This window comes from Streptomyces sp. 35G-GA-8 (genome assembly GCF_023534745.1).
GTDB lineage: Bacteria > Actinomycetota > Actinomycetes > Streptomycetales > Streptomycetaceae > Streptomyces.
This window is the reverse complement of the sequence record NZ_JAMHJQ010000022.1, coordinates 56,277-106,644: the sequence shown is the minus strand read 5'-3', so window position 1 is coordinate 106,644 and position 50,368 is coordinate 56,277. Positions and strand designations below refer to the sequence as shown.

The following is a 50,368-nucleotide window of genomic DNA, read 5'->3' as shown; positions in this document are numbered from 1 at the left end:
TCGCGCCTCCCCCCTTCGCGCCGCCCGCGCAGAGCGCCCCGCCGCCCGCCTTCGGCGCCCCGGCCGGAGCGCCGGCGCCCGCCCCCGTGCCGCCGCCCGCTCCGCCGCTCGCCCCGGCACCGGCGCCCGTGCACAGCGCGCCGACCATCGTGGCACCGATGACCCCGCCGGGCGGTACGGTCCCACCGCCGGCGCCCGCACCGTCCCCGTACGGTCAGCCGGCGCCCGCCCCTGCCCCCTACGGTCAGCCCGCCCCTGCCCCCTTCGGTCAGCCCGCCGCCGCCCCGTTCGGACAGCCGGTCCCGGCGCCCTACGGTCAGCAGCCGCCGGGACCGCCCCAGGGCGTCCCCCAGGGTGTCCCGCAGGGCCTGCCTCCCGGTGGCGCGGGTCTCCAGGCGGCCCTTCAGCCGTACCGGGAGCTGCCCACGGGCCAGCGGTGGACCCCGCAGAACGGCCAGCTGATGCGCGTCGACCTCGGCGAGGGCGGCAGTCCGGTCCTCGCCCGCCAGGGCAGCATGGTGATGTATCAGGGCAAGGTCGACTTCGGCTACAAGGGCGCCGGTTTCGCCGGCCGTCTCGTCGGCAACGCCACCGGCCAGGAGATGCAGCTGATGCGCTGCACCGGCAAGGGACAGGTCTTCCTCGCCGAAGAGGGCGCGCATCTGCATCCCGTCGAGCTCCAGGGCGACGGCATCTGTGTCTCCGCCGAGAACGTCCTCGCCTTCGACGAGAGCCTTCAGTACGAGGTCCGCCGTATCGAGGGCCACGGCATCCCCGGCGGCGCGCTGTTCACCATGCTGTTCCAGGGGACCGGCACGGTGGTGGTGAAGACCCACGGGATCCCGGTGGTCCTGCCCGTCACGCCCACCACCTTCGCCGATTCCAACGCCGTCGTCGCCTGGTCGGCCGCGTCCCAGGTGATCATCTCCAGCCAGGTCAGACTGCGCCGCAACGCGTATCCCGGCCACAGCGGGGAGACCGTGAACCTCCAGTTCCGGGGAGCCCCCGGCAACTTCATCGTCGTCCAGCCGTACGAGGTCTGAGGGAGCCCGGACCATGAACCAGCAGCTCGCGGGCTTTGCCCCCACCCCCGTCGCGGCCCGGATGGAGAACCACGGCCGCGCCATGCTCAAGGTCGCGATGGCCTCGGGCCAGGACCTGTTCGCACGCACCGGCTCGATGATCGCCTACGAGGGCTTCATCCAGTACGAGCCGAACCCGCCCGCCATCCGCCAGCTCGCCTCCCAGTGGGTGACCGGCGAGGGCACGCCCCTGATGAAGTGCTCGGGTGACGGTCTGCTCTATCTCGCCGACTACGGCGCGGATGTCGTCGTCGTCAATCTCGACAACGACGCGCTCTCGGTCAACGGCACCAATCTGCTGGCCTTCGACGCGCACCTTCAGCTGGGCGTCGAGCGCGTGAAGGGGCTGGCCAAATTCGCCGGCCAGGGGCTGTGGAACGTACAGATCTCCGGCACCGGCTGGGTCGCCCTGACCTCGCGCGGCACCCCGATCGTCGTCGACTGCGGCCGGGGCGAGGACGAGACCTATGTGGACCCGGACGCCCTCGTCGCCTGGTCACCGGCTCTGAAGGTGAAGGGCAAGCGCAGCTTCAAGGCATCGGCGCTGATCGGGCGCGGCAGCGGGGAGGCCTACCAGATGGCCTTCTCCGGCTCGGGAATCGTGGTCGTACAGCCCAGCGAGGACAGCACCGACCGCCTGCGGGTCCAGGGCTGAGGGGGGAGAACACACCATGCAGAGTCCGCTTTTCGCCCACACCGAGCAGCAGTCCCAGGACCGTTACGCGGTACAGAACCCGCAGTTGCTGCGGGTCGCGCTCACCGGACAGGACGATGTCCTCGCCCGCAAGGGCGCGATGGTCGCCTACCAGGGGCTGATCGACTTCGACGGGGAGTACCAGTCGGGGAGCCGGCGCCAGTCCCACGCGCACACCGGCGAGGGCCTTGAGCTGATGCGCTGCACCGGGCAGGGCACGGTCTTTCTGGCCAATCTCGCCCAGTACATCCATGTGGTGGACGTCGACCACGAGGGAATGACGGTGGACAGCGCCTATGTGCTGGCGCTCGACTCCACGCTGCACACCGAAGTGATCGCGGTGGACAGCCAGTACGGGATCTCCGGCTCGGGCAAGTACCAGCTGAACATCTCGGGCCGGGGCAAGGTCGCGCTGATGACCTCGGGCCAGCCGCTGATGATGCGGGTCACGCCGGAGACATATGTCAGCGCGGACGCCGACGCGGTCGTGGCGTGGTCCTCCGGCCTGCGGGTGCAGATGCAGGCGCAGACCCACTCCTCGGGGGTCATGCGACGGCGCGGCAACACCGGCGAGGGCTGGGAGCTGAGCTTCCTCGGCCAGGGGTACGCGCTGGTCCAGCCCAGCGAGGTGATGCCGCCGCAGCACGCGGTGATCGGACAGGGCCTCGGGGCTCAGTACGGGGTCGGCCAGCAGGGCGCCCACGGCCAGAACCAGAACAACGTCTGGGGCCGTTGACGCGGGTCGGACCTGACCGGTCGGTCCGGGACCGGATCCCGGGCCGGCGGAAGGGGGCGGCCTTCACGGGGCCGCCCCTTCGCGGAGCGGGCCTCTCAACGGTGGAGCGCGGCCCTGCCGCGCTCCACCAGCCGTACGACCGAGCCGTCGCCCATCGCCGCGGCCTCGTCGTAGGAGAACCAGCGCAGATCCAGTGACTCCTCGCTGATCGCCTCGACCGAACCGGACGGCGCCAGCGCCACGTACTGGACATCGAGATGCCAGTGGCACGGCGCCGGGATCGCGTGCCGGTCCAGCTGTACGGGACCGCCCGCCAGCAGCGTCAGCCCCTCGATCCCGGACTCCTCCGTGGCCTCCCGCAGCGCCGCCCGCTCCAGCGAGGTGTCACCCGGCTCGCAGTGCCCGCCCATCTGGAGCCACATACGGAGCTTCTTGTGCAGGGTCAGCAGGACCCGGCCGTGCTCCGGATCGATCACCAGCGCGCTGGCGGTCAGATGCCCTGCCCCGCAGGACTTCCACATCGCGTCGGGATGAGCGGCCAGATGGTCCAGATAGACCGCGCGCAGCTCATGCTGGTCCTCGTAGTCCTTCAGCGCGAGGACCGCGTTGTCGTGCAGGCTCACTGGTCGCTGTCGCCCTTGTCGTCGTCGCGCTTGCGCAGGTCCGGCTTGCCGTCCGCCGCCTCGCCGAGCATCTTGTCCAGCTCGGAGAAGTCCAGCTGCTCGTGGTGGACGAACCCGTCCGGATCGTCCAGGTCGGAGGCCGTCGGCAGCATGTCCGGGTGCTCCCACAGGCGGTCGCGGCCGTCGACGCCCCGCGCGTCCGTGAGCGAGGCCCACAGCCGCGAGGCGTCCCGCAGCCGGCGCGGGCGCAGCTGGAGACCGATGAGGGTGGCGAAGGTCTGCTCCGCGGGACCACCGGAGGCACGCCGCCTGCGCAGCGTCTCGCGCAGTGCGTCCGCGCCCGTGAGCCTGGACTTGGCGGCCTCGTGCACCACCGCGTCCACCCAGCCCTCGACCAGCGCGAGCGCCGTTTCGAGACGGGCCAGCGCGGCCTTCTGCTCGGGTGTGTCCTCGGGCTGGAACATGCCCTGCTGGAGCGCTTCCTGAAGCTCCTCGGGGTGGGTCGGGTCGAACTGGCCGACCACGTCCTCCAGCTTGGTCGTGTCCACCTTGATCCCCCGGGCATAGCCCTCGACCGCGCCGAACATATGCGACCGCAGCCAGGGCACATGGGCGAAGAGCCGCTGATGGGCGGCCTCGCGCAGCGCCAGATACAGCCGGATCTCGTCCTTGGGCACTCCGAGGTCCTTGCTGAACGCCTCGATGTTCAGCGGCAGCAGCGCGGCCCTGTTCGCCGGGCCGAGCGGGAGCCCGATGTCCGTCGAACCGACCACCTCGCCCGCGAGCACGCCCACGGCCTGTCCGATCTGCTGGCCGAACATGGCGCCGCCCATGGAGCGCATCATGCCGATCAGCGGACCCGCCACCGACTGCATCTCCTCGGGCAGCACCTCGCCCATGGCCGTGCCGACCCGCTCCGCCACCGGATCGACGAGCTGCTGCCACGCGGGCAGTGTCGCCTCGACCCACTCGGCGCGGCTCCACGCCACCGCCGTATTGGACCCGGAGGGCAGGGACGTCACGCCGTCCAGCCAGATGTCGGCCAGCCGCACGGCCTCCTCGACAGCGGCACGCTCGGAGGGCCCGACGCTCGCGTCCTTCGTGCCGTCCGGTGTGCCCTGGGCGACCGTCTGGCGGGCGATCTGCTTGGCCATGTCCCAGTTCACGGGACCGCCCTCATAGCTCAGCATCTGGCCGAGCTGCTGGAAGGCCGCGCCCAGGTCGCTGGGGTTGAGCGAGCCGAACATCGCGGCGAACGGATTGTCCCCGCCGCCCGCGCCGCCCGGCAGCCCGAACCCCGCGAAGGGGTTCACGGGACCGCCACCGGCACCCTGACCACCTCCGGCGGGGTCCTTCTTCTTGCCGTCGCCGTCCTCCGGCTCCTCCGGCGGAAGGCCGAATCCGAATGGGGTGTCACTCACGGGGTTCCTCGGCTCGTAGGGCCACCGGCTTGCTGCCGGCGGCGGCTGCCCGACTACACCACCCAGCCTAAGCGGCACCGGGCGGGTGAGGGTGGCTTCGCGGGCCGCCGGCCGCGCCCGGCCGTACTGCCCGGGAACCTGCCTTCGACCTGCTGTGTCTCCCGCCTCCGACGGCCGCATACCATTTCGACACCCGGGCGGCTTCCGGGCTCGCTGCTCCGCCGGACCATGGCCTGCGGCAGGATGGACATCACCTGGTACGTACGCGTCGTTCTCGTACGTATTGAAGACAACCGCTGGAGACGCCCGGTGAGTTCCCCAGATCCGCAGGTTCGCGCAGCGCGAAACCGCTCAACCACGCCCCCGTCCCGCGGCCCCGTCGTCGCGGTCACCGGAGCCGCCTCCGGCGTGGGTGACCTGCTCACCCGCCGGCTGGCGGCGTCCGAGGAGATCAAGCAGGTCATCGCCATCGACGAGCGCAGGGGCGAGGTCTCCGAGGCCCAGTGGCACGTCCTCGACGTCCGTGACCCGGCGATCGCGGAGAAGTTGCGCGGGGCGGACGTGGTGGTACATCTCGCGCTCGATCTCGACCTGGAGACCGACGCGACCGCCCGTACGGCGTACAACGTGCGCGGCACGCAGACCGTGCTCACGGCAGCCGCCGCCGCGGGGGTGCACCGGGTCGTGCTCTGCACCTCCGCCATGGTCTACGGCGCGCTGCCCGACAACGACATCCCGCTCTCCGAGGACGCGGAGCTGCGCGCGACCGCCGAGGCGACCGGCGTCGGCGATCTGCTGGAGATCGAACGTCTCGGCCGCCGCGCACCCCGCGCGCACCCCGGCCTCAATGTGACGGTCGTACGCCCCACCGTCCTGGTCGGCGGTACGGACACGGCGCTCACCCGCTACTTCGAGTCGCCGCGGCTGCTCGTCGTCGCGGGATCCCGCCCCACCTGGCAGTTCTGCCATGTCGACGATCTGGTCGGCGCGCTGGAGTACGCCGCGCTGGAGAAGGTCGACGGGGAGTTCGCGGTCGGCTGTGACGGCTGGCTGGAACAGGAGGAGGTCGAGGAGCTGAGCGGCATCCGCCGGATGGAACTGCCGTCGGCGGTCGCCCTGGGTGCTGCGGCCCGGCTGCACCGGATCGGTCTCACCCCCTCGCCCGCCGGAGACCTCGCCTACACCATGCATCCCTGGGTGGTCAGCGTCAGCAGGCTGCACGACGCGGGCTGGCGGCCACGCTGGACCAACGAGGAGGTGCTCGCGGCGCTCCTGGAGGAGGTCGAGGGCCGCCACACGGTCGCCGGCCGCCGGCTCGGCCGCAAGGACGCCACCGCGGCGGGCGCGGCGGGCGCGACGGTCGCACTGCTCGGTACGGCCGCGCTGGTACGCCGGGCCCGCAAGGCACGACGCAGGCTCTGAGGCCCGTCGCCGGACAGGCCCCGGGCCCCTGTCCGGCCGCCGTTCCGGGATGCCGGTGCCGTACGGCACGATGGGGCCATGGCGAGCACCCATTCCCACCCCGGCGAGCGGGCGGCGCAGGATCCGATCCGGCTGCTGGCGATACGCGACACCCCCTTGACCGTCGACGAGGTCTTCCGCGCGGTCGGCGACGACGCGGCCGGCGGCACGGCGCTCTTCGTCGGCACGGTGCGCGACCACGACGGCGGCGCCGATGTCGACACCCTCGGCTACTCCAGCCATCCCACGGCCGAGGCCGAGCTGCGACGTGTCGCGGAGAAGGTCGTGGCCGAGTATCCCGTGCGCGCGCTGGCCGCCGTCCACCGTGTGGGTGATCTGGCGGTCGGAGATCTGGCGGTCGTCGTGGCGGTCTCCTGCCCGCATCGGGGGGAGGCGTTCGAGGCCTGCCGGAAGCTGATCGACACCCTCAAGAACGAGGTCCCGATCTGGAAGCACCAGAAATTCTCGGACGGTACGGAGGAGTGGGTCGGCGTCTGAGACAGGGCCGCACGCGCGTGGGACAGAGGCGCACGCGCGCTTCGCACGACCCGCGCCGTCTGAAACCCGGTCAGTACACCTACGGTCCGATTTGCGTAACCGTCCCCAGGCCAGCAGCGTTGTCTCAGCAGATGGTTATCTGCTGATCGGGCAGTCACAGACGCTCACTTGAGGCCGGGAGATGGTAATGACCGCATTGGTTTGGCTCTTGATTCCGCTCTTCGCCGCGATAGGCGCGGGCATATGGGGAAGTTGGGTCTCCAGGGACCGCACGATCGGGGACATAGCCGAGCTCAACGGCTACGCCCGGTTCCGTGACGCGATGGAGAAGGCGCCCTCCGGCACGGCTCCCGCCGGATCCGACGCTGTCGTCTGACGTCGTCGCGGTCCGTACGCCGTCGCTGCGCGGCCCCGCCGCCCACGGCCCCGTACGGACCGGCCCCAGGAGCACCGCCTCGTACGGACCGGCCCCGGGGGTGCACTGACAGACCCTTCCCGTACTGTCGTTCCATGCCACGCCGCACCGCGACGATGCTCGCCTCCACCCTCGTCCTCATCGCGCTGCTCTGCGCAGGCGTGCTGATCAAAGTGCCGTATTCGGAGATGAGCCCCGGGCCGACGGTGAACACACTCGGCGACGCGGGCGGTGAGCCGGTACTCCAGATCTCCGGCCGCAAGACGTATCCGACCTCGGGTCATCTCAATATGACGACGGTCAGGGTCACCGGCGCGGACTACAACATGAATATCGTCGAAGCGGTCTACGGCTGGCTGGCCCATGACAATGTGGTGGTGCCGCACGACACCCTGTATCCGGACGGCAAGACGGAAGAGCAGTCCACGCAGGAGAACGCCGAAGAGTTCAGCCAGTCCCAGGAGAGCGCCAAGGTCGCGGCCCTGCGGCAGCTGAACATCCCGGTGTCGTCGCGGATCATCGTCTCTTCCGTGATCAAGGGCAGCCCCTCCGAGGGCAGGCTGCACGCCGGCGATGTGATCAAGGCCGTGGACGGTACGGCGGTCAAGGAGCCCCAGGACGTCGCGAAGCTCGTCACCCGGCACCAGCCCGGCGAGGACGTCTCCTTCACCATCATTCCCGCCGACGCGGCGAAGGCCGCGGAGAAGGCGGGCAAGGAGCCCGAAGGCGGCGAGAAGGTCACGGTCACCACGAAGAAGTCTCCCGAGGGCGACCGGGCGATCGTCGGCATCCAGGCCGGGACCGACCACACGTTCCCGTTCACCATGGACATCAAGCTGGCCGATGTGGGCGGTCCGAGCGCCGGGCTGATGTTCTCCCTCGGCCTCGTCGACAAGCTCACCCCCGGTTCTCTGACGGGCGGCAAATTCGTCGCCGGTACGGGCACGATCGACGACAAGGGCGCGGTCGGCCCGATCGGCGGTATCGAGATGAAGCTCGTCGGCGCGCGTGCCGCGGGCGCCGAGTACTTCCTCACACCGGACCAGAACTGCGCCGCGGCGGTCTCGGACATCCCCAGCGGCCTCACGCTGGTCAGGGTGAAGAACATCGCGGACGCCACGAAGTCCCTGGACAAGATCCGCACCGGGGACACGGCCGGCCTGCCGAGCTGTTCGGCGAGCTGACCGGCCGCGCCCCGGGGACGGGCGCCTGAGCGCCTGTCGAGTGCCTGAAGGGGATCGCTTACGACTCGAACGTGGCGGAAAGCGCCTCGGCGAGCCCCGGGACCAGACCGGAGCCGGTGAGGACCTCGCTTGGGGAGTCCTTCTCCCGCAGCCGCAGCGCCGACTCCCGGGCGCCGTCACGCAGCACGGCCACCGTCATCCGCACCTCCTGACGCTCCGGGTGGGCGGAGACCCATGAGGCGAGCCCGGCCTCGTCGAGGCCGTCCGGTACGGACGCCTCCGCGGACGGCGGCAGCATCAGCCGCTCGACCGTCATCGCACAGCCCGCCACCGCCCCGGGCCACGCGATGGTGCCGAGGAACTCGTCCAGCGGGGTGCCGGACGGGATCTCGTCCTGCTCGATAGGGGTGAGGGGCGCGACCGACCCGGCGTCGTCGAGACCCAGCTGGGCCGCGAGCTCCGGTTCGTCGACGCGCAGCCGCGCGGTGTCGACGAGCGCGAAAAGCCTGGCCGGCTGGTCCCAGCCGAGCCCGGACGCGTACTCGTCGATTTCGAGCACCGCACGGGTCAGCGGGCTCGCGGCCATGGGTGTGCCTGAGGGAGAGACGTTGGACATGGTCAATATCCTGCCTCCTTCGGACCCGGGTGCGGGAACTAGGTAAAGCCTCAGTAAGTTGCATGAGTGGGCTCTACGATCGCGGGGCCCGCTTTTCACACGCTGAATCACACGACCGCGAACTTAGAGGTGCGCACGTTGGCTTTCCAGATGCCGGACCGCGGCGGAGGCCCAGCCGGGCCACGGATGAGAGTGGGCCGGCCCTCTCGGCGGGTCCGGACCCTGCTCATGACCTTGGGCGTGCTGGCCGTACTGGCCATGCTCTTCGTCATGTTCGCGGGGTTCTGGACCGACTGGCTCTGGTACCGCTCGGTGAAGTACTCCTCGGTGTTCAGCACCACACTCCTGACCAAGATCGGTCTGTTCGCGGTCTTCGGGCTGCTGATGGCCGGCGCCGTCGGACTCAACATCTGGCTGGCCCACCGGCTGCGCCCGCCGCTGAGCGCGATGTCGATGGAGCAGCAGAACCTCGACCGGTACCGGATGGGGATCGCCCCGTACAAGAAGTGGGTGCTGCTGGCGATCACCGCGCTGGTCGGGCTGATCTCCGGGGCCTCCGCCGCGGGACAGTGGCGTACGTGGCTGATGTGGGTGAACGGGGTGGCCTTCGGCCAGAAGGATCCCCAGTTCAAGATGGACGTGTCGTTCTACGCGTTCGATCTTCCCTGGTACCGCTTCATGCTGGCCTTCGGCTTCGCGGCGACCGTCCTGTCGCTGATCGCCGCCGCGCTCACCCACTACCTGTACGGCGGGCTGCGGATCACCAGCCCCGGCGCGCGGGCCACCGCCGCGGCCACCGGCCATCTGTCGGTGCTGCTCGGTGTCTTCGTCTCGCTGAAGGCCGTGGCGTACTGGCTCGACCGGTACGGGCTGGCCGTGAAGTCCAGCGACTTCAAGGCGGCGGGCAACTGGACGGGCCTGCGGTACGTCGACGCCAACGCCTACCTTCCGGCGAAGACGATCCTGTTCTGCATCGCCGTCATCTGCGCCCTGCTGTTCTTCGCGACGCTCTGGCGCCGTACGTGGCAGCTGCCGGTGATCGGCTTCGGTCTGATGGTGCTGTCGGCGATCCTCATCGGCGGCCTCTACCCGGCGATCGTGCAGAAGTTCCAGGTCCAGCCGAACGAGCAGGCCAAGGAAGCGCCGTACATCAAGAAGAACATCGACGCCACGCGTGAGGCGTACGGCATCGACGACGCCGATGTGCAGAACTACGGCGGCAAGGGCGACCCGGACAAGAAGGCCGAGCAGCGCAAGGCGGCCGACACCGCCGCCAGTTACCGGCTGGTCGACCCCAATGTGGTCTCGCCCGCCTTCCAGCAGCTCCAGCAGGAGCGCAAGTACTACCAGTTCCCCGCCACGCTGGACGTCGACCGGTACACCGGCCCCGACGGAAAGCCGCAGGACACAGTCGTCGGTCTGCGCGAGCTGAACATCACCGGTATCCCGAAGCGCAACTGGATCAACGATCACTTCACGTACACACATGGGTACGGCGTGATCGCGGCCAAGGGCACGAACACGGTGACGGACGAGAACGACGGCACCGTCGGCGCCCCGGACTTCACCGAGTCCGGCCTGCCGACCACCGGTCAGCTCCCCACGTACGAACAGCGCGTCTACTACGGGGAGAAGACCGAGCAGTACTCGATCGTGGGCGGCCCCCAGAAGGAGCTGGACTACGAGAAGAACGGCGAGCGGACGACGAGCTACAAGGGCAAGAGCGGAGTCGATCTCTCCAACCCGCTGAACCGCGCGGCGTACGCCGTGGCCTTCAGCGAGCCCCAGATGGTCTACTCCGGCGCCATCGGCGACGGCTCGCGGATTCTCTACAACCGCACGCCCAAGGAGCGCGTCGAGGCCGTCGCGCCCTGGCTGACGATCGACGGCGACGCCTATCCCGCCGTGGTCGGCGGCCGTATCCAGTGGATCGTCGACGCGTACACCACGACGAACGGCTATCCGTACGCGTCCCGTACGACGCTCGGCGACACCACGGCCGACTCGCTGACCGACAGCCAGCGCGCGGTCGTCGCGCAGCAGAACCAGGTCAACTACATCCGGAACTCGGTGAAGGCCACCGTCGACGCGTACGACGGCACGGTCAAGCTGTACGAGTGGGACACCACGGACCCGGTGCTCAAGACCTGGATGAAGGCGTTCCCGGACACGGTCCAGCCGAAGTCCGCGATCAAGCCCGATCTGCTGGCCCATCTGCGCTACCCGCAGGACATGTTCAAGGTGCAGCGCGAGCTGCTCACCCGCTATCACGTCGAGGACCCCGCGCAGTTCTACAGCGGCAGTGACGCGTGGCAGGTGCCGGACGACCCGACCAACAAGGACAGCAACTCCGTCCCGCCGTACTACCTGAGCCTGAAGATGCCCGGTCAGGACGAGCAGAAGTTCTCGCTGACCACCACCTTCACGCCCAACGGACGCCCCAACCTGGGTGCGTTCATGGCGGTGGACGCCGATGCGACCAGTTCGGACTTCGGCAAGATCAGAGTCCTGAGAGTGACGTCCACCGTGCAGGGCCCGCAACAGGTGCAGAGCGAGCTGAACGGTGTGCCCGAAGTCGCCGAGTTCGTCAGAAACCTGAGAGGCACGGACTCGGACATCGAGTACGGCAATCTCCTGACGGTGCCGCTCGACGGAGGCTTCCTGTACATCGAGCCGGTGTACGCGCGCGGTGGCAGCGCGAACTATCCGCTGCTGAAGAAGGTGGCGGTCTCGTACGGCGGCAAGCCCGTCTTCAAGGACAGCCTCCCCGAGGCGCTCAACGCGGTGTTCGGGGCGGAGAGTCCGACGCCGCCCACGACCCCGCCGCCACCGGGCGAGACCACCAAGCCACCGGCCACCGGCGACAAGGCGCTGCAACAGGCCATCGCGGACGCCCAGAAGGCGTACGAGGACGGTGAGGCGGCGCTGGCGAAGCAGGACTGGACGGCGTACGGCAAGGCCCAGAAGGACCTTCAGGACGCGCTCCAGCGGGCCGCGGACGCGGAGACCGGATCCGGCTCGACCAGCGGAAACGGCGGCGACAGCGGCGACAGCGGGACCGGCGGCGACAACAACAGCGGCTGAGCAGGCGGCACTCCACCCCGTGATACGGTTGGCACACAACGACGCGGGGTGGAGCAGCTCGGTAGCTCGCTGGGCTCATAACCCAGAGGTCGCAGGTTCAAATCCTGTCCCCGCTACGCGAAGTCGAGGGCCCGGATCCTTACCAGGATCCGGGCCCTCGCCATGCGCGCCGCGCCACATGTGCCAACTGTGTCTCAGGTCCTGTGAGTTGACGGCAAGCGTGTTTGACTTGTCTCTCTGTGGGCATGTCGACAAAACGCTGAAGTGACCACCGGCCGCTGTATACCGGCTGTACGCGGGTGGTCAGTGGTGCGACGATGGAAAATATGGGGGATAGGACAACTCTGTTGGAGACAGGGCGGTATGTGCAGCAGCACGTAGAGGATGGCGTCCGGGCCGGGACCGGCACGGCGGAATCCGCCGAGTGCGCCGCCGACGCCGAGACCGAGGAGCGCCACCGGCGCGCCGCCGACGCGGGCGACACCGCGTCGATGAGCGTCCTCGGCGCCATGCTGCTGCGCCGCGGTGACCTCGACGCCGCCGAGCCGTATCTGCGCGCCGCGACCAGCGCGGGCGAACGCGCCGCCGCCAACAACCTCGGCGTCCTGCTCCACCAGCGCGGCTATCTCGACGAGGCGGCCGGCTGGTGGCGGGTCGCCGCCGTCGCCGGATCCGCCGCCGCGGCCCACGCGCTGGGGCGGCACTACCGCGAGCTGGGCGACGAGCCCGCCGCCGAGTACTGGCTGCGCCAGTCCGCCGAGCAGGGCCACGCCCTGGGCGCGTACGCCCTCGCCGACCTGCTGGAGCACCGCAGCGATGTCGGGGCCGAGCGCTGGCTGCGCGCCGCCGCCGAGCAGGGGCACCGCGAGGCGGCGTACCGGCTCGCCCGCGCCCTGGAGGCACGGGCGCGCGAGACCACGCATCCGGGAGCCGACGCGATCTACCGCAGCGGTACGGGCCCCCCGACAGCGGGTGGCCGCCGGCGCCCGGTCGCCGACGCGACCCCGCGCGGCGACAGCGGCGACAGCGGAGGGAGTGGTGGCGAGGGAGCCCCCGGCGGGCCGTCACTGATCAGCGAGGCCGCACAGTGGTACCGGCAGGCCGCGGCCCGTGGCCACCGCCGGGCCGCGCTGTATCTCGGCGCGATCCTGGAGAAGCGGGGTGAGCTGAAGGAGGCCGGCCGCTGGTATCTGACCTCCGCCAAGGACGGCGAGGCGCGGGCCGCCTGCGCTCTCGGCTTCCTGCTGCGCGACGCCGGTGACGAGGAGAGCGCCGCCATCTGGTGGCTGCGCGCCGCGCAGGAGGGCGACGGGAACGCGGCCAACGCCCTCGGTGCGCTGCACGCCGCGCGCGGCGAGCAGCAGACCGCCGAGCGCTGGTACCGCGCCGCCATGGACGCGGGCGATGTCAACGGTGCCTACAACCTGGGGCTGCTCTGCGCCGCCCAGGACCGTACCGTCCAGGCCGAGCAGTGGTACCGCCGGGCCGCCTACGCGGGCCACCGCGAGGCCGCCAACGCCCTTGCCGTGCTGCTGCTCCAGGCCGACGACCCGACCGGCGCCGAGCCCTGGTTCTCCAAGGCCGCCGAGGCGGGCAGTGTGGACGCCGCGTTCAATCTCGGCATCCTCTACGCGGGACGCGACGACGACGGTACCGCCCTGCGCTGGTACGAGCGCGCGGCGGCGGCCGGTCACACGGAAGCGGCCCTCCAGGTCGGTATCGCCTGCCTCAGGGACGGCGACGAGCGGACGGCCGAGCGCCATCTGCGCTGTGCCGCCGGCGGTGGCAGCGCCGAGGCGGCCTTCCGGCTGGCCACGGTCCTCGACTCCCGCCTGCCGCCGCCCGGACCGCCCGCGCTCGGTGAGCCGCACGGCGTGAAGACCGAGTGCGAGCAGTGGTACGAGCGCGCGGCCGAGCAGGGGCACCGGCGCGCCCAGGTACGGGTCGGCATGCTCGCCGCCGGGCGCGGTGACATCGCGGACGCGGCGCGCTGGTACCGGGAGGCGGCGGAGGCGGGCAGCCGCAACGGCGCCTTCAACCTCGGGCTGCTGCTCGCGCGCGAGGGCGGCGAGCGGGAGGCCGCGCTGTGGTGGACGAGGGCCGCGCAGGCCGGGCACGGCCGGGCCGCGCTGCGCCTGGCGCTGCTCGCCGCGCGCCGGGGCGAGCTGACCGAGGGCCAGCGGTGGTGCGCGCGCGCCGTCGAGCTGGGCCCCGCCGAGGTCACGGAGCGCGCGGCCCGGCTGCGCGAGGCGCTGCACCAGGAGCTCACCGCGTAGGGCCTGTCCGCCGGACAGGGCCTGGCTCGGAAGCCCACCGCGCAAGTCCGCGCGGGGCGCGCGGAAAGGGATTTGCTCTGGTCGGTGGCGTGACGTAATGTTGCGTTCATCGACGCGGGGTGGAGCAGCTCGGTAGCTCGCTGGGCTCATAACCCAGAGGTCGCAGGTTCAAATCCTGTCCCCGCTACTGAAACCGGAGGCCCGGATCTCGAAAGAGGTCCGGGCCTCCGGCGTATGCGCCAAAGCTACGTGCGTCAACGCAACGAATGGCCCCGGCGGTGGTCCCCCGCCGGAGCCGGCCCCTGTCAAGCGATGACGTAAGACACGTAAGAAGTGGTTACGCGGACGCGCAGTTCGGGCAGGTCCCTCGGTACGTCACTTCGACACCCGAGATCGTGAACCCGAAGCGCTCCCCGTCCGGCAGATCGGCCAGTGGATCGCCCGACGGATGGACATCGCGTATGGCGCCGCACTGCGCACACACCAGGTGGTGGTGCGGCCTGTGCGCGTTCGGGTCGTACCGCTTGGCCCTGCGGTCCGTGGACACCTCGATCACTTCACCGAGCGTCACCATCTCGCCCAGGGTGTTGTACACCGTGGCCCGGGAGATCTCCGGAAGTCTGGCGACGGCGCGCGCGTGCACCTCGTCGGCGGTCAGATGCACATGCTCCCCGTCGAGGACTTCGGCCACAACGCGCCGCTGGGCCGTCATGCGCCAGCCGCGTTCGCGAAGTCGTTCCAACAGGTCACTCATGGCATCAGCCTAACAGTGAAGGGGCCCAGGTCCCGAACGTGTGTGACTTTGGATGGCTGCTTGACTTAGACAAAGTCCATCGTAGGATCGGAATCGGCACCCGCCAAGGGACCAGGACCGAGCAGTAATGACGCAGGAGGCGCACGTGACGCAGGGACCGCTCACCACGGAGGCCGGAGCTCCGGTCGCCGACAACCAGAACAGCGAGACCGCGGGCGTCGGTGGTCCCGTTCTGGTCCAGGACCAGGCACTGCTGGAGAAGCTCGCGCACTTCAACCGTGAGCGCATCCCGGAGCGCATCGTGCACGCGCGCGGCGCCGGCGCGTACGGCACGTTCACGCTGACCCGTGATGTCTCGGAGTGGACGCGGGCGAAGTTCCTCTCCGAGGTCGGCAAGCAGACGGAGACGTTCCTGCGCTTCTCCACCGTCGCGGGCAACCTCGGCTCGGCGGACGCGGTGCGCGACCCGCGCGGCTTCGCGCTCAAGTTCTACACCGAAGAGGGCAATTACGACCTCGTCGGCAACAACACCCCGGTGTTCTTCATCAAGGACGCCATCAAGTTCCCCGACTTCATCCACACCCAGAAGCGCGACCCGTACACCGGCTCGCAGGAGGCGGACAACGTCTGGGACTTCTGGGGTCTGTCGCCCGAGTCCACCCACCAGGTGACCTGGCTGTTCGGTGACCGCGGTATCCCGGCCACGCTCCGTCACATGAACGGGTACGGCTCGCACACGTACCAGTGGAACAACGAGGCCGGCGAGGTCTTCTGGGTCAAGTACCACTTCAAGACCGACCAGGGCATCAAGAACCTCACCTCGGAAGAGGCCGCGGTGCTGGCGGGCCAGGACCCGGACAGCCACCAGCGCGATCTGCGCGAGGCCATCGAGCGCGGTGACTTCCCGTCCTGGACGGTGCAGATCCAGGTCATGCCGGCGGCCGACGCGGCCACGTACCGCTTCAACCCGTTCGACCTGACCAAGGTCTGGCCGCACGAGGACTACCCGCCGATCGAGATCGGCAAGCTGGAGCTCAACCGCAACCCGGAGAACATCTTCGCGGAGGTCGAGCAGTCCATCTTCTCGCCGGCGCACTTCGTGCCGGGCATCGGTCCCTCCCCGGACAAGATGCTCCAGGGCCGGCTGTTCGCGTACGGCGACGCCCACCGCTACCGCGTCGGCATCAACGCCGACCATCTGCCGGTGAACCGTCCGCACGCCACCGAGGCGCGTACGAACAGCCGGGACGGCTTCCTGTACGACGGCCGTCACAAGGGCGCCAAGAACTACGAGCCGAACAGCTTCGGCGGCCCGTTCCAGACGGACAAGCCGCTGTGGCAGTCCGTCGCGGTCACCGGTCCCACCGGCAACCACGAGGCCCCGAGCCACGCCGAGGACACCGACTTCGTGCAGGCGGGCAACCTGTACCGGCTGATGTCCGAGGACGAGAAGGGCCGGCTGATCGACAACCTCGCCGGGTTCATCTCCAAGGTCTCGCGCGACGACATCGCCGAGCGCGCGGTGAACAACTTCCGCCAGGCGGACGGTGACTTCGGCAAGCGGCTGGAGGCCGCGGTCCAGGCCCTTCGCGGCTGACAGCCTCTCGCGCCGAGACGTCAGGGGCCGGGTCCTTCGGGATCCGGCCCCTGACGCCGTCCCGGGGTCCCCGGGCCGCGGGAAGTCCGGCGGCTCAGGCCCCGGCCAGTACCGCCGCCTCCCGCCGGGCCGGAGCCCAGCAGCGGATGATGTCGCGTACGGAGACGATGCCGACCGGTTCGTGCTCATCGAGCACGATCAGATGGCGGAACCCGCCGCTGGACATGGCAGCAGCGGCCTCCTCCAGTGTCCAGGCGGGCGAGGCGAAGACGACGGACGTCGTGGTGTGGGTGCAGGCGGTCTCGGAATCGGGGCTCTCGCCCGCACCGAGCGAGTTCAGGATGTCGCGCTCGGTGAGGATTCCGATGCCGCAGTGGTCGGGATCGAGGACGACGGCGGCGCCGACGCGGCGTGCCGACATCAGCCGGGCCGCCTGGCGGAGCGTATGCGTGGGCCCGATGGTCAGGACCACCGAACTCATCGCGTCACGGACGAGCATGGATGGAGTCACCTCCTCGGTGAACCGGTTTCCGGGGTCTCCTGGCGGTCGATGGGGGACCGGGCGGATCAGAGGGCCCTAGAGAAACGATTCACAAGTTCACAAGTGGGGGGACTCTTAGAGTGACACTGCTGCGCGGAGTGAACAAGGGGGCGCCCGGCGCAGAGCATGGGGCGCGCGAAAAAATCAATAGCGCTGGTTGAGATAGCCGAGCAGCTCTTCGTGGAGGATTCCGTTCGAGGCCGCCGCGTTGCCGCTGTGCGGGCCCGCGCGGCCGTCGAGACCGGTGAAGCTGCCGCCCGCCTCCTGGACGACGATCGCCGTCGCCGCCATGTCCCAGAGGGACAGCTCGGGTTCCGCGCAGATGTCCACCGAGCCCTCCGCGACCATCATGTACGGCCAGAAGTCGCCATAGCCGCGGGTGCGCCAGCAGGCGCGGGTCAGATCGAGGAAGCCGTCGAGCCGACCCTGCTCCTCCCAGCCGGTCAGCGAGGAGTACGCGAACGACGCGTCCCGGACACGGGAGACGTCCGAGACCCGCAGCCGCGTCGCGGAGGACAGGCTCCGGCCCGTATAGGCGCCGCCGCCCTTCGCCGCCCACCAGCGCCGGCCGAGCGCGGGCGCGGACACCACACCGACGACCGGTTCGTAACCGCCTTCGGCGGCCACCATCAGGGAGATCAGCGTGGCCCAGACGGGCACCCCGCGGACATAGTTCTTGGTGCCGTCGATGGGGTCGATGACCCAGCGGCGCGGGCCCGTGCCCTCGACGCCGTACTCCTCGCCCAGGATCGCGTCACGCGGCCTCGCCCGCTGGAGATTGCCACGGATCAGCTCCTCGGCCGCCCGGTCGGCCTCACTCACCGGAGTCATGTCCGGTTTGGTCTCGACCTTGAGGTCCAGAGCCTTGAACCGGTCCATGGTCACGGCGTCGGCGGCGTCCGCGAGGACATGGGCAAGACGCAGATCATCGTGGTAATCGGGCATGGTCATCACAGTATCCATCGTGAAGGATGCCTGGCCACGGGGTCCGGTCGGCGAGAAGGCGCCCCGCGGCCTTGACAGTGCGCGAGGGTCCGTCAACTCTGTGCACAGAGCCGCACGGCCCCGGAGGCGACGATGCCTACAGCGCGTGAAGCCCTGCTCGGATCCGCTCTCTCGGCGCTCGCCGAGCTGCCCTGGTCCGCGATCAGAATGGTCGATGTGGCGTCGGGCGCCGGGGTGTCCCGGCAGACCCTCTACAACGAGTTCGGCAGCAAGGACGGTCTCGCCCGCGCGCTGACGCGGCGTGAGGCCGACCGCTATCTGCACGGCGTGGAACGGCTGTTGGGCGAGCGGGCGGACGCCGCGGACCGGCTGGTCGCGGTCGCCGAGTGGACGGTCGGCGAGGCGCGGGCCAGACCGCTGCTGCGCGCGCTGCTCACCGGCTGCTGGGGGGAGTGGCTGCCGGCACCGCCGCCGCCCGCGCGGGCGGCTACCGCCATGCCCGCCGTCCCGGCACAGCGCCGCGCTGACGTGGGGCCGCCGGGGACCGCGGATCTGGTGGCGCTGGTACGGGACAGATCGGCGGCGGCGCTGCGCCAGGACCTACGCGATTCCGGTTCCCGCGACCCCGGCCCCCGGGATCATGACCGGCGGGATCATGACGGGCGCGATCATGACCGTGACGAGTTGCTGTACCGCTGTGAGCTGGCCGTCCGGCTCGCGCTCGCGCATATCGTCGCGCCTGGCGCCGGGTCCGTGGGGCCGCTGGTCCGTACGGTCGTCACCGCACCGCTCCGCGTACCCCTCCGCCACCCGCTCAGTGCGCCGAGCCCGAGAGCTGGAGCCCGATGACCCCGACGATCACCAGCGAGATCGAGACAAGCTTCAGTACGGACACCAGATCGCCGAGGAAGATCATCCCGTAGATCGCCGTGCCCGCCGCGCCGATGCCCGTCCACACCGCGTACGCGGGCCCGACGTCGAGCTTCTTCAGCGCGAGCGTCAGCAGACCGAAGCTGCCGAGCGCGAAGGCCGCGAACGCGATCGTCGGCCAGAGCCTGGTGAATCCGTGCGAGAGCTTCAGACAGACGGCGAAGCCCGTCTCCAGAATCCCGGCGACCACAACCAGCAGCCACGCCATTGTGTAAGAGCCTCCCCGCGTCAGTGACTGCTCGGTACCGCTCGATGTCCGGTGTGATTATGCCCCTTACCGGAGCAGACAAGCGGCAAACGTGTACGAGTCAGTCACCTTCGCGCCGCTCCCGCGTGGCGAGAAGTCGACGGAGCGAGTAGAGGCGGGCCGGATCGGCATGGCCCTCGGCCACCCAGGCGTCCAGCGCGCAGTCCGGTTCGTCGTGGCTGCACGCGCGGGGGCAGCCCTCCGTACCCGGCACGAGATCGGGGAAGGCGAGGATGACCCGGGACGGATCGACATGGTGGAGTCCGAAGGACCGGATACCGGGGGTGTCGATCACCCAGCCGTCCGCCTTCGCCAGCGGCAGCGCCAGCGCCGAGGTGGTGGTGTGCCGGCCGCGTCCGGTGACCGCGTTGACGTTTCCCGTGATCCGCTGACGGTCCTCCGGGACCAGGGCGTTGACCAGGGTCGTCTTGCCGACGCCGGAGTGCCCCACGAAGGCGGTGACCCGGCCGTCGAGATATTCGCGTACGAGGTCCGCCGCGTGGCCGCTCGCCAGTTCGTCGCGGCGCGTGACGACATGACGGATGCCCAGCGCCCGGTAGGTCTCCAGGAGTTCGTCCGGTGGCGCCAGGTCCGACTTCGTCAGCACGAGCAGCGGTTCGAGCCCGCCGTCGTACGCCGCGACCAGACAGCGGTCGATCAGCCGGGGGCGCGGTTCCGGGTCGGCGAGCGCGGTGACCACGGCCAGCTGGTCGGCGTTGGCGACGACCACCCGCTCGTACGGATCGTCGTCGTCCGCCGTACGCCGCAGCACCGAGCGGCGCTTCTCGATCCGTACGATGCGCGCCAGCGTGTCCTTCCTGCCCGACAGATCGCCCACCAGGAAGACCTGGTCACCCACCACGGCGGCCTTGCGGCCCAGCTCGCGCGCCTTCATCGCCAGCACGACACGATCCTCGACGAGACAGGTCAGCCGGCCCCGGTCGACGGTCAGGACCATGCCCTCCGACGCGTCCTCGTGCTTGGGCCGGATATTCGTACGCGGCCGGTTGCCCTTGGGATTGGGGCGGTGGCGGATGTCGTCCTCGTCGGGGTTCTTGCCGTAGCGGCGCATCGCGTCAGGCTCCCGCTCCCGCGAGCATGTCCGTCCACATCCGTGGGAAGTCCGGCAGCGTCTTGGCGGTGGTCCCGACGTTCTCGATCTCCACGCCCTCGACGGCGAGGCCGATGATCGAACCCGCCGTGGCCATGCGGTGGTCGTCGTAGGTGTGGAACACCCCGCCGTGCAGCGGGCGCGGGCGGATGTGCAGCCCGTCGGCGGTCTCGGTGACATCGCCGCCCAGCTCGTTGATCTCCTTGGTGAGCGCGGCCAGCCGGTCCGTCTCATGGAGCCGCAGATGGGCCACGCCCCGCAGGGTGGAGGGCGAGTCGGCGAGCGCGGCGACCGCGGCGATGCCGGGGGTCAGCTCCCCGACCTCGCTCAGATCCAGCTCGACCCCATGGATCCGGCCGGTGCCCGTGAAGGTCAGGCTGGTGCCCTCGGCCGTCTCGGCGAACTCGCAGGAACCGCCCATCTCGGTGAAGATCTCGCGCAGCGCGTCACCCGGCTGAGTGGTTCGCTCGGGCCAGTCGGGGACGGTGACCCGGCCACCGGTGACCAGCGCGGCGGCCAGGAACGGCTGGGCGTTGGAGAGATCGGGCTCGACGGTCAGATCGCGGCCGAGCAGCGCGCCGGCCGAGACCCGCCAGACATTCGGCTCACCACCGGTCTCGGGCTCGTCGACCTGGGCGCCGACCCCGCGCAGCATGTCGACCGTCATCCTGATGTGCGGCAGCGAGGGCAGTACGGAGCCCACGTGCCGTACCTCCACGCCCTGGTTGAAGCGCGCCCCCGAGAGCAGCAGCGCCGAGACGAACTGGGAGGACGCGGAGGCGTCGATCTCCACCGCACCGCCCTCCAGGGCGCCGCCGCCGTGCACGGTCAGCGGCAGCGAGCCGCGTCCGTCGTCGTCGATACGGGCGCCCAGCGCGCGCAGGGCGTCGATGACGCTGTGCAGCGGACGCTGATAGGAGCGGGGGTCACCGTCGAAGCGGACGGCGCCGTCGGCGAGTGTCGCGACGGGCGGCAGGAAGCGCATGACCGTGCCGGCGTTGCCGACATCGACGGACGCCGGGCCGTGCAGCCCCGAGGGGATCACGCGCCACGCCTCGCCGCTCGGACCCGGGATGGCCCCGGCGGCGGAGCTGGACGACGAGACGGTCTCCTCGATGCCGACACCCATGGCCCGCAGCGCGTCGGCCATCAGCAGGGTGTCGCGGGAGCGCAGCGGGCGGCGCAGCCAGCCGGGCTCGGCGGCCAGCGCGGCGAGGACGAGACCGCGGTTGGTGACCGATTTCGATCCGGGCACGGTGACCGTCGCTTCGACGGCCCCGTTTGCGTAGGGGGCGGGCCAGAGGGCGGGCTGCACGGAGCTTTCGGTCATGGCCAACACTTTAGTGGTTCTTGAGGGAGCTCGATCCTGATCAAATACGGAGAAACCAGGGCGTAATCAGAGGGTGATAAGAGGGCTGGAGGATGAGCGGGCGAATTGTCCGTGCCCGTCGGTGCCAGTCCGTGCCCGTCCGTGCCTGTCGGTGCCTGCCGGTGTCAGAGGCCCAACAGCCAGCGTCCCCCGCCGACCAGGGAGCAGAGCGAGACGGCGTGGAAGAGGAACAGCCACATCGCGGGCGGCGCGTGCGTCAGCCGGCCCAGCTGGTCCGCGTCGGAGTCCCCGGCGCCGCCGTACCGGCGCTTCGCCTGGAGCTCGAAGGCGGGACGTACGCCGCCGAGGAGCAGGAACCAGACGGCGGTGTACGCGAACGCCGACTGGACGTCCGGACCGGTGAGCCCGGAGATGAGCAGGAAGGCCGCCCCGGTGACGATGACCGTGAGCGCGCCGTAGGCGTTGCGGATCATCACCAGCATCGCGAGCAGCAGCGCCGTCGCCAGCCAGAGCAGCAGGGTGATGTGGTGCGCGGAGAGCAGCCAGGCGCCGCCGAGACCGAGCAGCGGCGGGGCGGTGTAGCCCGCGGCCGCGGTGAGGATCATGCCGGGGCCGGTCGGCCTGCCCCGGCTGACGGTCAGGCCCGAGGTGTCGGAGTGCAGCCGGATGCCGTCGAGGCGGCGTCCGGTGACCAGGGCTATCAGCCCGTGGCCGCCCTCGTGCGCGATGGTTATCGCGTTACGGGAGAGCCGCCAGAGCGGACGCGGTACGACGGCGACGAGCGCGACGACCGCCGTCACGACCACCAGCCAGTCGTCGGGGGCGGGCTGGGTGCCGAAGACGCGATCCCACAGATCGCCGATGGAGGCGGAGTCGAAACTGACCATTGCTCGGGCGGCTCCTCAGCTCGGTGGCGTCGTGGCGGTGTCGTGGCAGTGTGGCACCGACGTGCCATACGTAGGAAAACGCCGTCATGCCTCATGCCGGTTCCGCCCGCGGGGATCCCTGGGCAAGGAATTCCCGGGCACGGAATCCCCGGGCACGGAATTCCTGGGCATGCCTCCGGGCCGGGAACTACTGTCGCGGGCATGGTCGAACACGATGCCCTCGGTGCCACCCGCCAGGCCTACGACGAAGCCGCCGCCCTCTACGCACAGCTGTTCCGCGACGAGCTGCGTGACCTGCCCTTGGACCGGGCGATCCTGAGCGCCTTCGCCGATTTCGTGCGTGCGAGCGGGGACGGCCGGGTCGCGGACCTGGGCTGTGGGCCCGGCCATATCACGGCCCATCTCGGCGAGTTGGGGCTGGCGGCGTTCGGTGTCGACGCCTCCTCGGAGATGATCGGGCTGGCCCGACAGACGTATCCGGCCCTGCGGTTCGACGTGGGCTCGATGGCCGCGCTGGACCTCGGCGACGGCGCGCTGGGCGGAGTGCTCTCGCGCTGGTCCATCATCCACACTCCGCCGCGAGAACTTCCCGTCATCCTGGCGGAGTTCCACCGCGTGCTGGCACCAGGCGGCCATCTCCTGGTCGGCTTCTGGGCCACCGATGATCCGTCCCACCCGACGCAGTCCTTCGACCACCGGGTCGCGCGGGCGTATCGCTGGTCGCCCGATCATCTCGCCGCGATGCTGCGGGAGTCCGGACTGGCGGAGGTGGCGCGGATGGTTCGCGAGCCCGAGCCCACCGACCGGCGCCAGTTCCAGGGGATATACCTGCTGGCCCGTAAGGCCGCCTCGCGCTGTAGCGCCTGATCGCCCGGGTCCGCGGACGCGGCGGAGGAGCCACGGGTCCTCCGAGGCGCCCGCGGACCCCTGCCTGTTCGGCGTAACCTGGGCCGTCGCAGGCCAGAGGAGCGGTTGAGGATGTGCGGCAGGTACGCGGCGAGCCGTCGGCCCGAGGACCTTCAGGGAGTCTTCGGCATCGAGAAGTGGGAGCCCGAGGAGACCCTCGCCCCCGACTGGAACGTGGCTCCGACCAAAGAGGTCTACGCGGTTCTGGAACGCCCCGTGAAGGAGGCGGCGGACCCCGGTCCTGTCCGTCAGCTGCGCAGACTCAAGTGGGGACTCGTACCGTCCTGGGCCAAGACGCCCGAGGGCGGGGCGCGGATGATCAACGCGCGCGCCGAGACCGTGCACGAGAAGCCGTCGTTCCGGCGGCCCTTCGTCTCACGGCGCTGCATCCTCCCCGCCGACGGCTACTACGAGTGGGTCACCGGATCCGATGAGCGGCAGCTGGAGGAGCGGGGCAAGAAGAAGCGGCCACGCAAGCAGCCGTACTTCGTCACACCGGCCGACGGCTCGGTCTTCGCGATGGCCGGACTGTACGAGTTCTGGCGGGACCGCACGCTGCCGGACGATCATCCATCGGCCTGGTGGGTGACCTGTTCGGTGATCACCACCGAGGCGGAGACGACCCCGCTGGCGGTGGCTCCGGCCGAGGGCCCCGGAACGCTGGCGGAGATCCATCCCCGGATGCCGCTGATGCTGACGCCGGACCGCTGGGACGCCTGGCTGGACCCGGCCCGTACGGACCCCGACGAACTGCGCGAGCTGCTTGCCCCGCCGCCAGCCGGGCTGATGCGGGCGTATCCGGTCACGACCGCCGTCAGCAATGTCCGTAACAACGGGCCCGAACTGCTGGAGGAGCTGCCGGCCCCGGAGGAGAGCACGCTCTTCTGACGCGACGGCCGCCGGCGCCGGTCGTGTCGGCGTTCGCGTCGGCGTTCGCGCGGTGAAGTGGCCCTGTGACGGAGGATGGCCCTGTGACAAGCGACACGACAGCCGAGCCGGACCGGGGGATCGTCGAGACCCCCGCCGGGGACGCCCGGATCACCTGGCATCGCGCGAAGCGCCCCCGCCGCGTCCTCGCCCTCGGCCATGGCGCCGGTGGCGGGATCGAGGCGCGCGATCTCCGGGCCCTGGCCGCCGCGCTACCCCCGCTCGGGGTCACCGTCGCTCTGGTGGAGCAGCCCTGGCGGCTGGCGGGCAAGAAGCTGGCGCCCGCGCCGAAGACCCTCGACACCGGCTGGCGCGCGCTCTGGCCCGCGCTGGAGAAGCCGGGCGTGCCGGTCGTCGCGGGCGGGCGCAGCGCCGGGGCGCGCGTGGCCTGCCGTACGGCGCGCGAGCTGGGCGCGCACTCCGTACTGGCCCTGAGCTTCCCGCTGCACCCGCCGGGCAGGCCGGAGAAGTCCCGCGCCGCCGAGCTGCTGGAAGCGGGCGTGCCCACCCTGGTCGTCCAGGGCGGGAACGACCCCTTCGGCAAGCCCGCCGAGTACGCCGAGCTGCCCGGGGGCGCTCCGGGGGGCGCGTACGAACTGCTGGAGGTGCCGGGCGCCGACCACGGATTCGCCGTGCCCAAGCGCGCGCCCCTGTCGCAGGACGAGGCCCTGGACATCATCACCGAGGGCGTCGCCGCCTGGCTCGCCGTGCCGGACGGGACCCGGTGAAACCCCTGGGGGAATGACTGGCGCGAGGTCGCTGTTGTGAGAGTCATCGGTAGACAGAGCACGAGAGGGAGTCCGTCGTATGGGTTCGACCATCTGCCCGCGCCGCTCAGACGCCACTGACCTGGAGTGGACGGTGCTTTCCGCGGCCAAGACCGCTTCTGTTCGGGCGGCCGGCGGGGCGGACCGGCAGGCCCCGTCGCATCAAGGTCGACTATTCTCCGATTCGAGTGGGTCCGCATTCGGCCCCGCCACATCGTTGGAGGAGGTGGGTCCGGTCACTGGGACCGACGGAGCGACCGACGACGGCCACATCGAAGAGACCACCGCCGAGCGCAATGCCCGTTTCGAGAGGGACGCTCTGGGCTACCTCGACCAGATGTACTCGGCCGCCCTGCGCATGACACGCAACCCGGCCGATGCCGAGGATCTGGTGCAGGAGACCTATGCCAAGGCGTACGGCTCCTTCCACCAGTTCCGTGAGGGAACGAACCTCAAGGCCTGGATGTACCGCATCCTCACGAACACATTCATCAACTCGTACCGCAAGAAGCAGCGCGAGCCCCAGCGCAGTGCCGCCGAGGAGATCGAGGACTGGCAGCTGGCGCGCGCGGAGTCGCACATGTCGACCGGTCTGCGCTCCGCCGAGTCGCAGGCGCTCGACCATCTTCCGGACTCCGACGTGAAGTCCGCGCTCCAGGCGATTCCCGAAGAGTTCCGTATCGCCGTGTATCTCGCCGACGTAGAGGGCTTTGCGTACAAGGAGATCGCGGACATCATGGGAACCCCCATCGGTACGGTCATGTCACGACTGCACCGGGGCCGCCGTCAGCTGCGGGGCATGCTGGAGGACTACGCCCGTGAGCGCGGGCTCGTCCCGGCGGGTGTCGGAGAGTCGTTGGACGATCGGAAAGGTTCGGACTCATGAGCTGCGGAGAGCCGCATGAGACGGATTGCGCCGAGGTCCTCGATCATCTCTACGAGTTCCTCGACCACGAGATGCCCGACAGCGACTGCACCAAGTTCGAGGTGCACTTCGAGGAGTGCTCCCCGTGCCTGGAGAAGTACGGCCTTGAGCAGGCCGTGAAGAAGCTGGTCAAACGGTGCTGCGGGCAGGACGACGTACCGGCCGATCTGCGGGCCAAGGTCATGGGACGGATCGATCTGATCAGGTCCGGACAGGCCGTGCCCGAGCATGAGGTGTCGGCGGCGGGAGCGGATCTCCCGGGCGTCGCCAAGGAGTAGGGCCCAGGCCCTGTCCACGCGAGCAGGGCCCAGGCCCTGTCCACGAGACGAGAAGGCGTATCGCGCGGGGCGCGGTACGCCTTCACGCATGCGCGCGTACGCGCGCGTCCCCGCGCATGACTCTGGCCCGCGTACCCACCGTATGTCCGCGTATATCACCGCTGTCACCCGAAGGTGCTAATCGGCGACAAGCGCCGGATGGCCGCCCTCCAACTCGCTAGCCTGACCGTCTGTTTGGGCCGGGCCGAGAAGGGGGGAATACGCCGTGAGGGCCATTCCGGTGGCGGCGCGCGTCTACATTCTGGGTATCGCGCTCTGCGCCGCCCTCTGTGTCCGTCCCGCGCTGCGCCCGGACACCCCCTGGGAAGTGGTGGCACTGCTCGCGGCGCTCTACGCCTGCTGTGAACTGCCCGGCCGCTTCCGCCGTCCGGGACGCTCGGTGAGCGGTGCCGCACCCGTGGTCGCCGGATCGTTCTTTCCCGTGCTGCTCGCCGCCGCCCTGCTGCTGCCGCCCGCCGCCGCCGCGCTGGTCGCCGTGCCGGGTGCGCTGCTCGGCCGGATCGAGCAGCGGCCGAGCGGCGCCCGGCGGATCTGGCGCGCGGCGCAGCTCACCGTCGCCACCTGGGCGGCGGCCCGTGCGCAGCTGCTCTTCGGCGGTCCCGTCGCACTCGGCGGCGGAGGGTACGGACTCACGACGCCCGACTTCCCGTATGTGCTGCTGCCCACGGGCGCCGCGGCCCTCGCCTTCTGCCTGGTGCTCTCGGCGCTGGACGGCGGCATCCTGGTCACCGCCGAGCGGCTGCCGCTGCGCGGCGCCTGGCGCGGGCTGCTGGGGCGCTCGCTCGCCCCGCTCGGCGCGCACGGGCTCGCCGGGCTGATGATGGCCGTCCTGTGGCGCAGCCCCTTCGGGCCGCTCTCCGCGCTCTTCGTCCTGCTGCCGATGTACATCTCCTGCTGGGTCTTCGCCCAGTACCACCGCGAGCGCGCCGCCCACCAGGCCACGATCCGGGCCCTGGTGCAGGCCGTGGACATCAAGGACCGGTACACCCGCGGACACAGTGAGCGGGTGGGGCACGCCTCCGTGATGATCGCCCATGAGCTGGGCATGGAGAGGGAACGGATCGAAGTGCTCCGGTTCGCCGGGATCCTGCACGACGTCGGCAAACTCGGCGTCCCGACCCGGGTGCTGCGCAAGGACGGCCCGTTGACGCCCGAGGAGCGCCGGGTGATCGAACTGCACCCCGAGTACGGGCACGAGATGGTGCGCGGCATCGGATTCCTCGGCGAGGCGCGGTCCGCGATCCTGCACCACCATGAACGGCTCGACGGCACCGGCTATCCGTACGGACTCGCCGGGCAGCGGATCCCCGAATTCGCCCGGGTGGTGGCCGTGGCCGACGCCTTCGACGCGATGACCTCGACCCGTTCGTACCGGCGGGGGCGTCCGGTGCCCACCGCGCTGGCGGAGCTGGAGCGGTGCGCGGGGACGCAGTTCGATCCGCGGGTGGTGCGGGCTCTGGCGCGGGCGCTCGACCGGCACGGCTGGCAGACGGTGGTGACGGCGGACGAGGCCGGGCCACCCCCTGCCCCTGCCGTCCTTCCCATGCCAGCCACGGCCGGGCGCGGAAACGTCCCTCCTGTCCGGACCAGCGGTGTCGGCCGTGCGCCCCATGCCGGGCGCCCCGCCGGCACCGGCCGGAGCAGGGGCGGTGGCGGGAACGGCTGGAGCGGCGGGAGCGGCGGGAACGGGTGGAGTGGCGGGAGTGGCGGGAGATGACCTCGGCCGCGGTCGGGGCGCCGGCCGCCCGGCGCCGTCCCGTCTCCCGCACCGTCGTCGCGGTGTACGGCGCGGCGGCGCTGCTGACCGCCGCCGGGCTCGGCTCCACGATCCTGCACGGCCTCGCCGACCCCGGGATCGCGCTGGCCTTCGGCGTACTCATCGCCGTCGGTGAGCTGGCCCGCTGGGGCGCGCTGCCCGGTGAGCGGGAGCCCGCGCCGGTCGCCGCCGCCGGCGCCCTCGCGTACGCGCTGCTCGGCGAGAACGCCGGACAGCCGGTCGGCCACGGCGTGCTCCAGACCGTGACCGTCGTCCTCGTCGCCGCGCTCGTCGGGGCCGTACCGCATGTCGCCAGGAGGCGCGGGCCCGCGCTCGACCACATGGTGAGACGCGTTCTCACCGTCGGCTTCGCCGCCTGCTGCTTCCAGCCGCTCTACGACTCGGCCGAGCTGCGGGAACGGTTCGGTGCGGGCCCCGGCTACGCGATCCTCCTGCTCCTGCTGCTGGTGCTCACCGCGCTCTGCGACGCCGTACTGGCCGCGCTCGTCCTGCGGGCCCGCACCCGCCACCCTTTCGGGCCCCTGCTCCGCGACGAGCTGCGCGCGCTGCTGCACATCGGCTCCGCCGTCTGTGCCACCGGAGCGGTGATCGCGCTCGGGGTCGCCGTCGCCGGGCTGTGGGCGCTGCCGGTGTTCTGTGTGCCGCTGCTGCTGACCCAGCTGTCCTTCCGGCGGTACGCCGCGGTGCGCACGACGTACCGGCAGACGATCGCCTCCCTCGCCCGCGCCACCGAGATCGCCGGATACACCCCCCAGGGCCATGCCCGCAGGGTCGCGGAGCTGAGCCTGGCCGTCGGGCGTGAGCTGGGGCTCTCCGGTCCCGAACTGACCGTTCTGGAGTATGCCGCCCTGATGCACGACATCGGCCAGCTGTCCCTCGTCGATCCGGTGCCCGACGGCGCCACCGCCCTGCTGCCGGTCGCCGAGCAGCGGCGGATCGCCCTGCTCGGCGGCGCCGTGGTCCGCCAGACCGGAGTGCCCGCCGCCGTCGCCGTGGTGGTGGAGCGGCAGGCGGATCCGTACCGGGAACAGCCGATGTCCGCCCGGATTGTCCGTGCCGTCAATGCGTACGACGATCTGACAGGGGAATGTGCCACTGCGAGTGGACCGCTCAGCGCGCTGGAGCGGCTCCGGCTCGGGACGGCGCACGACTACCAGCCCGAGGTGGTGGAATCCCTGGCGCGGGTGCTCTCCCGAGGGCGGTCGGGACCCTGGTCCCACGGGGTAACCCATGGGTAATGAGCGGGCGTCCGACCGAGCATGGTTGGATGCGAAGAAGAGCAAGATGTGGTGTCCGGGGGCACTGACCCGAACGACCGGCAGGCGGGAATCGTGAGGATCTTCGGGAAGGTACGGCATCGGCCCTCCGCCTCGTGGCGGCAGGCCACCGACCGCGCGTTCACGCTGATCGGTGACGGCCGGTACGAGGACGCGGGGGCGCTGCTGACGCGCGCCGCCGATCTGGAGCCCTGGCTCTCCGAGTCCTGGTTCAATCTGGCGCTGCTGCACAAGTTCCGGCACGACTGGGAGCAGGCGCGCGCCGCCGGGCTGCGCGCCGTCGCCCTGCTGGACAAGGAGACCGGCGCGCCCGACTGGTGGAACGTCGGGATCGCCGCCACCGCGCTCCAGGACTGGCCGCTGGCCCGCCGCGCCTGGCAGGCGTACGGACTGCGGGTGCCCGGCAATCCGCACACCGTCGAGGCCAATGGCGAGCCCGACGGCATGGAGCTGGGCAGCGCCGCCGTCAGGCTCTCGCCGGAGGGCGAGGCCGAGGTGGTCTGGGGCCGCCGGCTCGACCCGGCCAGAATAGAAGTGCTCTCGATCCCGCTGCCGTCGTCGGGCAGGCGCTGGGGCGAGGTCGTCCTCCACGACGGCGTACCGAACGGTGAGCGTACGACCGCGTCCAGCCCGGACGGCGCGACCCGCGCCTATCCGGTCTTCGACGAGATCGAGCTGTGGGCCCCCTCGCCCGTGCCCACCTGGGTGGTGCTTCTTGAGGCGGCGACCGAGGAGGACAGGGACGCCCTGGAGCGGCTGGCCGCCGACGCGGGATTCGCCGCCGAGGACTGGTCGTCGTCCGTACGACTCCTGTGCCGGGCCTGCTCCGAGTCCCGGATGCCGAGCGCCGAGGGCGACGGCGAGCATCTCGATCCGCACGACCACAGCGAGCCGGGCCATCCGGGGCCGCTGGGCCACCGTACGGCCGGCGATCTGTGGTCCCCCGAGCGCGAGTGCGGGATCGCGGCGCCTGCGGCGCTGGTACGGGGCCTGCTGGACGGCTGGGTCGCGGACAGCCCGGACACCCGCGAGTGGCGCGATCTCGAAGAGGTCTGCTGAAGGTTTCGGCTGTCCCGAAAAAGTCCGCCGAAGGTTTCGCCCCCGTCTCTCCCGGGATGCCTGCCGGACACCGTCGGCGGTGGGAGATCCGCGCGCCCGTCTGCCGAGAACATGCTGAGACCCCCCGAGACCTGCCCTTAGGCTGTATGGGCACATCGCACGGATCGTGCAGGCAGCATCGGGTACCGAGGAAGGCGTACTGCGGACATGGCGCAGCAGGAGACGGACCAGCGGATCGACAGTGGGACCCCGGTGGCGGAGCCGGGGGACGGGTTCGTCGTGGACACGGAGGACGCCGAGGCGCGCGAGCTGGCGCACCGCGAGCGCGGGACGTCCCGCCCGATCACCGTCGTCGGGAACCCGGTGCTCCACAAGGAGTGCAAGGACGTCACGGAGTTCGGTGACGAGCTGGCCGCGCTGATCGACGACATGTTCGCCAGCCAGCACACCGCCGAGGGGGTGGGCCTGGCCGCCAACCAGATCGGTGTGGACCTGAAGGTCTTCGTCTACGACTGCCCGGACGACGACGGCGTACGGCACGTCGGCGCCATCTGCAACCCGGTGCTGGAGGAGCTGCCGCCCGCCGAGCGCAATCTCGACGACTCCAACGAGGGCTGCCTCTCCGTACCGACCGCGTACGCGTCGCTCCCGCGCCCCGACTACGCGGTGGTGCGTGGTCAGGACGCTCAGGGCAAGCCCGTCAGGGTGCGCGGCACGGGCTACTTCGCCCGCTGCCTCCAGCACGAGACGGACCATCTCTACGGGTATCTGTACATCGACCGTCTCTCGAAGCGCGACCGCAAGGACGCGCTCCGGCAGATGGCGGAGAACACCCCGCGCTACGAGACCGTTCCCAACCCTTCCTGAGGAAACGGATCCGCGTAGGGCGGCGGCGGCACGACCGCGTGGTGGTACTCCTCCCAGATGAGCGGGGGAAACGCGCTGCCCCGCTCGGAGGCGGGGCCGCCCACACCCCGCATGGGAAGCAGATGCGGGACGTCCGGCTTGGTACGGAACATCGTGACCGACGTGCTCAGTTCCTTGGTGGTGCCGATGAACCAGGCTGATTTCATCCGGTCGTTGGGACCCGTCCTGGCGGCCCGGACCGAGTAGAAGGCACCCCCGTTCTTCGGCGGTCCGAGGGCGCTCCAGCCCACTTGCTGGAGCGCCCCGCCGACGATCGCGGCCACTTTGGGGTCCATCGCGCGCCGCGGCCGGGGCTTCTCGAAGCCGTCGACCGCGACACCGTCCCGTTCGACCTTGGTCACCGAGTACGGCTCGGTCGCCCGGCCCTCGTTGATGAATGTCGTATAGGCGCTGGCCAGCCGGACGGCGCTGGGGGTCGAGGTACCGATCGAGAACGTCGGTTCCAGCTTCGCCATGCTCTCCTCGCGCAGCCCGGCGGCGACCGCCAGCTTCTTGACCGTCTTCAGCCCGACCCGCTTGCCCGTCCGCACGAACGGGGTGTTGTCCGAGTCCACCAGGGACTGGTCGAGGTTCAAGGCCGTCATCGGCGCGTCCGTCGGTACGGACCCCACCGTCCCGCCGCGAGCGGCCCGCGCGGCCTCCAGCTGCCGGGCGCTGGCCTGCTCCAGGGCGGCGGCGTACACGAAGGGCTTGAACGCCGAGCCCGCGGGCACGCCCGAGGTGTCCGCGTTGTTGCTGAAGTGCTCGATGGCGTCGGAGCCGCCGTACACCGCGACGATCGCCCCGTCCTCGGGCCGTACGGAGGCCGCGCCGACCTGCACATGCCGGTCGGCCGCGCGCTTCTTGGGATCGAGGCGGTCCGCGCGCACCTTCTCGACGGCCTTGGTCAGCGCGCGCACCTTGTCCTTCTCGAAGGTGGTGTGGACGCGGTAGCCGCCACCGGCGAGATCCTTGTCCGTCAGCCCGCCGCGGCTCTTGATGTACTTGTTGGCGATGTCGATCAGATAGCCGATCTGCCCGGCCTGGCTGGTCGGTTTGACGGGGGGCTTCGGCTCCGGGAACTTCTTGTACTTCGCGCGTTCCCCGGCGCTCATCGAGCCGGTCTCGACCTGGCGGTCCAGGATCCAGCTCCACCGCTTCACGGCGCGCTTGTGGTTGGCGGGGCCGAGCGCCGGGTCGAAACTGTCCGCGCCCTTGAGCAGCGAGGCCAGCGCCGCGCCCTGACTGGGGTTCAGATCCTTGGCGGGGACGCCGTAATACGCGTACGAGGCGGCCTGGACGCCGTACGAGTCGCGGCCGAACCACGAGGTGTTCAGATAGCCCTGAAGGATCTCCGACTTGGACCGCTGATTGCTGACCTTCAGGGAGAGGAAGAGCTCCTTGACCTTGCGGGTGACGGTCTGGTCCTGGCTCAGATAGGTGTTCTTCACATACTGCTGGGTGATCGTGGAACCGCCCTGCGTCTCCTCGCCCTTGACGATGTTCACGGCGGCGCGGGCGATGCCCTTCACCGAGACGCCCGAGTCGCTGTAGAAGTCCGCGTTCTCCGCCGCGATGACGGCGTTCCGGACGGACTCGGGCACCTGCGCGAGGGTGATGTCCTGCCGGTTCGTGTCGCCCACGCTCACCATCCGGCTGCCGTCCGCCCAGTAGTAGACGGTGGCCTGCCGGCGCGCGGAGGCGTGCTCGTCCGGGATCTCGACGTTCATGTAGAGGGCCACGAACAGCACCGCGAGCGCGCCGACGGAGAACAGTGACAGGCCGGAGACCAGCTTCAAGGAGGGCATCCAGCGCCGGAAGCCGCGTCGGCCGCGTCGGGGGAAGTCGATCCAACGGCGGCGTCGTTCACGGTGGTTGACCGGGGCGTCGTCGCTGTGGGACCGGTTCTCCGGGTGATTCGCGCGGCGTATACGGGGCAGCCTCATGGGGGTGGGACCTCCTCGATCATGAGCCGCCATTCGGGGGTATGGCGAGCTCGGCCAGGAAGATCTCCGCGTAGCGGTGGCGGTTGGTCCCTGCGTGGAATCTCCACATCCGGATGCTTGCTCCGCTCAGTCGGTTCCACCGCGTCGGGGACCGGTTGACGCGCGTCGACCCGTACGCCAATCTCTGCGTACAACCCAGCCCCGGTAAAGGGAGATCCGATGCTCAGACGCGCCGCCCGACTGTTGCTCAGTGTTGTCATGGTCATGTCCTTCGCTTGGGCGGGGACGCTCGCCACGGCCGGTACGGCACACGCCGACGGCTGCTACACGTGGTCCCGCACCCTCTCCCAGGGCGCCTCGGGCGCCGATGTCACCCAGCTCCAGATCCGGGTGGCCGGCTATCCGGGCACCGGCGCCGTGCTCGCCATCGACGGCTCGTACGGCCCGGCGACCACCGCCGCGGTGAAGCGCTTCCAGTCCGCGTACGGGTTGGCGGCCGACGGGGTCGCGGGCCCCGCGACCTTCAGCAAGCTCTACGCGCTCCAGGACGACGACTGCACCCCGATCCACTTCACCTACGCCGAGCTGAACAACTGCAACAGCACATGGGCGGGCGGTGCGGTGGACGCGGCCACCGCCAAGTCCAACGCCCTGCGCACGATGTGGAAGCTGGAGGCGATGCGCCACGCGCTGGGCGACCAGCCGCTCCGGGTCACCAGCGGCTTCCGCTCACAGGCGTGCAACAACGCGGTCGGCGGGGCGGCGAGCAGCCGCCATCTCTACGGGGACGCCGCCGACATCGGCGCCGGGCCGCACTCGCTCTGCACGCTGGCGCAGGCGGCCCGTAACCACGGCTTCAACGGGATCCTCGGTCCGGGCTACCCGGGCCACGACGACCACGCGCATGTCGACCACCGGCCGAGCCGGTACTGGTCGGCACCGAGCTGCGGGATCTGACGGATCGCGTGACCGTGCGTCGCGTGACCGTGCGTCGCGTGACCGTGCGTCGCGTGGACACGCGTCGCGCGGACGTGCGTCGCGCGGACGTGCGTCGCGTTCCGGGGCCTCACGCCGCGTGCGAGGGGCCCCGGAACGTACGGCGGTACGCGTTCGGGGTCGTCCCGAGCGTCCGCAGGAAGTGATGGCGCAGGCCGGCCGCGTTCCCGAACCCGGCCCGGCCGGCGATGCCCTCCACCGTCTCGTCCGTCGCCTCCAGCAACTCCTGTGCGAGCAGCACCCGCTGACGCAGCAGCCAGCGGTACGGGGTGGTCCCCGTCTCCTGCTGGAAGCGGCGGGCGAATGTGCGCGGCGACATATGGGCACGCTCGGCCAGCTGCTCGACGGTCATCTCGCGGTCCAGATGCCGTTCCATCCAGCCGAGGACGTCGCCGACCGTGTCACAGCGGCTGCGGGGCAGCGGGCGCTCGATGAACTGGGCCTGGCCGCCGTCGCGGTGCGGCGGTACGACCATGCGGCGCGCGATCGCGTTGGCGATCTCGGGGCCGTGCTCCGTCCGTACGAGATGGAGGCAGGCGTCGATCCCGGCGGCTGTACCGGCCGAGGTGATCACCGGCCCCTCGTCCACGTACAGCACATCCGGCTCGACGATGGCCCGCGGATAGGTGCGGGCCAGCTCCGCCGCGTGCCGCCAGTGCCCGGCGCACCGGCGCCCGTCCAGCAGCCCGGCGGCGCCGAGCACGAAGACCCCGGAGCACACGCTCAGCACCCGCGCGCCCCGGTCCACGGCCCGGCGCAGGGCGGCGAGCAGGTCGGGCGGGTAGTCGCGGCCGATGTACGACTCGCCGGCCGGTACGGCGATCAGATCGGCCTCTTCGAGCCGGTCCATGCCGTGCAGCGAGCCGATCGTGAACCCCGCGTGCGTCCGCAGCTCGGGCCCCTCGGCCGACACCACCGCGAAATCGTGCACGGGAAGACCCTCGTCGCTCCGGTCGAGGCCGAACACCTCACAGAGGACGCCGAGTTCAAAGGGATGTACTCCGTCCAGCAGGACGGCGGCCACATTGTTCAGCATGTATCAAGTGTGGCAGTAATTCGATGGTTGATGACAGTCCTGCCACTGCTTTCCGTGCCGGAAACCGACGACAGTGGGGGCATGGACACCTTCCTGACAGTTCTCGCCCTTATCACCCTGTTTGTTCTGCTGGGTCTGCCGCCGATGATCTGGCACCTCAAGGACCGGGCGATCGACCGCCAGCTACGCCGCGCCGAATACCCGGAGCGGCTGGAGCGCCCGGAGCCCGCGCGGCGCCCCGCCGCGCCACCCTTGCGTGCACGAGCCACGCGCAGAGCGCACCGACCGCGTACCACAGCAGGTCAGGGGCGTTGAAGGTGGAGCCGAGCACGAGCCGCGCGAGCACACTGCGCGCGGCCAGCTCGGCGGGCACGGAGGTGAGCTGGAGCAGTTCCACGGCCCAGCTGAACCCGAGCGCGACGGCCCCGGCGACGAGGGGCCGCACACGGGGAGCGACGAGCACCACCAGCGTGTACACGAGCACGGTATAGAGCGCGTCCCCGCCGTACTTGGCGACCGCGCCGGTCCCCGCCCCGACCCCCCTGATCCCGAGCCCGGCCCCCACGGTCACCAGCGCCGCCCCACCCGCCACCAGGCGCGTACGCACGAGAGATCCCATGGGCCGAAACCCTATGCGCCCGTCAACGGGCTTCCGGGGTGTGGGTGCCGTAGCGGAGGCCGTCGACGAGCAGGGCGACCATCCGTCGCGTGTGGCCGTTGTCGTCCTGGGCGGGAAGGGTCAGATTGGCCGTGGCGCGCAGCAGGTCCTCGGGGTCGGCGTCGGAGCGGATCTCGCCCGCTCGCGCCGCGGTGTCGAGGAGCGCGCCGAGGACGGGCACGAAGCGCTGCTGAAAGTAGGCGGGCAGGGTGTCGTAGGCCGGGTCCCCCGAGTGCAGGGCGGCGCTGAGCCCGCGTTTCGTGCCGATGAAGAGCGCGAAGCGCTGCAACCACCCGGCGAGTGCTTCGACCGGCGCGTGCCGCGCCGCGAGGGATGACGCGGCGTCGGCGCAGGCGTCGACCTCATGGCGGAAGACCGCGGCGATGAGGTCCGAGCGCTGGGGGAAGTGGCGGTAGAGGGTGCCCGCCCCCACCCCCGCCTTGGCGGTGATCTCCCGTACCGGCGCGTCCACTCCCGAGGTCACGAAGACTTCCGCGGCGGCCGTGAGCAGGGCGTCGGTGCTGCGCCGCGCGTCGGCCCGTATGCGCTTGGGGGGCCCTCCTTCCGTCGCGTCGGCACCGGCCTCCCGGGTCGTGTCCTCGCCCACGATGCCTCTCCTTGCTAAACGGAACACTGTTCCGTATTGTCTAAGTCGAACGCTGTTCCGTTTGGTCAGCGTAGCGCCCCGCGTGGGGCGTCGGCCAACGCACAAGGAGATCCATGAAGTACCGCACACTGGGCCGCACCGGTATCAAGGTCAGCCCGTACTGTCTGGGCGCGATGATGTTCGGCGCCGTCGGCAACCCCGACCACGACGACTCCGTCCGGATCATCCACAAGGCGCTGGACGCGGGCATCAACTTCATCGACACCGCCGACGCCTACTCGCGCGGCGAGTCCGAGGAGATCGTCGGGAAGGCCCTCAAGGGCCGCCGGGACAATGTCGTACTGGCCACCAAGGCGCACCTCCCGATGGGCGACGACCCCAACCAGCAGGGCAACTCGCGGCGCTGGGTGATCCGCGCGCTGGAGGACTCCCTGCGCCGCCTGGGGACCGACCACGTCGATCTGTTCCAGATCCACCGGCCCGCGCCGGACACCGACGTGGAAGAGACACTTTCGGCACTCACCGACCTCGTGCGCGCGGGAAAGGTCCGGACCATCGGCGCCTCCACGTTTCCCGCCTCCGACATCGTCGAGGCGCAGTGGGTCTCCGAGCGCCGGGGCCTGGAGCGGTTCCGCACCGAGCAGCCGCCGTACTCGATCCTCAACCGCGGCATCGAGCGCGAGGTACTGCCCGTCTGCGAGCGTTACGGCATGGGCACCCTGGTCTGGAGCCCCCTCGCGGGCGGTCTGCTCACCGGCCGCTACCGCAAGGGCCTCCAGCCCGACACCCACCGCGCCGCCTTCGGCTTCCAGCACATGAGCGACGAGCGCCGGCTCGACGCGGTCGAACAGCTCATCCCCGTCGCCGAGGAGGCCGGGATGTCACTGACGCACCTGGCGACGGCTTTCGCCATCGCCCACCCCGGCGTCACCTCCGCGATCATCGGCCCGCGCACCATGGACCACCTCGACGACCTCCTCGCGGGCGCGGAGATCACGCTGGACGACGAGATCCTCGACCGAATCGACGCCATCGCGCCCCCCGGCACGGACGTCGGAGCGCTCGACATGGCCTACAAGTCACCCGCCGTCGAACAGGCCCGCCTGCGCCGCCGCCTCCCCGACGAGCGCTCCGCCGCCTGATCCGACGCCGGGTCGACGGGCGCGGCGACTTCCCCACGACAAGTCGGCCCTCGATGATCTCGCCTGAGGGCGTTCGCGGGTTCAGTTGAGCAGCACGGCGATGATGGTTCCCAGGCCGTTGTTGACCGCGTGTACGAGGACACCCGGCCATACCGACTTGGTGCGCACCAGCAGAATGCCGCTGATCGCGCCGACGACGATCGCCGGAATCAGGGCCAGGTTGATGCCGTGGGCCAGGGCGAAGATGACGGTGCTGCCGATGACGCTCACCCATGCGCCGTACCTGTAGAGCGCGGTGGAGATCACGCCTCGGAACGCGAACTCTTCGCCGAGGGGGGTGAGGACGGCGATGAACAGCAGTTGCAGAGTCAGTGCGAGCGGACCGCCGTTGGCCGCGGCCTGGTAGTCGCCCTGCGGATCGCCGTCCGTGCTCCCGGTGATCGTCACAATGATGATGGCGAAAACACGGGTCAGGAGAAACGCGAGCAGTCCGAAGCCGAGCGAGAAGAGAACCCAGCGAGTGGTGATGGCGCGGACATTGAACGCGGACCACGAGCGGAAACGCAGGACAAAAGCGGCGTAGAAGGCGAGCAGGCCCATGATCCCGGAAAGCGCTGCGAGAGACAGCCCGCTCGCGACCGGTGCGTCATCGGTGAGAGCGCTGACAATCGGCGGGCCGACGAGGTAGCACAGAAGGTAGGCGACGGTCGCCGCGAATATCTCGGGCCACCCGGGCCGCTGCTTTTCCGTATCGGTCAGAACGGTCGGAGTGGCGTGGGGGAGCACGGAAATTCCTCTCATACGGGCCGGATTCTTCGGCGTGGCCGTGCGCGGCGGTGACCGGACCCAGGAGGACGATCGTTCAAGGCACACCGTGCGGCACACTGTACCGCACGGTGTGCGGCACGATGTGCGGCACAGTGTGCCGATGGGCTGGTCAGTGGGTTGCCCGGGAGTGGAACGTCACCTGATGATCGGCGGAGCGTCCGCGCCGGCGGCTGACGATCAAGCCTTACCTTGACGCCGCGGAGATCACGATCTGCCGGGAGAGGTCAGGGACTGTGCCGCGAACCAGCGAAGTGTGTCTTCCGCACGGTCGAGCGCCGCTTCGCCCTTGTCGAACAAGAGGCCGAGATGCAAGCCGTCCACGAGGGTCACAAATCGGACGGCCAGCACCTCCGGCGTATCTGCCAGTGCGCATCCGTCAGCGGCCAGAAACGTGAACCAGCGAGTCGCGATCACGACCGACTCATCGCGCCCGGAGAGGACCATTTCGAGAACCTCCTCGTTGGCATCGGGGCCAAGAGCGAGGGTGAGCAGTTCGAACCACATCATGAGGCTGGAATGCCGGTCCGCTGCGCCGGGGAGGAATTGCCGCAGGCTCGCGTACAAGCGATCCGCAGGTGCCAGGGAGACGTCCTGGATTTGATCGTCGCTGAGCACGTGGGAGACCAACCGCTCCGCGACGGCCCGGTACAGCAACGCCTGTGACGGGAAGTACGCGCGCAAAGTCGTCGCGCCCATACCGGCAGCGGCAGCGACGGATCGCACGCTCAGGCCGCCAAGGCCGTCCGTTCCGGCGAGGCGCGTTGCCACGTCCAAGATGTGCTGTCGCTTGTCGGCATTCCCAACCACGTCGTGATCGTATAGCGCGGCAGCCCGCACCCTGCCCACCAGGGTGGTCGTGCTCGAAGTGGACAGTTCAGGCGGGGGTGGTCGGCTGGGTGGCGGCGAACGCGGTGAAGGCGGTCCAGGGGGCGGTGGGGATGTGGAGTATGGGGCCCTGGGCGTTCTTCGAGTCGCGGATATGGACGGTGGTGGGGGCGACGGCCACTTCTACGCAGTCCCCGCCTTCCGGGCCGCTGTAGCTGCTTTTGAACCACGTCAGTTCCATACTCATGATTCTCCTGCCACGCGCTTGAGCAGATCCGCAGACTCCTCCACATTCAGGGCCTGCGTCCGCAGCTTGCCATAGCGCAAGCCGAAGGCACTGACGGTTGCGGCGTCGGTGACCACCAATCCCACCCCCTGGGACTCGATGTAGCCGACCCGGCGGTGTTCCAGGGTCTCCACAATGACCATAGGTCCGCTGAGCCCCAGGTGGAAGCTGCGGTCCGAAGGCATGACCTGGATTTCGACATTGCGCATCGACCCCTGCTTCAACAGGTGTTGAAGCTGCGCGCTCATTACGTCGTCGTTGCCCACGGTGCTGGTCAGGGCCGCCTCACCGATGATGAAGCACGTCTCCACCATGGGCGTCCGCGTCAGCAGCTTCTGTCGGCTGAGCCTGGCTTCCACATGCTGCTCGATGATCTCGTCGCTGAGCGGTGGGCAATGCTCTGAGAACAGCGCACGCGCGTACTCCTCGGTCTGGAGCAGCCCGGGGATCATCAGAGGATCGAAGGAGAACCTGCTGACCGCTTCCGTCTCGATCAGCGCGAAGTCCTGGAAGAACGCCGGAAGTTTCGCCAAGTCCACGTCGTCCTGGAGCACCGCCAGCGTCCCGCCCGCCTTCAGGACCACCTCCGCCGCGTCCGTGAACGCGGACTTCGCCGGCCTTCGGCCCTGCTCGATCGAGGCGACCTGATCGCATGAGTAGCCCACCGCCTCGGCGAGTTCCTGCTGCGACAATCCAGCCCGTTCTCGGTGAAGTTTGACGAGTTTGCCATAGCCGACCCGGATCCTCGGCCGGTCGTCGTCCTGGGCTCGCTGCTTCTTCTGACGGCTGGTTCCCATACGCCTCACACCCCAATGCGCCGATGTGCGAATGTGGTTCACGTGTAAACACGCGCGGCGGAGCGCCGGTCACCGCCGGTGACCCGTACAGAAACGCATCCTGCTCGTACATGCCGTACAGGTACGCTCGTCCGCCCTGGTCAGGCTATCCGCGTAACGGGACCGTTACTCTATGAAGTCGGAAATTGCCTCCCTCATCGCCCCGACGGAGCCCGCCGCCCCCGCCCAACTCGCCGCCCCACCGCCGCTTTCGCCCCTGTATCCGCCCTCTCGGATCAGGCTCAGTTCCAGCCATCGCGGTGCCCGTCTCGCGCGGTTGCTCGCCGCGCAGCAACTGGACGAGTGGGGGATTCCGCGTACGACACCCACCGCCGCCGTGGTCGTCGCCGTACTCGCCGAGCTGGCCGCGAACGCGGTGACGCATGGCCGTACCCCCGGGCGGGACTTCGAGGTGCGGCTCGCCCTCTCGGCGGTCGTCATCCGGATCGAGGTCCTTGATACGCGGCCCGACCGGCTCCCCCGTGCCCCGGGCATTTCGCACCCGCCCCCACCGGACGCGACCAACGGGCGCGGGCTGCTGCTCGTCGCCGCGTATGCCGACCGGTGGGGGTGGTGCGTGCGTGATCCGTACACCACCAAGACCGTTTGGGCCGAGGTGGACTACCCGTCGGGCAGGGCCTAGTAGTCCATAGCGACGACGACGTACAGGCACGCGACGACTGCGACGACGCAGAGCGCGACCAAGACGATCAGCGCGCAGCCCAGTGCTCCTACCGTCCCAGCGATCGTTGCCCAGCCGAACCGCGTTGCTCGTTCGGCCCGTTGGACTGCGTCGTGGTACTCACCGTCGTCGTACCAGCCGCGATCGGCCATGGTCACCCCCGGTCGAACCCTATAACTCGGCCTTCTCGCCCCAGAATTCGACAGCGCGGATCCCGTAGCACCGGGGGTGGCATGATCGCCCGGACAGCTCCTGGACGATCGCCCCTAGAAGTCGTCGTCGAACCCGACCGTGCCCTCGACCGCGACCTGATACGCCGACGGGCGGCGCTCGAAGAAGTTCGTCAGTTCCTGGACGCCCTGGAGCTCCATGAACGAGAACGGGTTCTGGGAGCCATAGACCGCCGGGAAGCCCAGCCGCTGGAGGCGCTGGTCCGCGACGCACTCCAGGTACTCGCGCATCGACTCGGTGTTCATGCCCGGCAGACCGTCGCCGCACAGGTCCCGGCCGAACTGAAGCTCCGCCTCGACGGCCTCCTTCAGCATGTCCGTGACCTGCCGCTCCAGCGCGTCGTCGAAGAGATCCGGCTCCTCCTTGCGGACCGTGTCCACGACCTCGAACGCGAAGTTCATATGCATCGTCTCGTCGCGGAACACCCAGTTGGTGCCGGTCGCCAGACCATGCAGCAGACCGCGCGAGCGGAACCAGTAGACGTACGCGAACGCGCCGTAGAAGAACAGCCCCTCGATACAGGCCGCGAAGCAGATCAGATTCAGCAGGAAGCGGCGGCGGTCCGCCTTCGACTCCAGGCGGTCGATCGTCTCGACGGAGTCCATCCACTTGAAGCAGAACTGCGCCTTCTCACGGATCGACGGGATCTCCTCCACCGCGTCGAAGGCCGCCGCGCGGTCGTCCGGATCGGGCAGATAGGTGTCGAGCAGCGTCAGATAGAACTGGACGTGTACGGCCTCCTCGAAGAGCTGGCGGGAGAGATAGAGCCGCGCCTCGGGGGAGTTGATGTGCTTGTAGAGCGTCAGCACGAGGTTGTTCGACACGATCGAGTCGCCCGTCGCGAAGAACGCGACCAGCCGCCCGATCATGTGCTGCTCGCCGGGGGAGAGCTTGGCGAGGTCGGCGACGTCGGAGTGCAGGTCGACCTCCTCCACCGTCCAGGTGTTCTTGATCGCGTCGCGGTAGCGCTCGTAGAAGTCCGGGTAGCGCATGGGCCGCAGCGTCAGCTCGAAGCCCGGGTCCAGGAGATTCTTGTCCGAAGTGGTCATTACTGGCAGGCCTCGCAGGACTCGGGGTTTTCCAGGGAGCAGGCGATCGCGTCGTCAGGGACCGCCTGCGCGGGTACGGGCACGGCTGCCCGCGCCGCCCGCGCGATCCGTGTCGCCGGGCGCGAGCGCAGGTAGTACGTCGTCTTCAGGCCCTTCTTCCAGGCGTACGCGTACATCGAGCTGAGCTTCCCGATGGTCGGCGTCTCCAGGAACAGGTTCAGCGACTGGCTCTGATCCAGGAACGGCGTACGGGCCGCCGCCATGTCGATCAGGCCGCGCTGCGGGATCTCCCACGCCGTACGGAACAGCTCACGCACCTCCGCCGGGATCCAGCCGAAGCCCGCCACCGAGCCGCTCGACTCGCGCAGCGCCTCGCGCGTCCCCGCGTCCCAGACGCCCAGCCGCTTCAACTCGTCCACGAGGTACGAGTTGACCTGGAGGAATTCTCCGGAGAGCGTCTCGCGCTTGAACAGGTTGGAGACCTGCGGCTCGATGCACTCGTAGACGCCCGCGATCGAGGCGATCGTCGCCGTCGGGGCGATCGCGAGAAGCAGGGAGTTTCGCATGCCGCTCGTGGCGATCCGGGCGCGCAGCGCGTCCCAGCGCTCCGGCCAGTTCAGCTCCACGTCGTAGTGGTCGGGGTGCAGCACCCCGCGCGCGGCGCGCGTCTCGGACCAGGCGGGGAGCGGGCCGTTGCGCTCGGCGAGCGCGCAGGACGCCTCGTACGCGGCGAGCATGATCCGCTCGGCGATCTTCGTGGAGAGGGCCCTGGCCTCGGCGGAGTCGAAGGGCAGCCGCTTCTTGAAGAAGACGTCCTGGAGGCCCATCGCGCCCAGGCCCACCGGGCGCCACTTCGCGTTGGAGGCGCCGGCCTGCTCGGTCGGGTAGAAGTTGATGTCCACGACCCGGTCGAGGAAGGTCACGGCCGTACGGACGGTCTCGTCCAGCCGCTCCCAGTCGATTTCGCCGGAGGCCAGTACGAACGAACCGAGGTTGATGGAACCGAGGTTGCAGACGGCGGTCTCCCCGTCGTCCGTCACCTCCAGGATCTCCGTGCAGAGATTGGACGAGTGGACGACGCGGCCGGGCTCGGCGGTCTGGTTCGCCGTACGGTTCGAGGCGTCCTTGAAGGTCATCCAGCCGTTGCCGGTCTGGGCGAGGGTACGCATCATCCGGCCGTAGAGCTCGCGGGCCGGGATCGTTTTGCGCGCCAGGCCGGCGGCCTCCGCCTCGCGGTACCGCGTGTCGAACGCGTCGCCCCACAGGTCGACCAGCTCCGGCACGTCGGCGGGGGAGAACAGGGACCAGACGCCGTCCGACTCGACCCGGCGCATGAACTCGTCCGGGATCCAGTGCGCGAGATTCAGATTGTGCGTACGGCGCGCGTCCTCACCGGTGTTGTCGCGCAGCTCCAGGAACTCCTCCAGATCCGCGTGCCAGGTCTCCAGGTAGACGCAGGCCGCGCCCTTGCGCCGGCCGCCCTGGTTGACGGCCGCGACCGAGGAGTCGAGGGTGCGCAGGAACGGGACGATGCCGTTGGAGTGCCCGTTGGTGCCCCGGATCAGCGAACCGCGCGAGCGGATACGGGAGTACGAGAGGCCGATGCCGCCCGCGTGCTTCGAGAGACGCGCCACCTGGTGGTACCGGTCGTAGATCGAGTCCAGCTCGTCCAGCGGGGAGTCCAGCAGATAGCAGGAGGACATCTGCGGGTGGCGCGTACCGGAGTTGAAGAGGGTGGGGGAGGAGGGGAGGTAGTCCAGCCGGCTCATCAGCCGGTAGAGCGCGGCGACTTCGTCGAGCGCGCGGGCGCTCTCGTCCTCGGCCAGTCCGGCGGCCACGCGGAGCATGAAGTGCTGCGGGGTCTCGATGACCTGGCGGGTGATCGGATGGCGCAGCAGATAGCGGCTGTAGAGGGTCCGCAGCCCGAAGTAGCCGAAGCGGTCGTCGGCTTCCTCGTCGATGAGCGCGTCGAGGAAACCGGCGTGCAGCGTGACGAAGCCGGCCGTTCGGTCCGCGATCAGGCCCTCGCGATGGCCGACGGCGATGGAGGCGGAGAACGCCACGGCGCCCTGGCCCGCGGCCTCGTCGGCGATGGTGCGGGTCAGCAGCCTGGCCGCGAGCCGGGAGTAGGCGGGGTCCTCGGAGATGAGCCCCGCCGCGGCCTCGGTGGCGAGCTCGCGCAGCTCGGCCTCGTCCGACCGGGCGTTGCGGCCGCGCAGCGCCGCGGCGGCGACTCTCCCGGGGTCGGTGTCGGGCAGATCGGCGGTCAGGTCCGTCAGGATCCGCAGCAGTGCGGTCCCGGGTCCGTCGGCCGCCCGCGCGGCGGCCTCGGAGATGCCTGAAGCCGGATCGGCTGGCGCGATGGTCACGTGGTGCTCTCCCTCGCTCGGCTCTGGACCGTCGGGAGGGGAGCGGGCTGTTTCTCGCGGTACGGACCGTACGGCCCGGATCCGGGCGGCACGGCGTACGGCGCCCACCGGCCCATCCACGAGGCCCGGACGTCTCGGCGTCCGATTCGGTCGAACCGGACGCACCGTCGGCAGGTGTTCGGACTCGTGGGTATGGCAAAGCACACCGCATCACACCGTTGCGGGACAGTTCCGGATTCGCACCGGATTCCCCTGCGTCGACAGCGAGGTCGAGCATACATGTGGGGGCTGGCTCGGGAACCACCCCCCAGATGTTGTGTCGTGCGTCATTCCGTTCGGGCCCGCGCGGACAGCGAGAAGGCCGCCGGATCCCCGTCGTTCCCGGGGATCCGGCGGCCCGTGGAGCCGGGTGCCGACCGGTCAGTGGCCGCCGGGGCCGCCCGGGGCCGCGGCCGGGAGTTCGGTCTTCACGCCCGGGTCGCCCGCGTCCGCCGTGTAGTCGGACGGGCTCGTCTCGTCCGTGCCCTCCGGCGCCTTGACCGCGCGCAGGACGAAGGTGAGCGCCACCGTCACCACCAGGTTGAGCACGAACGCGGTGAGGCCGATGTAGCCGATCTCACCCAGCCCGGGGATCTCCTTGGAGGAGCCGCCGAAGTGTGCCTGGGTCGGGCTGGCCACGCCGTACGCCGCGGCCGTGCCGTAGATCATGCCGACCGCCCAGCCCGCGAGCAGCGCCCAGCGGTGGAACCAGCGGCTGAAGAGGCCGCCGACCAGCGCGGGCATCGTCTGGAGGATCCAGATCCCGCCCAGCAACTGGAAGTTGATCGCGACCGTCTTGTCCATGGTCAGCACGAAGACCAGCGCGCCCACCTTCACCAGCAGCGAGACCACCTTCGAGACCTTGGTCTCCTGCTCGGGGGTCGCGTCCGGCCTGATGAAGTCCTTGTAGATATTGCGGGTGAAGAGATTCGCCGCGGCGATCGACATGATCGCGGCGGGCACCAGCGCGCCGATGCCGATGGCCGCGAAGGCCACCCCAGCGAACCAGTCGGGGAACATCGTCTCGAAGAGCTGAGGGATCGCCAGCTGTCCGTTGTCCACCTTGACCCCGGCGGCGATCGCCATGAAGCCGAGCAGCGCCAGCAGGCCCAGCATCAGTGAGTAGAGCGGCAGGATCGTGGTGTTGCGCCGGATCACCTCGCGGCTGCGGCTGGAGAGCGTCGCCGTGATGGAGTGGGGATACATGAAGAGCGCGAGCGCGGAACCGAGCGCCAGCGTGGCATAGCCCCAATGCCCGGCGTCGCCCGGCGCGAGGGCGCCGCGTGGCTGGCCGGTCGCCGGGTTGGTCTGCGCGAAGGCGTCGCCCGCCTTGGCGAAGATTTCGTCGAACCCGCCCAGTTTGATGGGGATGTAGATGATCGCCACGACGATCACGATGTAGATCAGGGTGTCCTTGACGAACGCGATCAGCGCGGGTGCCCGCAGCCCGGACGAGTAGGTGTACGCGGCGAGCACACCGAAGGCGATCAGCAGCGGCAGGTCCTTGATGAACCAGTGGGTGTTGTCGCCGCCGCCGACGCCCATCACGTCCAGCACGGCCTGGATGCCGACGAGCTGGAGCGCGATGTACGGCATGGTCGCGAGGATGCCGGTGAGGGCGACCGCCAGTGACAAGCCCTTCGATCCGAACCGGCCCCGTACGAAGTCCGAGGTGGTGACGTAGCCGTGCTTGTGCGACACCGACCAGAGGCGGGGCAGGAAGGTGAAGATCAGCGGGTAGACCAGGATCGTGTAGGGCACGGCGAAGAAGCCGGCCGCGCCCGCCGCGTAGATCGCCGCGGGTACGGCCACGAAGGTGTACGCCGTATAGAGGTCGCCGCCGAGCAGGAACCAGGTGACCCAGGTGCCGAACGACCGGCCGCCCAGGCCCCATTCGTCGAGGCTGTTCTCATTGGCGGCCTTGCGCCAGCGGGCCGCCAGGAACCCCATGACCGTGACGGCCACGAAGAAGAAGATGAAGACGGCGAGTGCGACGCCGTTCACGCCGTCCTTCACTTCGACGCACCTCCCTCGCGGGAGCGCTGGTCACGCTTCCACAGCTGGTAGGCGGCCATCGTGAGCACCGCGGAGACCGGCACCCAGAGCATCTGGTACCAGTAGAAGAAGGGGATACCGATGAATGTCGGTTCGAGCTTCGCGTAGGACCCGACCCAGAGCAACGCCACGAAGGGTGCGACGAGGCAGAGAGCGATGATCACCCGTGCGGGGGTGACCGTGGGGGGCGGATTCTCTTCCGGACCTTCGGGCACCGCGGCTCCGTTCCCTCGTTGATCGCCTGTGGTAATGAGCAGGAAATCTAAGCGAAGGCGCTGGTCAGCGTAAGCCCCTGTCCGAATGTCGTTACGTCAACGGTATGCGAACAGGGGTGCGCGGACAGTTGCCGGCCAACGGTCGTCGTCAGCGGCCCTCAGTGGGCCGGGCGCTTCAGTCTGGCCACGAACTTGTAGCGGTCGCCGCGGTAGACGGACCGTACCCACTCCACCGGCTCACCGGCCGCGTCCAGCGAGTGCCGCGAGAGCATCAGCATCGGCAGCCCGACATCCGTACCGAGCAGCCCGGCCTCGCGCGGGGTGGCCAGCGAGGTCTCGATGGTCTCCTCGGCCTCCGCCAGACGTACGTCGTACACCTCCGCCAACGCCGTATAGAGCGACGTGTACTTGACGAGCGAGCGGCGCAGCGCGGGGAAGCGTTTGGCCGAAAGATGGGTGGTCTCGATGGCCATCGGCTCGCCGCTGGCCAGCCGCAGCCGCTCGATGCGCAGCACGCGCCCGCCGGTGGTGATGTCCAGCAGCCCGGCCAGGGTGTCGTCGGCGGTGACATAGCCGATGTCCAGCAGCTGCGAGGTGGGCTCCAGTCCCTGGGCCCGCATGTCCTCGGTGTACGAGGTGAGCTGGAGCGCCTGCGAGACCTTGGGCTTGGCGACGAACGTGCCCTTGCCCTGGATGCGTTCGAGCCGGCCCTCGACCACCAGCTCCTGGAGCGCCTGGCGCACGGTGGTGCGTGAGGTGTCGAACTCGGCGGCGAGCGTGCGCTCCGGAGGCACCGGCGTACCCGGTGGCAGCGTCTCCGTCATATCGAGCAAGTGCCGCTTCAACCGGTAGTACTTGGGTACGCGTGCGGTACGGGTGGCGGGGCCGTTCTCGGTCTCCGTACCGCCCCCGTCCGTGGCCATGGTCTGCCTTCCCGACTCCTGTGCTGCTGCCGTCACCGGCTCCTCCGTCTGTCGCGGCTCACATGGTGGCACGGTCCGGCCACGGGTCGTCGCCCTGCCTCAGGTGTCGGTCCGATAACGGACACGACTGCCCTTCTTATACACCCTTGACACCCCTAAAGGTCTAGGCCAAGCTCCCCGTACTGGTCTAAACCATTAAAGACCAGGTCCCAGCCCCAGCAGTACTCGTCGTACGTCTTCGCGGTCTTCGCGGTGGGCAGGGGTTGCAGGCATCCCTGAGGAGGGTGGCGTGAAGCGCAAGCTCATCGCGGCGGTCGGCGTCGCGGGCATGATGGTCGGTCTTGCCGCGTGTGGTTCGGATGAAGGCTCGGCGTCCAAGGATCCCAAGGACCGTAAGGAGACGCTGACCGTCTGGCTCATGTCGGACGCGCAGAGCACCTGGCCGGAGCTGGTCAAGGATGTCAACGCGCAGTTCAAGACGAAGTATCCGAATGTGACGGTCAAGGTCCAGTACCAGCAGTGGGCGGACAAGGCCAAGAAGCTCGACGCGGCGCTGGCCGGCGACAAGTACCCCGATGTCGTCGAGCTCGGCAACACCGAGACCATGACGTACATCCTCAACGGTGCGCTCGGCGAGATCGACCCGAAGAAGTACGAGAACTCGGACACCTGGATCAAGGGTCTGAAGGACACCTGCTCCTTCGAGGGCAAGCAGTACTGCGTGCCGTACTACGCCGGTGCGCGTGTGGCCATTTACAACAAGGACATGTTCAAGGCCGGCACCGGCTCGGACCAGCTGCCCACCACCGAGGCCGAGCTCGCCACGGCGCTCGACAAGGTCGGCGCCAAGTACGGCAAGGACAAGGCGTTCTCGCCGCTCTACCTGCCGGGCCGCTACTGGTACGCGGCGATGTCCTACGTAGCGGCGTACGGCGGCCAGATAGCCGAGTACGACGAGGGCGCCAAGGAGTGGAAGGCCACCCTTTCCACCCCCGAGGCCCAGAAGGGCATCCAGCACTTCGTCGACCTGGTGAAGAAGTACAACCACGGCGACAAGACCAAGGACGAGGCGGACCACGCCAACGTCATGGCCAACGAGAAGACCGCGCTTCTCTACGGCAACGGCTGGGAGGCCGGCAGCGTCGTCGACTCCGCCGCGAACGGCAACCCGAAGCTGAAGGACAAGATCCTCACCGCCGGTATGCCCGGCCCCGACGGCAAGGCCCTGCCGTCCTTCATCGGTGGCTCCGACCTCGCCACCATCTCCAAGTCCAAGGTCCAGGACCTCGGCGAGGAGTGGATCGCGGCCTTCACCAGCGCCAAGTCGCAGGAGGTCCTCGCCTCCAAGAACATCCTGCCCAACAACACCAAGCAGCTGGAGCCGCTGAAGGCGAAGCCGGAGACCGCGCCGATCGCCAACGCCGTCCCGGACGCCTGGTTCACCCCGATCGCCCCTGGCTGGACGGCCATCGAGAAGAAGGAAACCCTTGAGGTGATGCTGCTCGACATCATCAAGGGCAAGTCGGTCGCCGACGCGACGAAGGCCGCCGACGCGGAGATCAACCAGCTGATCAACGAAGAGTCCTGAGTCCGACGAGCCTCTGAGTCTCCGACTCCTTTGTCTCCGACTCTGTTGATCGCCTACGGGGGGTGGCGGGCCCGCGAGGGCTCCGCCGCCCCCCCGTACTCCGGTACCAGGTCCGAACGGAAGGCCAGCACAGTGAGTGCCGCCGACATGAAAGCAGCCGACCCTCCGGTAGCCGTCGCACGCGTCCCCGAGAGATCCGGCTCCCAGCCGCCCGCGGGCGGGCAGCGCAAGCGGCGCAAGGCCGGCGCGCTCCTGCCGTACCTCCTGATAGCCCCCGCGTTCGTCGCGATCGCCGCCGTCTTCGTCTGGCCGCTCATCAAGACGATCCTCATGTCCTTCCAGGACGTCGGCCGCCGTGAGCTGTGGACCGGAGAGGCCGCCCCCTGGGTGGGCTTCGAGCAGTTCACCAATATCCTCGGCGACGGCGAGTTCTGGGCCGTCGTCTGGCGGACCCTCATCTTCATGGTCGCCTGTGTGGTCGCCACGATGGGGATCGGGCTCGGCATCTCCATGCTGATGCAGCGCATGGACACCTGGGTACGGCTGCTGCTCACCGGCGCTCTGGTGGCCGCCTGGTCGATGCCGCTGCTGGTGGCGACCTCCATCTTCCGCTGGTTCGCCGACTCCGACTACGGCGTCCTGAACATGGTGCTGTCCAAGTACCTCGGGATCGACGCCCAGGGCCACAACTGGTTCCTCGACCCCAAGCAGGGCTTCCTCATCATCGGAGCCGTCGTCGTCTG

At 69.7% G+C, this 50,368-nt stretch carries 49 protein-coding genes, 2 tRNA genes and 1 riboswitch (1 of these 52 running past the window's edge); of the genes, 27 read left to right on the top strand and 24 right to left on the bottom strand.

Annotated elements, in window-relative coordinates:
• The 3 genes from M1203_RS35435 to M1203_RS35425 all read left to right on the top strand — a co-directional run.
• Nucleotides 1-1,043, top strand: a 1,043-nt coding sequence (locus tag M1203_RS35435) for an AIM24 family protein (RefSeq protein ID WP_249953962.1), incomplete at its 5' end; no start/stop codon positions are given.
• 13 nt (nt 1,044-1,056) lie between these two features.
• Nucleotides 1,057-1,737: an AIM24 family protein gene (locus M1203_RS35430; RefSeq protein WP_249953961.1), complete on the top strand. Its 681-nt coding sequence runs from the start codon at nt 1,057-1,059 to the stop codon at nt 1,735-1,737.
• Between the two features lie 16 nt (nt 1,738-1,753).
• Nucleotides 1,754-2,512, top strand: coding sequence for an AIM24 family protein (locus M1203_RS35425; protein ID WP_249953960.1), 759 nt, complete (start codon nt 1,754-1,756; stop codon nt 2,510-2,512).
• A gap of 95 nt (nt 2,513-2,607) precedes the next feature.
• Here the strand turns inward: M1203_RS35425 and M1203_RS35420 are convergent, their stop codons facing one another.
• A complete protein-coding gene (locus tag M1203_RS35420; RefSeq protein WP_249953959.1) occupies nt 2,608-3,135 on the bottom strand; it encodes an NUDIX hydrolase in 528 nt (175 codons plus the stop codon).
• A complete protein-coding gene (locus M1203_RS35415; RefSeq protein ID WP_249953958.1) occupies nt 3,132-4,556 on the bottom strand; it encodes a zinc-dependent metalloprotease in 1,425 nt (474 codons plus the stop codon). The genes M1203_RS35420 and M1203_RS35415 overlap by 4 nt, the downstream gene beginning before the upstream one ends.
• 309 nt (nt 4,557-4,865) lie before the next feature.
• Here M1203_RS35415 and M1203_RS35410 point away from each other — a divergent pair, with 309 nt between their 5' ends.
• The 4 genes from M1203_RS35410 (at nt 4,866) to M1203_RS35395 (ending at nt 8,114) form a co-directional block, all read left to right on the top strand.
• Nucleotides 4,866-5,978, top strand: coding sequence for an SDR family oxidoreductase (locus M1203_RS35410; RefSeq protein ID WP_249953957.1), 1,113 nt, complete (start codon nt 4,866-4,868; stop codon nt 5,976-5,978).
• A gap of 78 nt (nt 5,979-6,056) precedes the next feature.
• Nucleotides 6,057-6,515 carry a molybdenum cofactor biosynthesis protein MoaE gene (locus M1203_RS35405; protein WP_249953956.1) on the top strand — a complete coding sequence of 153 codons (459 nt, stop codon included), beginning with the start codon at nt 6,057-6,059 and terminating at the stop codon, nt 6,513-6,515.
• Nucleotides 6,516-6,702: 187 nt separating this feature from the next.
• Complete coding sequence (locus tag M1203_RS35400) at nt 6,703-6,891, top strand: hypothetical protein (RefSeq protein WP_249953955.1); 189 nt, start codon at nt 6,703-6,705, stop codon at nt 6,889-6,891.
• A 134-nt stretch (nt 6,892-7,025) separates the two neighbouring features.
• Complete coding sequence (locus M1203_RS35395) at nt 7,026-8,114, top strand: PDZ domain-containing protein (RefSeq protein ID WP_249953954.1); 1,089 nt, start codon at nt 7,026-7,028, stop codon at nt 8,112-8,114.
• A gap of 58 nt (nt 8,115-8,172) precedes the next feature.
• Here M1203_RS35395 and M1203_RS35390 read toward each other — a convergent pair whose 3' ends face one another.
• Nucleotides 8,173-8,730, bottom strand: a complete 558-nt coding sequence (locus tag M1203_RS35390; protein ID WP_249953953.1) for a PPA1309 family protein — start codon at nt 8,728-8,730, stop codon at nt 8,173-8,175.
• A gap of 150 nt (nt 8,731-8,880) precedes the next feature.
• On the opposite strand from M1203_RS35390, the gene M1203_RS35385 reads away from it, so the two are divergent.
• From M1203_RS35385 to M1203_RS35370, 4 genes are all read left to right on the top strand, one after another.
• Nucleotides 8,881-11,814, top strand: a complete 2,934-nt coding sequence (locus tag M1203_RS35385) for a UPF0182 family protein (protein ID WP_249953970.1) — start codon at nt 8,881-8,883, stop codon at nt 11,812-11,814.
• Nucleotides 11,815-11,856: 42 nt separating this feature from the next.
• Nucleotides 11,857-11,930, top strand: a tRNA-Met gene (locus tag M1203_RS35380).
• Between the two features lie 201 nt (nt 11,931-12,131).
• The gene (locus tag M1203_RS35375; RefSeq protein WP_249953952.1) at nt 12,132-14,090 is read left to right on the top strand and encodes a tetratricopeptide repeat protein; all 1,959 of its coding nucleotides are present in this window, start codon (nt 12,132-12,134) and stop codon (nt 14,088-14,090) included.
• A 113-nt stretch (nt 14,091-14,203) separates the two neighbouring features.
• Nucleotides 14,204-14,277 (top strand) — tRNA-Met (locus M1203_RS35370).
• 150 nt (nt 14,278-14,427) lie between these two features.
• Here M1203_RS35370 and M1203_RS35365 read toward each other — a convergent pair.
• Nucleotides 14,428-14,844: a Fur family transcriptional regulator gene (locus tag M1203_RS35365; protein ID WP_030352843.1), complete on the bottom strand. Its 417-nt coding sequence runs from the start codon at nt 14,842-14,844 to the stop codon at nt 14,428-14,430.
• Nucleotides 14,845-14,971: 127 nt separating this feature from the next.
• On the opposite strand from M1203_RS35365, the gene M1203_RS35360 reads away from it, so the two are divergent.
• Nucleotides 14,972-16,441 (top strand): catalase, encoded by a 1,470-nt coding sequence (locus M1203_RS35360; protein WP_249953951.1) that lies wholly within the window; start codon nt 14,972-14,974, stop codon nt 16,439-16,441.
• 94 nt (nt 16,442-16,535) lie between these two features.
• Here M1203_RS35360 and M1203_RS35355 read toward each other — a convergent pair whose 3' ends face one another.
• Entirely contained in the window at nt 16,536-16,940 is a 405-nt protein-coding gene (locus tag M1203_RS35355; protein ID WP_249953950.1) for a cyclic nucleotide-binding/CBS domain-containing protein, read from the bottom strand.
• Nucleotides 16,941-17,126: 186 nt separating this feature from the next.
• Nucleotides 17,127-17,927 (bottom strand): histidinol-phosphatase, encoded by an 801-nt coding sequence (gene hisN / locus M1203_RS35350; protein WP_249953949.1) that lies wholly within the window; start codon nt 17,925-17,927, stop codon nt 17,127-17,129.
• Nucleotides 17,928-18,059: 132 nt separating this feature from the next.
• Here hisN and M1203_RS35345 point away from each other — a divergent pair, with 132 nt between their 5' ends.
• Nucleotides 18,060-18,776: a TetR/AcrR family transcriptional regulator gene (locus tag M1203_RS35345; protein WP_249953948.1), complete on the top strand. Its 717-nt coding sequence runs from the start codon at nt 18,060-18,062 to the stop codon at nt 18,774-18,776.
• On the opposite strand, the gene M1203_RS35340 is transcribed toward M1203_RS35345, so the two are convergent.
• The 4 genes from M1203_RS35340 to M1203_RS35325 form a co-directional block, all read right to left on the bottom strand.
• Complete coding sequence (locus M1203_RS35340; protein ID WP_249953947.1) at nt 18,742-19,065, bottom strand: multidrug efflux SMR transporter; 324 nt, start codon at nt 19,063-19,065, stop codon at nt 18,742-18,744. The genes M1203_RS35345 and M1203_RS35340 overlap by 35 nt on opposite strands.
• Before the next feature lie 100 nt (nt 19,066-19,165).
• Nucleotides 19,166-20,176 (bottom strand): ribosome small subunit-dependent GTPase A, encoded by a 1,011-nt coding sequence (rsgA, locus tag M1203_RS35335; protein WP_249953946.1) that lies wholly within the window; start codon nt 20,174-20,176, stop codon nt 19,166-19,168.
• 4 nt (nt 20,177-20,180) lie between these two features.
• A complete protein-coding gene (aroA, locus tag M1203_RS35330; protein ID WP_249953945.1) occupies nt 20,181-21,545 on the bottom strand; it encodes a 3-phosphoshikimate 1-carboxyvinyltransferase in 1,365 nt (454 codons plus the stop codon).
• Nucleotides 21,546-21,709: 164 nt separating this feature from the next.
• Nucleotides 21,710-22,432 carry a M50 family metallopeptidase gene (locus tag M1203_RS35325; RefSeq protein WP_249953944.1) on the bottom strand — a complete coding sequence of 241 codons (723 nt, stop codon included), beginning with the start codon at nt 22,430-22,432 and terminating at the stop codon, nt 21,710-21,712.
• 201 nt (nt 22,433-22,633) lie between these two features.
• Between M1203_RS35325 and M1203_RS35320 the strand changes: the two genes are divergently transcribed.
• The 9 genes from M1203_RS35320 to def all read left to right on the top strand — a co-directional run bounded on the left by M1203_RS35320 (nt 22,634) and on the right by def (nt 31,275).
• A complete protein-coding gene (locus M1203_RS35320; RefSeq protein ID WP_249953943.1) occupies nt 22,634-23,299 on the top strand; it encodes a class I SAM-dependent methyltransferase in 666 nt (221 codons plus the stop codon).
• A gap of 111 nt (nt 23,300-23,410) precedes the next feature.
• Nucleotides 23,411-24,226, top strand: a complete 816-nt coding sequence (locus M1203_RS35315; protein ID WP_249953942.1) for an SOS response-associated peptidase — start codon at nt 23,411-23,413, stop codon at nt 24,224-24,226.
• An 83-nt stretch (nt 24,227-24,309) separates the two neighbouring features.
• The gene (locus tag M1203_RS35310) at nt 24,310-24,993 is read left to right on the top strand and encodes an alpha/beta family hydrolase (protein WP_249953941.1); all 684 of its coding nucleotides are present in this window, start codon (nt 24,310-24,312) and stop codon (nt 24,991-24,993) included.
• Nucleotides 24,994-25,258: 265 nt separating this feature from the next.
• The gene (locus M1203_RS35305; RefSeq protein WP_249953940.1) at nt 25,259-25,918 is read left to right on the top strand and encodes a sigma-70 family RNA polymerase sigma factor; all 660 of its coding nucleotides are present in this window, start codon (nt 25,259-25,261) and stop codon (nt 25,916-25,918) included.
• Nucleotides 25,915-26,235 carry a mycothiol system anti-sigma-R factor gene (rsrA, locus tag M1203_RS35300; RefSeq protein ID WP_249953939.1) on the top strand — a complete coding sequence of 107 codons (321 nt, stop codon included), beginning with the start codon at nt 25,915-25,917 and terminating at the stop codon, nt 26,233-26,235. Before M1203_RS35305 ends, rsrA begins: the two co-directional genes overlap by 4 nt.
• Before the next feature lie 265 nt (nt 26,236-26,500).
• The gene (locus tag M1203_RS35295) at nt 26,501-28,012 is read left to right on the top strand and encodes an HD-GYP domain-containing protein (RefSeq protein WP_249953938.1); all 1,512 of its coding nucleotides are present in this window, start codon (nt 26,501-26,503) and stop codon (nt 28,010-28,012) included.
• Nucleotides 28,009-29,310 carry an HD-GYP domain-containing protein gene (locus M1203_RS35290; RefSeq protein WP_249953937.1) on the top strand — a complete coding sequence of 434 codons (1,302 nt, stop codon included), beginning with the start codon at nt 28,009-28,011 and terminating at the stop codon, nt 29,308-29,310. Before M1203_RS35295 ends, M1203_RS35290 begins: the two co-directional genes overlap by 4 nt.
• A 93-nt stretch (nt 29,311-29,403) precedes the next feature.
• Complete coding sequence (locus M1203_RS35285; RefSeq protein ID WP_249953936.1) at nt 29,404-30,408, top strand: hypothetical protein; 1,005 nt, start codon at nt 29,404-29,406, stop codon at nt 30,406-30,408.
• 207 nt (nt 30,409-30,615) lie between these two features.
• Nucleotides 30,616-31,275, top strand: a complete 660-nt coding sequence (gene def / locus M1203_RS35280; RefSeq protein WP_249953935.1) for a peptide deformylase — start codon at nt 30,616-30,618, stop codon at nt 31,273-31,275.
• On the opposite strand, the gene M1203_RS35275 is transcribed toward def, so the two are convergent.
• Nucleotides 31,248-33,122 carry a transglycosylase domain-containing protein gene (locus tag M1203_RS35275; RefSeq protein WP_249953969.1) on the bottom strand — a complete coding sequence of 625 codons (1,875 nt, stop codon included), beginning with the start codon at nt 33,120-33,122 and terminating at the stop codon, nt 31,248-31,250. The two genes, def and M1203_RS35275, sit on opposite strands and share 28 nt — an antisense overlap.
• 357 nt (nt 33,123-33,479) lie before the next feature.
• Between M1203_RS35275 and M1203_RS35270 the strand changes: the two genes are divergently transcribed.
• On the top strand, nt 33,480-34,217 hold the full coding sequence (locus M1203_RS35270; RefSeq protein WP_249953934.1) for a D-Ala-D-Ala carboxypeptidase family metallohydrolase: 738 nt from the start codon (nt 33,480-33,482) through the stop codon (nt 34,215-34,217).
• Between the two features lie 109 nt (nt 34,218-34,326).
• On the opposite strand, the gene M1203_RS35265 is transcribed toward M1203_RS35270, so the two are convergent.
• The 3 genes from M1203_RS35265 to M1203_RS35255 form a co-directional block, all read right to left on the bottom strand.
• A complete protein-coding gene (locus M1203_RS35265) occupies nt 34,327-35,292 on the bottom strand; it encodes a helix-turn-helix domain-containing protein (protein ID WP_249953933.1) in 966 nt (321 codons plus the stop codon).
• A 157-nt stretch (nt 35,293-35,449) separates the two neighbouring features.
• On the bottom strand, nt 35,450-35,911 hold the full coding sequence (locus M1203_RS35260) for a DUF2809 domain-containing protein (RefSeq protein ID WP_249953932.1): 462 nt from the start codon (nt 35,909-35,911) through the stop codon (nt 35,450-35,452).
• Nucleotides 35,912-35,933: 22 nt separating this feature from the next.
• Complete coding sequence (locus tag M1203_RS35255) at nt 35,934-36,557, bottom strand: TetR/AcrR family transcriptional regulator (RefSeq protein WP_249953931.1); 624 nt, start codon at nt 36,555-36,557, stop codon at nt 35,934-35,936.
• Between the two features lie 113 nt (nt 36,558-36,670).
• Between M1203_RS35255 and M1203_RS35250 the strand changes: the two genes are divergently transcribed.
• A complete protein-coding gene (locus tag M1203_RS35250) occupies nt 36,671-37,699 on the top strand; it encodes an aldo/keto reductase (RefSeq protein WP_249953930.1) in 1,029 nt (342 codons plus the stop codon).
• 81 nt (nt 37,700-37,780) lie between these two features.
• Here M1203_RS35250 and M1203_RS35245 read toward each other — a convergent pair whose 3' ends face one another.
• The 4 genes from M1203_RS35245 to M1203_RS35230 all read right to left on the bottom strand — a co-directional run bounded on the left by M1203_RS35245 (nt 37,781) and on the right by M1203_RS35230 (nt 40,435).
• A complete protein-coding gene (locus M1203_RS35245; RefSeq protein ID WP_249953929.1) occupies nt 37,781-38,485 on the bottom strand; it encodes a type II CAAX endopeptidase family protein in 705 nt (234 codons plus the stop codon).
• Between the two features lie 246 nt (nt 38,486-38,731).
• The gene (locus M1203_RS35240) at nt 38,732-39,334 is read right to left on the bottom strand and encodes a TetR family transcriptional regulator (protein WP_249953928.1); all 603 of its coding nucleotides are present in this window, start codon (nt 39,332-39,334) and stop codon (nt 38,732-38,734) included.
• A gap of 67 nt (nt 39,335-39,401) precedes the next feature.
• Entirely contained in the window at nt 39,402-39,599 is a 198-nt protein-coding gene (locus M1203_RS35235) for a DUF397 domain-containing protein (RefSeq protein WP_249953927.1), read from the bottom strand.
• A complete protein-coding gene (locus M1203_RS35230) occupies nt 39,596-40,435 on the bottom strand; it encodes a helix-turn-helix transcriptional regulator (protein WP_249953926.1) in 840 nt (279 codons plus the stop codon). Before M1203_RS35230 ends, M1203_RS35235 begins: the two co-directional genes overlap by 4 nt.
• Before the next feature lie 172 nt (nt 40,436-40,607).
• On the opposite strand from M1203_RS35230, the gene M1203_RS35225 reads away from it, so the two are divergent.
• Entirely contained in the window at nt 40,608-41,117 is a 510-nt protein-coding gene (locus M1203_RS35225) for an ATP-binding protein (RefSeq protein WP_249953925.1), read from the top strand.
• Here the strand turns inward: M1203_RS35225 and M1203_RS35220 are convergent.
• The 6 genes from M1203_RS35220 to M1203_RS35195 form a co-directional block, all read right to left on the bottom strand.
• Entirely contained in the window at nt 41,114-41,308 is a 195-nt protein-coding gene (locus tag M1203_RS35220) for a hypothetical protein (protein WP_249953924.1), read from the bottom strand. The genes M1203_RS35225 and M1203_RS35220 overlap by 4 nt on opposite strands.
• Nucleotides 41,309-41,422: 114 nt before the next feature.
• The gene (locus M1203_RS35215; protein ID WP_249953923.1) at nt 41,423-42,436 is read right to left on the bottom strand and encodes a ribonucleotide-diphosphate reductase subunit beta; all 1,014 of its coding nucleotides are present in this window, start codon (nt 42,434-42,436) and stop codon (nt 41,423-41,425) included.
• Nucleotides 42,436-44,805 carry a ribonucleoside-diphosphate reductase subunit alpha gene (locus tag M1203_RS35210; protein ID WP_249953922.1) on the bottom strand — a complete coding sequence of 790 codons (2,370 nt, stop codon included), beginning with the start codon at nt 44,803-44,805 and terminating at the stop codon, nt 42,436-42,438. Before M1203_RS35210 ends, M1203_RS35215 begins: the two co-directional genes overlap by 1 nt.
• Nucleotides 44,806-44,956: 151 nt before the next feature.
• Nucleotides 44,957-45,099, bottom strand: a riboswitch (cobalamin riboswitch).
• Between the two features lie 126 nt (nt 45,100-45,225).
• Nucleotides 45,226-46,860 (bottom strand): monocarboxylate uptake permease MctP, encoded by a 1,635-nt coding sequence (mctP, locus tag M1203_RS35205; RefSeq protein WP_249953921.1) that lies wholly within the window; start codon nt 46,858-46,860, stop codon nt 45,226-45,228.
• On the bottom strand, nt 46,857-47,114 hold the full coding sequence (locus M1203_RS35200) for a DUF3311 domain-containing protein (RefSeq protein WP_249953920.1): 258 nt from the start codon (nt 47,112-47,114) through the stop codon (nt 46,857-46,859). Before M1203_RS35200 ends, mctP begins: the two co-directional genes overlap by 4 nt.
• 158 nt (nt 47,115-47,272) lie before the next feature.
• Nucleotides 47,273-48,037, bottom strand: coding sequence for a GntR family transcriptional regulator (locus tag M1203_RS35195; RefSeq protein ID WP_249953968.1), 765 nt, complete (start codon nt 48,035-48,037; stop codon nt 47,273-47,275).
• A gap of 289 nt (nt 48,038-48,326) precedes the next feature.
• Between M1203_RS35195 and M1203_RS35190 the strand changes: the two genes are divergently transcribed.
• Nucleotides 48,327-49,625, top strand: coding sequence for a sugar ABC transporter substrate-binding protein (locus M1203_RS35190; RefSeq protein WP_249953919.1), 1,299 nt, complete (start codon nt 48,327-48,329; stop codon nt 49,623-49,625).
• A gap of 132 nt (nt 49,626-49,757) precedes the next feature.
• Nucleotides 49,758-50,368: the 5' portion of a carbohydrate ABC transporter permease gene (locus tag M1203_RS35185; protein ID WP_249953918.1), read on the top strand. It continues 385 nt past the right edge of the window; 611 of the gene's 996 nt are visible here — the first part of the coding sequence; it begins with the start codon at nt 49,758-49,760; its stop codon lies off the right edge, out of view.

What these genes read in the sequence shown, in the direction of transcription:
- aroA (WP_249953945.1), bottom strand. Translation starts at nt 21,545, where the DNA reads ATGACCGAAAGCTCCGTGCAGCCCGCCCTCTGGCCCGCCCCCTACGCA.
- M1203_RS35220 (WP_249953924.1), bottom strand. Translation starts at nt 41,308, where the DNA reads ATGGCCGATCGCGGCTGGTACGACGACGGTGAGTACCACGACGCAGTC.
- M1203_RS35225 (WP_249953925.1), top strand. Translation starts at nt 40,608, where the DNA reads ATGAAGTCGGAAATTGCCTCCCTCATCGCCCCGACGGAGCCCGCCGCC.
- M1203_RS35325 (WP_249953944.1), bottom strand. Translation starts at nt 22,432, where the DNA reads ATGGTCAGTTTCGACTCCGCCTCCATCGGCGATCTGTGGGATCGCGTC.
- M1203_RS35315 (WP_249953942.1), top strand. Translation starts at nt 23,411, where the DNA reads ATGTGCGGCAGGTACGCGGCGAGCCGTCGGCCCGAGGACCTTCAGGGA.
- rsgA (WP_249953946.1), bottom strand. Translation starts at nt 20,176, where the DNA reads ATGCGCCGCTACGGCAAGAACCCCGACGAGGACGACATCCGCCACCGC.
- M1203_RS35385 (WP_249953970.1), top strand. Translation starts at nt 8,881, where the DNA reads ATGCCGGACCGCGGCGGAGGCCCAGCCGGGCCACGGATGAGAGTGGGC.
- M1203_RS35290 (WP_249953937.1), top strand. Translation starts at nt 28,009, where the DNA reads ATGACCTCGGCCGCGGTCGGGGCGCCGGCCGCCCGGCGCCGTCCCGTC.
- M1203_RS35275 (WP_249953969.1), bottom strand. Translation starts at nt 33,122, where the DNA reads ATGCCCTCCTTGAAGCTGGTCTCCGGCCTGTCACTGTTCTCCGTCGGC.
- M1203_RS35365 (WP_030352843.1), bottom strand. Translation starts at nt 14,844, where the DNA reads ATGAGTGACCTGTTGGAACGACTTCGCGAACGCGGCTGGCGCATGACG.
- M1203_RS35340 (WP_249953947.1), bottom strand. Translation starts at nt 19,065, where the DNA reads ATGGCGTGGCTGCTGGTTGTGGTCGCCGGGATTCTGGAGACGGGCTTC.
- M1203_RS35195 (WP_249953968.1), bottom strand. Translation starts at nt 48,037, where the DNA reads ATGGCCACGGACGGGGGCGGTACGGAGACCGAGAACGGCCCCGCCACC.
- rsrA (WP_249953939.1), top strand. Translation starts at nt 25,915, where the DNA reads ATGAGCTGCGGAGAGCCGCATGAGACGGATTGCGCCGAGGTCCTCGAT.
- M1203_RS35395 (WP_249953954.1), top strand. Translation starts at nt 7,026, where the DNA reads ATGCCACGCCGCACCGCGACGATGCTCGCCTCCACCCTCGTCCTCATC.
- M1203_RS35230 (WP_249953926.1), bottom strand. Translation starts at nt 40,435, where the DNA reads ATGGGAACCAGCCGTCAGAAGAAGCAGCGAGCCCAGGACGACGACCGG.
- M1203_RS35265 (WP_249953933.1), bottom strand. Translation starts at nt 35,292, where the DNA reads ATGCTGAACAATGTGGCCGCCGTCCTGCTGGACGGAGTACATCCCTTT.
- M1203_RS35375 (WP_249953952.1), top strand. Translation starts at nt 12,132, where the DNA reads ATGGAAAATATGGGGGATAGGACAACTCTGTTGGAGACAGGGCGGTAT.
- M1203_RS35270 (WP_249953934.1), top strand. Translation starts at nt 33,480, where the DNA reads ATGCTCAGACGCGCCGCCCGACTGTTGCTCAGTGTTGTCATGGTCATG.
- M1203_RS35215 (WP_249953923.1), bottom strand. Translation starts at nt 42,436, where the DNA reads ATGACCACTTCGGACAAGAATCTCCTGGACCCGGGCTTCGAGCTGACG.
- M1203_RS35320 (WP_249953943.1), top strand. Translation starts at nt 22,634, where the DNA reads ATGGTCGAACACGATGCCCTCGGTGCCACCCGCCAGGCCTACGACGAA.
- M1203_RS35360 (WP_249953951.1), top strand. Translation starts at nt 14,972, where the DNA reads ATGACGCAGGAGGCGCACGTGACGCAGGGACCGCTCACCACGGAGGCC.
- M1203_RS35405 (WP_249953956.1), top strand. Translation starts at nt 6,057, where the DNA reads ATGGCGAGCACCCATTCCCACCCCGGCGAGCGGGCGGCGCAGGATCCG.
- hisN (WP_249953949.1), bottom strand. Translation starts at nt 17,927, where the DNA reads ATGCCCGATTACCACGATGATCTGCGTCTTGCCCATGTCCTCGCGGAC.
- M1203_RS35355 (WP_249953950.1), bottom strand. Translation starts at nt 16,940, where the DNA reads ATGCTCGTCCGTGACGCGATGAGTTCGGTGGTCCTGACCATCGGGCCC.
- M1203_RS35235 (WP_249953927.1), bottom strand. Translation starts at nt 39,599, where the DNA reads ATGAGTATGGAACTGACGTGGTTCAAAAGCAGCTACAGCGGCCCGGAA.
- M1203_RS35425 (WP_249953960.1), top strand. Translation starts at nt 1,754, where the DNA reads ATGCAGAGTCCGCTTTTCGCCCACACCGAGCAGCAGTCCCAGGACCGT.
- M1203_RS35400 (WP_249953955.1), top strand. Translation starts at nt 6,703, where the DNA reads ATGACCGCATTGGTTTGGCTCTTGATTCCGCTCTTCGCCGCGATAGGC.
- M1203_RS35250 (WP_249953930.1), top strand. Translation starts at nt 36,671, where the DNA reads ATGAAGTACCGCACACTGGGCCGCACCGGTATCAAGGTCAGCCCGTAC.
- M1203_RS35430 (WP_249953961.1), top strand. Translation starts at nt 1,057, where the DNA reads ATGAACCAGCAGCTCGCGGGCTTTGCCCCCACCCCCGTCGCGGCCCGG.
- M1203_RS35390 (WP_249953953.1), bottom strand. Translation starts at nt 8,730, where the DNA reads ATGTCCAACGTCTCTCCCTCAGGCACACCCATGGCCGCGAGCCCGCTG.
- def (WP_249953935.1), top strand. Translation starts at nt 30,616, where the DNA reads ATGGCGCAGCAGGAGACGGACCAGCGGATCGACAGTGGGACCCCGGTG.
- M1203_RS35260 (WP_249953932.1), bottom strand. Translation starts at nt 35,911, where the DNA reads ATGGGATCTCTCGTGCGTACGCGCCTGGTGGCGGGTGGGGCGGCGCTG.
- M1203_RS35345 (WP_249953948.1), top strand. Translation starts at nt 18,060, where the DNA reads ATGCCTACAGCGCGTGAAGCCCTGCTCGGATCCGCTCTCTCGGCGCTC.